Annotated in this window: 55 protein-coding genes and 5 tRNA genes (2 of these 60 cut by a window edge); 26 read left to right on the top strand and 34 right to left on the bottom strand. The window is 36.7% G+C overall.

Translation table 11 applies throughout. The features are described 5' to 3' along the window. Positions 1 to 233 carry the start of a purine-nucleoside phosphorylase gene (locus BLR36_RS11650; protein WP_093061907.1) on the bottom strand. The gene continues 586 nt to the left of window position 1, outside the view, so only the first 233 of its 819 coding nucleotides appear in the window; its start codon is at positions 231 to 233; its stop codon lies off the left edge, out of view. Between the two features lie 132 nt (positions 234 to 365). Continuing rightward, entirely contained in the window at positions 366 to 2,099 is a 1,734-nt protein-coding gene (locus tag BLR36_RS11645; protein ID WP_093061906.1) for a methyl-accepting chemotaxis protein, read from the bottom strand. A 261-nt stretch (positions 2,100 to 2,360) separates the two neighbouring features. Here BLR36_RS11645 and BLR36_RS11640 point away from each other — a divergent pair, with 261 nt between their 5' ends. Then, positions 2,361 to 3,674 (top strand): GHKL domain-containing protein, encoded by a 1,314-nt coding sequence (locus BLR36_RS11640; RefSeq protein ID WP_093062050.1) that lies wholly within the window; start codon positions 2,361 to 2,363, stop codon positions 3,672 to 3,674. Between the two features lie 78 nt (positions 3,675 to 3,752). Here the strand turns inward: BLR36_RS11640 and BLR36_RS11635 are convergent, their stop codons facing one another. Continuing rightward, positions 3,753 to 4,904, bottom strand: a complete 1,152-nt coding sequence (locus BLR36_RS11635) for a 2-methylaconitate cis-trans isomerase PrpF family protein (protein WP_093061905.1) — start codon at positions 4,902 to 4,904, stop codon at positions 3,753 to 3,755. A 115-nt stretch (positions 4,905 to 5,019) separates the two neighbouring features. On the opposite strand from BLR36_RS11635, the gene BLR36_RS11630 reads away from it, so the two are divergent. Together BLR36_RS11630 and BLR36_RS11625 are read left to right on the top strand one after the other, a co-directional pair. Then, entirely contained in the window at positions 5,020 to 5,895 is an 876-nt protein-coding gene (locus BLR36_RS11630; RefSeq protein WP_093061904.1) for a LysR family transcriptional regulator, read from the top strand. 134 nt (positions 5,896 to 6,029) lie between these two features. Next, positions 6,030 to 7,346 carry a CitMHS family transporter gene (locus BLR36_RS11625; protein WP_093061903.1) on the top strand — a complete coding sequence of 439 codons (1,317 nt, stop codon included), beginning with the start codon at positions 6,030 to 6,032 and terminating at the stop codon, positions 7,344 to 7,346. An 11-nt stretch (positions 7,347 to 7,357) separates the two neighbouring features. On the opposite strand, the gene yyaC is transcribed toward BLR36_RS11625, so the two are convergent. Next, positions 7,358 to 7,939 (bottom strand): spore protease YyaC, encoded by a 582-nt coding sequence (yyaC, locus tag BLR36_RS11620; RefSeq protein WP_093061902.1) that lies wholly within the window; start codon positions 7,937 to 7,939, stop codon positions 7,358 to 7,360. A gap of 72 nt (positions 7,940 to 8,011) precedes the next feature. Between yyaC and BLR36_RS11615 the strand changes: the two genes are divergently transcribed. Next, on the top strand, positions 8,012 to 9,139 hold the full coding sequence (locus BLR36_RS11615; protein WP_093061901.1) for an MFS transporter: 1,128 nt from the start codon (positions 8,012 to 8,014) through the stop codon (positions 9,137 to 9,139). 62 nt (positions 9,140 to 9,201) lie between these two features. Here the strand turns inward: BLR36_RS11615 and BLR36_RS11610 are convergent, their stop codons facing one another. The 3 genes from BLR36_RS11610 to BLR36_RS11600 are packed head-to-tail and all read right to left on the bottom strand — an operon-like array spanning position 9,202 to position 12,041. Then, complete coding sequence (locus BLR36_RS11610) at positions 9,202 to 10,917, bottom strand: GMC family oxidoreductase (protein ID WP_093061900.1); 1,716 nt, start codon at positions 10,915 to 10,917, stop codon at positions 9,202 to 9,204. Positions 10,918 to 10,962: 45 nt separating this feature from the next. Next, positions 10,963 to 11,724, bottom strand: coding sequence for a gluconate 2-dehydrogenase subunit 3 family protein (locus BLR36_RS11605; RefSeq protein WP_093061899.1), 762 nt, complete (start codon positions 11,722 to 11,724; stop codon positions 10,963 to 10,965). A 59-nt stretch (positions 11,725 to 11,783) separates the two neighbouring features. Beyond that, positions 11,784 to 12,041, bottom strand: a complete 258-nt coding sequence (locus tag BLR36_RS11600; RefSeq protein WP_093061898.1) for a hypothetical protein — start codon at positions 12,039 to 12,041, stop codon at positions 11,784 to 11,786. Positions 12,042 to 12,323: 282 nt separating this feature from the next. Between BLR36_RS11600 and tatA the strand changes: the two genes are divergently transcribed. From tatA to nadD, 10 genes are all read left to right on the top strand, one after another. After that, a complete protein-coding gene (gene tatA / locus BLR36_RS11595; protein WP_175454060.1) occupies positions 12,324 to 12,527 on the top strand; it encodes a twin-arginine translocase TatA/TatE family subunit in 204 nt (67 codons plus the stop codon). A 131-nt stretch (positions 12,528 to 12,658) separates the two neighbouring features. Beyond that, entirely contained in the window at positions 12,659 to 13,036 is a 378-nt protein-coding gene (locus tag BLR36_RS11590) for a PH domain-containing protein (RefSeq protein WP_093061896.1), read from the top strand. Positions 13,037 to 13,051: 15 nt separating this feature from the next. Further along, entirely contained in the window at positions 13,052 to 13,657 is a 606-nt protein-coding gene (locus BLR36_RS11585) for a histidine phosphatase family protein (RefSeq protein WP_093061895.1), read from the top strand. Positions 13,658 to 13,775: 118 nt separating this feature from the next. Further along, the gene (locus tag BLR36_RS11580; protein ID WP_093061894.1) at positions 13,776 to 15,191 is read left to right on the top strand and encodes a VWA domain-containing protein; all 1,416 of its coding nucleotides are present in this window, start codon (positions 13,776 to 13,778) and stop codon (positions 15,189 to 15,191) included. Positions 15,192 to 15,342: 151 nt separating this feature from the next. Beyond that, entirely contained in the window at positions 15,343 to 16,467 is a 1,125-nt protein-coding gene (locus BLR36_RS11575; RefSeq protein WP_093061893.1) for an NADH-dependent flavin oxidoreductase, read from the top strand. 292 nt (positions 16,468 to 16,759) lie between these two features. Then, positions 16,760 to 17,485, top strand: a complete 726-nt coding sequence (locus BLR36_RS11570; RefSeq protein WP_093061892.1) for a 3-ketoacyl-ACP reductase — start codon at positions 16,760 to 16,762, stop codon at positions 17,483 to 17,485. A 247-nt stretch (positions 17,486 to 17,732) separates the two neighbouring features. Beyond that, positions 17,733 to 18,533, top strand: coding sequence for an NUDIX domain-containing protein (locus tag BLR36_RS11565; protein ID WP_093061891.1), 801 nt, complete (start codon positions 17,733 to 17,735; stop codon positions 18,531 to 18,533). 69 nt (positions 18,534 to 18,602) lie between these two features. Further along, positions 18,603 to 19,151: a cysteine hydrolase family protein gene (locus tag BLR36_RS11560; RefSeq protein ID WP_093062049.1), complete on the top strand. Its 549-nt coding sequence runs from the start codon at positions 18,603 to 18,605 to the stop codon at positions 19,149 to 19,151. Positions 19,152 to 19,197: 46 nt separating this feature from the next. Next, on the top strand, positions 19,198 to 20,670 hold the full coding sequence (locus tag BLR36_RS11555; protein WP_093061890.1) for a nicotinate phosphoribosyltransferase: 1,473 nt from the start codon (positions 19,198 to 19,200) through the stop codon (positions 20,668 to 20,670). Between the two features lie 114 nt (positions 20,671 to 20,784). Continuing rightward, positions 20,785 to 21,441, top strand: coding sequence for a nicotinate (nicotinamide) nucleotide adenylyltransferase (nadD, locus tag BLR36_RS11550; RefSeq protein ID WP_093061889.1), 657 nt, complete (start codon positions 20,785 to 20,787; stop codon positions 21,439 to 21,441). Between the two features lie 95 nt (positions 21,442 to 21,536). Here nadD and BLR36_RS11545 read toward each other — a convergent pair whose 3' ends face one another. Then, a complete protein-coding gene (locus tag BLR36_RS11545; RefSeq protein ID WP_093061888.1) occupies positions 21,537 to 22,412 on the bottom strand; it encodes a LysR family transcriptional regulator in 876 nt (291 codons plus the stop codon). 116 nt (positions 22,413 to 22,528) lie between these two features. Between BLR36_RS11545 and BLR36_RS11540 the strand changes: the two genes are divergently transcribed. Continuing rightward, positions 22,529 to 23,200: a YczE/YyaS/YitT family protein gene (locus BLR36_RS11540; RefSeq protein WP_093061887.1), complete on the top strand. Its 672-nt coding sequence runs from the start codon at positions 22,529 to 22,531 to the stop codon at positions 23,198 to 23,200. A 78-nt stretch (positions 23,201 to 23,278) separates the two neighbouring features. Here BLR36_RS11540 and BLR36_RS18835 read toward each other — a convergent pair whose 3' ends face one another. Continuing rightward, complete coding sequence (locus BLR36_RS18835) at positions 23,279 to 23,452, bottom strand: hypothetical protein (protein ID WP_175454059.1); 174 nt, start codon at positions 23,450 to 23,452, stop codon at positions 23,279 to 23,281. Between the two features lie 153 nt (positions 23,453 to 23,605). Here BLR36_RS18835 and BLR36_RS11535 point away from each other — a divergent pair, with 153 nt between their 5' ends. From BLR36_RS11535 to BLR36_RS11520, 4 genes are all read left to right on the top strand, one after another. Then, entirely contained in the window at positions 23,606 to 25,948 is a 2,343-nt protein-coding gene (locus tag BLR36_RS11535; RefSeq protein ID WP_093061886.1) for a helix-turn-helix domain-containing protein, read from the top strand. A gap of 293 nt (positions 25,949 to 26,241) precedes the next feature. Then, positions 26,242 to 27,630, top strand: a complete 1,389-nt coding sequence (locus BLR36_RS11530; protein WP_305775339.1) for an MFS transporter — start codon at positions 26,242 to 26,244, stop codon at positions 27,628 to 27,630. A gap of 14 nt (positions 27,631 to 27,644) precedes the next feature. Beyond that, positions 27,645 to 28,826 (top strand): amidohydrolase, encoded by a 1,182-nt coding sequence (locus BLR36_RS11525; RefSeq protein WP_093061884.1) that lies wholly within the window; start codon positions 27,645 to 27,647, stop codon positions 28,824 to 28,826. Positions 28,827 to 28,906: 80 nt separating this feature from the next. Then, entirely contained in the window at positions 28,907 to 29,518 is a 612-nt protein-coding gene (locus tag BLR36_RS11520; protein WP_093061883.1) for a trimeric intracellular cation channel family protein, read from the top strand. A gap of 95 nt (positions 29,519 to 29,613) precedes the next feature. Here the strand turns inward: BLR36_RS11520 and BLR36_RS11515 are convergent, their stop codons facing one another. The 3 genes from BLR36_RS11515 to BLR36_RS11505 form a co-directional block, all read right to left on the bottom strand. Next, positions 29,614 to 30,420 (bottom strand): aldo/keto reductase, encoded by an 807-nt coding sequence (locus BLR36_RS11515; RefSeq protein ID WP_093061882.1) that lies wholly within the window; start codon positions 30,418 to 30,420, stop codon positions 29,614 to 29,616. A 65-nt stretch (positions 30,421 to 30,485) separates the two neighbouring features. Continuing rightward, on the bottom strand, positions 30,486 to 31,361 hold the full coding sequence (locus BLR36_RS11510) for a radical SAM/SPASM domain-containing protein (RefSeq protein ID WP_093061881.1): 876 nt from the start codon (positions 31,359 to 31,361) through the stop codon (positions 30,486 to 30,488). Between the two features lie 126 nt (positions 31,362 to 31,487). Beyond that, entirely contained in the window at positions 31,488 to 32,120 is a 633-nt protein-coding gene (locus BLR36_RS11505; RefSeq protein WP_093062048.1) for a hypothetical protein, read from the bottom strand. A gap of 152 nt (positions 32,121 to 32,272) precedes the next feature. On the opposite strand from BLR36_RS11505, the gene tlp reads away from it, so the two are divergent. After that, the gene (tlp, locus tag BLR36_RS11500; RefSeq protein ID WP_093061880.1) at positions 32,273 to 32,500 is read left to right on the top strand and encodes a small acid-soluble spore protein Tlp; all 228 of its coding nucleotides are present in this window, start codon (positions 32,273 to 32,275) and stop codon (positions 32,498 to 32,500) included. Positions 32,501 to 32,551: 51 nt separating this feature from the next. Here tlp and BLR36_RS11495 read toward each other — a convergent pair. The 5 genes from BLR36_RS11495 to BLR36_RS11475 form a co-directional block, all read right to left on the bottom strand. Continuing rightward, positions 32,552 to 32,622: transfer RNA gene (locus tag BLR36_RS11495), tRNA-Gly, on the bottom strand. 6 nt (positions 32,623 to 32,628) lie between these two features. Continuing rightward, positions 32,629 to 32,704: transfer RNA gene (locus BLR36_RS11490), tRNA-Phe, on the bottom strand. Between the two features lie 176 nt (positions 32,705 to 32,880). Further along, positions 32,881 to 32,956: transfer RNA gene (locus BLR36_RS11485), tRNA-Asp, on the bottom strand. Between the two features lie 3 nt (positions 32,957 to 32,959). Further along, positions 32,960 to 33,034, bottom strand: a tRNA-Met gene (locus BLR36_RS11480). Between the two features lie 156 nt (positions 33,035 to 33,190). Next, positions 33,191 to 33,283, bottom strand: a tRNA-Ser gene (locus BLR36_RS11475). Between the two features lie 182 nt (positions 33,284 to 33,465). On the opposite strand from BLR36_RS11475, the gene BLR36_RS11470 reads away from it, so the two are divergent. Both BLR36_RS11470 and BLR36_RS11465 read left to right on the top strand, forming a co-directional pair. Then, the gene (locus tag BLR36_RS11470) at positions 33,466 to 35,004 is read left to right on the top strand and encodes a DEAD/DEAH box helicase (RefSeq protein WP_093061879.1); all 1,539 of its coding nucleotides are present in this window, start codon (positions 33,466 to 33,468) and stop codon (positions 35,002 to 35,004) included. A gap of 25 nt (positions 35,005 to 35,029) precedes the next feature. Continuing rightward, positions 35,030 to 35,809 (top strand): YqhG family protein, encoded by a 780-nt coding sequence (locus BLR36_RS11465; protein WP_093061878.1) that lies wholly within the window; start codon positions 35,030 to 35,032, stop codon positions 35,807 to 35,809. A 401-nt stretch (positions 35,810 to 36,210) separates the two neighbouring features. On the opposite strand, the gene BLR36_RS11460 is transcribed toward BLR36_RS11465, so the two are convergent. The 3 genes from BLR36_RS11460 to BLR36_RS11450 form a co-directional block, all read right to left on the bottom strand. After that, positions 36,211 to 36,435 (bottom strand): sulfurtransferase TusA family protein, encoded by a 225-nt coding sequence (locus BLR36_RS11460; RefSeq protein WP_093061877.1) that lies wholly within the window; start codon positions 36,433 to 36,435, stop codon positions 36,211 to 36,213. Between the two features lie 17 nt (positions 36,436 to 36,452). Continuing rightward, positions 36,453 to 37,517: a YeeE/YedE family protein gene (locus BLR36_RS11455; protein WP_305775338.1), complete on the bottom strand. Its 1,065-nt coding sequence runs from the start codon at positions 37,515 to 37,517 to the stop codon at positions 36,453 to 36,455. Positions 37,518 to 37,849: 332 nt separating this feature from the next. Then, a complete protein-coding gene (locus BLR36_RS11450; RefSeq protein ID WP_093061875.1) occupies positions 37,850 to 38,215 on the bottom strand; it encodes a DUF2188 domain-containing protein in 366 nt (121 codons plus the stop codon). A gap of 302 nt (positions 38,216 to 38,517) precedes the next feature. Between BLR36_RS11450 and BLR36_RS11445 the strand changes: the two genes are divergently transcribed. Next, positions 38,518 to 39,264: a LysM peptidoglycan-binding and 3D domain-containing protein gene (locus tag BLR36_RS11445; protein WP_093062047.1), complete on the top strand. Its 747-nt coding sequence runs from the start codon at positions 38,518 to 38,520 to the stop codon at positions 39,262 to 39,264. 189 nt (positions 39,265 to 39,453) lie between these two features. On the opposite strand, the gene BLR36_RS11440 is transcribed toward BLR36_RS11445, so the two are convergent. Next, positions 39,454 to 40,377: a hypothetical protein gene (locus tag BLR36_RS11440; RefSeq protein WP_093061874.1), complete on the bottom strand. Its 924-nt coding sequence runs from the start codon at positions 40,375 to 40,377 to the stop codon at positions 39,454 to 39,456. A gap of 112 nt (positions 40,378 to 40,489) precedes the next feature. Here BLR36_RS11440 and BLR36_RS11435 point away from each other — a divergent pair, with 112 nt between their 5' ends. Then, positions 40,490 to 41,140 (top strand): SIMPL domain-containing protein, encoded by a 651-nt coding sequence (locus BLR36_RS11435; RefSeq protein WP_093061873.1) that lies wholly within the window; start codon positions 40,490 to 40,492, stop codon positions 41,138 to 41,140. Positions 41,141 to 41,203: 63 nt separating this feature from the next. Here BLR36_RS11435 and BLR36_RS11430 read toward each other — a convergent pair whose 3' ends face one another. The 7 genes from BLR36_RS11430 to BLR36_RS11400 all read right to left on the bottom strand — a co-directional run bounded on the left by BLR36_RS11430 (position 41,204) and on the right by BLR36_RS11400 (position 49,305). Next, positions 41,204 to 42,853, bottom strand: a complete 1,650-nt coding sequence (locus BLR36_RS11430) for a methyl-accepting chemotaxis protein (RefSeq protein WP_093061872.1) — start codon at positions 42,851 to 42,853, stop codon at positions 41,204 to 41,206. A 19-nt stretch (positions 42,854 to 42,872) separates the two neighbouring features. Then, the gene (locus tag BLR36_RS11425; RefSeq protein ID WP_093061871.1) at positions 42,873 to 43,847 is read right to left on the bottom strand and encodes a BMP family lipoprotein; all 975 of its coding nucleotides are present in this window, start codon (positions 43,845 to 43,847) and stop codon (positions 42,873 to 42,875) included. A gap of 209 nt (positions 43,848 to 44,056) precedes the next feature. After that, complete coding sequence (locus tag BLR36_RS11420) at positions 44,057 to 45,478, bottom strand: aldehyde dehydrogenase family protein (RefSeq protein ID WP_093061870.1); 1,422 nt, start codon at positions 45,476 to 45,478, stop codon at positions 44,057 to 44,059. Positions 45,479 to 45,601: 123 nt separating this feature from the next. Next, the gene (locus BLR36_RS11415) at positions 45,602 to 46,168 is read right to left on the bottom strand and encodes a PepSY domain-containing protein (protein ID WP_093061869.1); all 567 of its coding nucleotides are present in this window, start codon (positions 46,166 to 46,168) and stop codon (positions 45,602 to 45,604) included. A 308-nt stretch (positions 46,169 to 46,476) separates the two neighbouring features. Then, positions 46,477 to 47,190, bottom strand: a complete 714-nt coding sequence (locus BLR36_RS11410) for a PepSY domain-containing protein (protein ID WP_093061868.1) — start codon at positions 47,188 to 47,190, stop codon at positions 46,477 to 46,479. 67 nt (positions 47,191 to 47,257) lie between these two features. Beyond that, the gene (locus tag BLR36_RS11405) at positions 47,258 to 48,607 is read right to left on the bottom strand and encodes a sensor histidine kinase (RefSeq protein WP_093061867.1); all 1,350 of its coding nucleotides are present in this window, start codon (positions 48,605 to 48,607) and stop codon (positions 47,258 to 47,260) included. Beyond that, positions 48,604 to 49,305: a response regulator transcription factor gene (locus BLR36_RS11400; protein ID WP_093061866.1), complete on the bottom strand. Its 702-nt coding sequence runs from the start codon at positions 49,303 to 49,305 to the stop codon at positions 48,604 to 48,606. The genes BLR36_RS11405 and BLR36_RS11400 overlap by 4 nt, the downstream gene beginning before the upstream one ends. Before the next feature lie 334 nt (positions 49,306 to 49,639). On the opposite strand from BLR36_RS11400, the gene BLR36_RS11395 reads away from it, so the two are divergent. Continuing rightward, positions 49,640 to 49,966, top strand: coding sequence for a four-helix bundle copper-binding protein (locus tag BLR36_RS11395; RefSeq protein WP_175454057.1), 327 nt, complete (start codon positions 49,640 to 49,642; stop codon positions 49,964 to 49,966). A 119-nt stretch (positions 49,967 to 50,085) separates the two neighbouring features. Continuing rightward, positions 50,086 to 51,336, top strand: coding sequence for a cytochrome P450 (locus BLR36_RS11390; RefSeq protein WP_093061865.1), 1,251 nt, complete (start codon positions 50,086 to 50,088; stop codon positions 51,334 to 51,336). A 60-nt stretch (positions 51,337 to 51,396) separates the two neighbouring features. On the opposite strand, the gene BLR36_RS11385 is transcribed toward BLR36_RS11390, so the two are convergent. The 6 genes in view from BLR36_RS11385 to BLR36_RS11360 are tightly spaced (at most 59 nt apart) and all read right to left on the bottom strand, a layout consistent with a single transcriptional unit that may run on beyond the window. Further along, positions 51,397 to 51,975 (bottom strand): TerD family protein, encoded by a 579-nt coding sequence (locus tag BLR36_RS11385; RefSeq protein ID WP_093061864.1) that lies wholly within the window; start codon positions 51,973 to 51,975, stop codon positions 51,397 to 51,399. Positions 51,976 to 52,001: 26 nt separating this feature from the next. After that, positions 52,002 to 53,036 carry a toxic anion resistance protein gene (locus tag BLR36_RS11380; protein WP_093062045.1) on the bottom strand — a complete coding sequence of 345 codons (1,035 nt, stop codon included), beginning with the start codon at positions 53,034 to 53,036 and terminating at the stop codon, positions 52,002 to 52,004. A gap of 59 nt (positions 53,037 to 53,095) precedes the next feature. After that, positions 53,096 to 54,709 (bottom strand): YceG family protein, encoded by a 1,614-nt coding sequence (locus BLR36_RS11375; protein ID WP_093061863.1) that lies wholly within the window; start codon positions 54,707 to 54,709, stop codon positions 53,096 to 53,098. A gap of 25 nt (positions 54,710 to 54,734) precedes the next feature. Then, positions 54,735 to 55,541, bottom strand: a complete 807-nt coding sequence (locus tag BLR36_RS11370; protein ID WP_093061862.1) for an HAD family hydrolase — start codon at positions 55,539 to 55,541, stop codon at positions 54,735 to 54,737. Then, a complete protein-coding gene (locus BLR36_RS11365) occupies positions 55,538 to 56,653 on the bottom strand; it encodes a cysteine protease StiP family protein (protein WP_175454056.1) in 1,116 nt (371 codons plus the stop codon). The genes BLR36_RS11370 and BLR36_RS11365 overlap by 4 nt, the downstream gene beginning before the upstream one ends. After that, positions 56,643 to 57,671, bottom strand: partial view of a phosphoribosyltransferase domain-containing protein gene (locus tag BLR36_RS11360; protein WP_254771391.1) — the 3' portion only. 333 nt of this gene lie beyond the right edge of the window; 1,029 of the gene's 1,362 nt are visible here — the last part of the coding sequence; the start codon falls outside the window, past its right edge — the gene reads right to left on this strand; it ends in the stop codon at positions 56,643 to 56,645. The genes BLR36_RS11365 and BLR36_RS11360 overlap by 11 nt, the downstream gene beginning before the upstream one ends.

Genomic DNA, 57,671 nt, shown 5'->3' with positions numbered 1-57,671 from the left:
ATAGCAGCAACTATTTTTCCATTTAATTCACCAATAACAAGTTCATTGGCATGACCTATAGCTTCGGACTTTGCAAAGTGAGGAATTTCACTATAAGGAATCTTGACCGGGTTCTTAATCTCATCAGCAAGTGTCCCTAAGCCTGAGCCTAGAATCATTCCGATCACAGGACGGTGGTCTGTCTTACTCATTATGAAATCTCTAGTTTCTAAAATATGTTCAATGTTGTGCATCCATAATTCCTCCTTGAAATGGTACCTAAAAAATACACTAATTACGTTGTATTTAAAAGTTTAATGGAGGAGAGGAACATTGTAAAGAAACTACAAAGTAATTGAATAAGACGGCCTGGTACATATAAATACTTAAATCAATTTAAAGTCGGAAACAACATCTTGAAGTTTCTCGGACATTTCTGCTAAAGATCGGGAAGCTGCCGTAATTTCAACCATGGATGCATATTGTTCTTCAGCAGCAGCTACTACATTTTGAGTGTAGTCGGTTGAATTTTCTGTAACATCTTTTGTGTTGTCTACTTCATTTACAAGAATACTTGTATTATGATTTATTTCTTGAATTTCTGCTGAAATTATCGATAATTTATTATTTATTACACTTACATCAGTTGCTATTTTTTCAAAGGTACTTCCAGCGTTGGAAATGAAACTCATACCAGTCTCTATTGCTGTTTTTCCTTCGTTCACTGTTTGAACAGTATGTTTGGTATCGACTTGGATTTCACCTATTAAAGTAGATATATTTTTAGCTGCCTTTCCAGATTCCTCGGCTAGTTTGCGTACTTCGTCGGCGACAACTGCAAATCCTTTACCATGTTCACCAGCTCTTGCTGCTTCAATTGCTGCGTTTAATGCAAGTAAATTTGTTTGTTCCGCAATACTAGTAATCACATTAATAATTTCACCAATTTCTTGTGATTTACGTTCAAGCATTACCATTGCTTCTGTTGTAACTGTACTCTGACTGTTGATGTGTTTCATTTGTTCTACTGTTTGCGTAATAACATCATTGCCTGAAAGGGATACTTTAGAGGTTTCAATAGAAAGATCATTTACTTCCTGTATATTCGATGTTATTTCAGTAATGCTAGTTGAAATTTGACTAACAGAGTTTTTAGCTTCCTCCATACCAAATAACTGTTTTTCTTGACCGGAAGAAATTTGCTGAATGGAAACTGTAATTTCCTCTGAAGCTCTACTAGTTTGTTCACTACTAGCAGTAAGTTCTTCAGATGTTGCTGCTACTTGCTGTGCTGAGCTAGAAACGGAATCAATAACTTCTTTTAAATTTGACGTCATTGCGTTTATTCCGGTAGCCAAATCTCCAAGCTCATCTTTATTTTTAATCTGAATATTTTTGCTGGATAAGTCTTGTTGAGCGATTTTTTTTACGTTTTCAACGATTAACTGTATCGGAATTGCTAAATGTCTTGAAAATAGCACAATAACAATAGTACCTAACAAAATACTCACAGCTAGCGTAATAATTAGCGTTTTAAGTATTGAGTTTGTACCCTCGTTAAAGGCTTCCATATAGGTACCGGCACTAATCACCCAGCCCCAGTTCGGGTCTAAAGCATTATAAGTAACCTTTGTTGCTGCAGTATCTGGCTGATTTGGTAGGTCCCATTTATAATATGTAAATCCACCACCATTTTGAGCTACTTCTATGATATCTTGTACGATGTATTTTCCATCAACGTCTTGGGTTTCCCAGGCATTGGTTCCTTCTATAGTAGGATGCGCTATTTCTAGTCCATCTTCACCATAGGCTACAAAGTATCCATTCGCACCTAAATCTACGTTAGACGATATCGTACGTTTACCATCACTTTGTAAATCCCCGATTAAATATTGTTTTACTTTTTCCTGTGCGTCATCAAGGGAGATATCCCCGTTCTCAACTGCATAATTCATAGAATCAATTAACTGGAGTGCCATTTCCACTCCGTTTTTAAGTGTTGTTTCCCCTAACTCATCCAAGTTGTTTTTAGCCGAAAAATAACTGCTTACACCAATTGTGATACTTGGAATAAGTAATAAACAAATGGAAATAATGAATAGCTTTGTCCGTATTTTCACTGTTAAATCCTCCCACTTTGTAAACCTCAAGTAATATTTCAATTGCTTATTAATGTCAAATATTCACCTAAAAAATGTATTATTGACTCTATTCTGATTATCGACTAGAACTTTATAATCTTTAGTATTTAATTTATTGGTAAAAAAGTACTGTTAATTAAGCTTTTTGGCATTTACTATTGTATAATTACATTATTTACAAGATAATTGTCGAATAATCTACTTTTAAAATAGAAATAAGCTAAGGAAGTACGTATGTATATGAAAAGTCATAAAGTAAAAATAATCTTTGTCTTATTAATTGTTTTATTACTCTTTTTTTCCACTATAAATGTGTATATCTCATACACAAGAATGAAAAATACAGTCGAAGAATCAATCGCAAATCAAAGTTTAAAAGCAGCTCAGTCAATTGCTTCCTCTATAGATATCGAAACGTACCAGAAATTTTTAAGTGAACCAGGGAAAAATGAATACTATCAAGCAATTCAAAACTATTTGATTGATGCACGTGAAAAGCTAGATGCGTTATATGTTTACACACTAGAAATTGATAATCCTAAAGTATCTAAAACAATGATATTGGGTTACTCCGGCAAAATAGATAGTTTGATGGATTATCCGATTGGCGAACCATGCACAGTCCCGGCAGAACAAGTCAAACTAGCCTATGAAGGAAAGACATATGTAACTGAAGTGCTGAAGGATCCCGATTACGGTGACTATTTATCTGTCGGTGCACCTATAAAAAACGAAGAAGGCAAGGTACTTGGTTATTTAGGTATCGATATTAGTGCAGATTCGATCAATCAGATTAAAGAGACCGTATTGAAAAGAAATATTTTAAATTTTGTATTTAATGGTGTTTTTATTTTCATCGTGATAGGTTCTTTTGTATTTATGCAGAGATGGTACCGAAGAGAGGTCGCAAAGGAAGTAGGATACACGGAGATTACCTATCAAACAGAAATAAAAACATTAATAACCTCTGTTTCTTCGTTACGACATGATTTTTCCAATCATATTCTAGTTTTACATGGACTCTTAAAAATAGGGGAATCGGATAAGGCACTACAATATGCATCCTCCCTTTTTAAAGAAGTAGAAACGATTGAATCCATACAACCTGATATTGAGCATCCGGGGCTTTCGATTTTGTTACAAACAAAGAAGGTCGCGGCACTAAATCATCGGATTGATATGGAAATAACGATTTCGCCCGTTACATTCGATCGTATAAAAACGACAGATTTAATCATTGTTTTATCAAATTTAATCGATAATGCAATGGATGCAACGATGGAATTGCCAGAGGCAGGGCGGAAAATAACGATTGATTGTTCGTCAAATAATACTCATTATTTGTTTAAAGTCACGAATACTGGACCTGAAATTCTCGATAAAGAATTAATTTTTAAACGAGGGCACTCAACAAAAAAAGAAGAGCTAGGAAAAGATAGGGGTCAAGGCTTATTTATCGTGAAGGAAGTCGTAAAAAAATACAACGGGAAAATTTCAATTGAATCATCGGAGGATTTAGTTACAACGGCTGTGGTGGAAATACCTCTAAAGTGAATTAGTTCACTATCACAATGAAATAATCCCCAACGAGTAGAAAAGCCAGCGTTTCCATATGGAAATGTGGCTTTTCATTTATCTGTTAAAGACTTTATATTCCATTTCTAATGGAACACTTGAATAAGCATTCTTTGTAAAAGCATAACCTTCCATTATTTTACGTGCTGTTCGGATAACTGTGATACTTTCAATCTTACCGAAACTTACGACAATTTTTGTCTGCATTACTCCAGCGGGATGACCTAAGCGTATTATTTCTTTTCTCAGACCTATTATGTCTTTAAGAATAGTTTGCTGTGAATAAATAGCAGCTGAAGTACAAATAGCACCTGTAATAGCTAAAGCACCATGAGGTTTTTGCATGGACATCATTCGGATAAGTAAATCATGTTGATCAGCCTTTTGTAAGCGACCAGACATATCCTTATAATTAGTAGGAGCAGCAACAACAGTCATTTTCGGAACTGCAGGGGATTTTAAAGTTGCTTCTTCTTTAGAGCAAAACCCACATAGTTCTGCTGCAATACTACGGATTTCTTCCAGCATAGCTAGCTGCTCATCGGTGTATTCATTCGGAAGTTCGATACCAGTTAAGCCGACATCTTGGGCATGTAAAAAAACTAGTGGATTGGCAAAATCAACAATAGATATCGATAGCTGCTTTCCGCGCCAAGTAATCGTATCAATTGGCGAACCAGTTGGATAAAGCTTAGAGGTAACGGCACCTTCTGCATTTTTAAAAGATAAATAAATGGGGGATCCTGTTCCGGGAACACCAGGTATTTCAGTAGAACCCTCTGTTATTACATGTCCGTTTTGTACCTCGACTTTAGAAATAATACATTTATTCGTATTTGTATTTAAAATAGTGACACGGGTTAGAGGAGAATAAGCAGGGACTAAACCTTGTTCAATAGCAAATGGTGCAACAGCAGATGATATATTTCCACAGTTTCCTTTAAAATCAACGGTCTGTTGAGTAATGCTGACTTGTGCAAATGTATATTCAACATCAATTCCCGGAATAGTGGATTTCTTAATAATGGCCACTTTGCTAGTTAGCGAATTTGCTCCTCCTAGACCATCGATCTGCTTTTGGTCAGGGCTCCCCATTAAGTCCATTAAAAAGTCTTGCCATTGATCGCGACTTGTTGGCATATGCTCTTCTAGAATAAAAATTCCTTTGCTAGTTCCTCCACGCATAATTGTAACTGGAATCTTCATCATTTTTCATTCCTCCGATGTCTTTGTCTATTTCCATCCTATGGGAGGATATGTTATAAGTAAAATAGATATATTTTTAATTTTTTCGAAAAAATATTTTATAAAGGAATGATATTTGGTGGATGAGAAAGATTGGATTTCGTTAATTGTTATTAGTGAGGAAAAAAATTTAAGTAATGCCGCTAAGAAATTATACTTATCACAGCCAGCGCTTACTTATCGTATGAATAACATTGAAGAACGTTTTGGAGTAAAGATTTTTTACAAGATTAGGGGAGGAATAGAGTTTACAACAGAGGGAATCTATTTGATTAAATATGCGGAGGAAATGATGGCGCGTCTTAAGCAAGTGCAAGACGAAGTGCTAAATGTTAATGGTGAATTACGGGGTGTTTTGAATATTGGTGCGTCAAGTAATTTTGCTCAATATAAGTTACCTCGTATACTGAAGAGATTTTCGGAATATTATCCGAGCATACAGTTTAAAGTACATACTGGATGGAGTAAACATATAATGGATTTGTTAAATTCATCTAGTGTTCATGTTGGGATAATGCGTGGAAACTACGCATGGCATGGTACTAAAACATTACTACATAAAGAAAGATTATGCTTAATTTCAAAACAGGAAGTTGATTTTGAGGAAATTCCTACTTTACCTTTTATTCAATATAAAACGGATTCGTCTTTAAAAGAATTAATAGAGGTTTGGTGGCATGATCATTTTCAAAATCCCCCTAATGTCACGATGGAAACAGATCGCCAGGAAACATGCAAAGAAATGGTGAAAAATGACTTAGGAATATCAATTTTACCTGAAATTTGTTTAAGAAAATCGGATGAGTTATACCGATATGAATTAAATTATCGAGATAAGGAACCAGTTATTCGAGATACATGGGTCCTGCATAAAGAAGAGGTTATGAACTTGAAAATTGTTAAAGTATTTATCGAGTTTCTTCAAACATACGAAGAAGAGGAAAGTAGATTATAAGTTTTTTTGTAGATAAATCTAAAAAAATATATATTTTACTTATAAAAAGAAATATATTAACCTTGTAAATAGTTTCTGTTGGAAAATTCTTATTTTTCATAATGTAAGCGATTTCTAAAAAGGGGTGGATATATATGTTAACATTTTTAGGTTTATCGATGGTTATTGTATTTACAATATTAATCATGACAAAAAAGTTATCACCAATAACTGCACTTGTGCTTGTGCCTATTGTTTTTGCTCTAATGGGAGGATTTTATAAAAATTTAGGTACGATGATGCTAGATGGGTTAAAGGTTGTTGCACCTTCTGCGGCATTATTACTATTCGCCATTTTGTTTTTCGGGGTATTAATAGATGCTGGATTATTTGATCCTTTAATTCAAAAAATGCTTAAAGTGGTAGAAGGGGATCCATTAAAAATTGTTGTGGGTACTGCCTTAATTTCTATGTTAGTTGCATTAGATGGAGATGGAACTACTACACATATGATTACTATTTCAGCAATGTTGCCACTGTTTTTACGCATTGGTATAAACCCGCTCATTTTAGGTACAATCTCTATGCTTTCCGTAAGTGTAATGAGCGGAATGACTCCTTGGGGAGGACCTGCTACTAGAGCTATTGCTTCTTTGGGATTAGATGCCAACGAGTTCTTTATACCAATTTTACCAACGTTATTTGGTGGTATGCTATGTATTTTAGGTATCGCTTTTATACTCGGAAGAAAAGAAAGAAAAAGATTAGGTGTTCTTGTACTAAAAGAGAAAGAAATAAAGAGCTGGGGTATGCCCGAATTGGCATTATCAGTGGAAAGTGCGGACCATTTGAAAAGACCACAATTCATTTGGTTAAATTTAATCTTAACTATTTCAGTAATGGTTGTATTAGTTTTAGCTCTGTTGCCAGCTCCAATCCTATTTATGATAGGATTTATGATCGCTTTATTGATTAACTATCCAAATTTAGATTTACAAAAGGATCGTTTAGATGCACATGCAAGTAATGCCTTGACTGTTGTTACACTGGTATTTGCTGCTGGAATTTTCACAGGGATATTTTCGGGTACTAAGATGGTAGATGCGATTGCCATGTCGTTAGTGAATATTATTCCTGAGTCTGTAGGTTCATTTTTCCCATTAGTAGTTGCTATTACAAGTTTACCGTTTACATTTGTATTATCGAATGACGCTTATTATTTTGGAGTTCTGCCTATTCTAGCGGAAGCCGCATCGGCTTACGGTGTAAGCCCACTTGAGATTGCAAGAGCTTCAGTCTTAGGGCAACCTGTTCACTTTTTAAGTCCATTAGTTGCATCGACATTATTGTTAGTAGGTATGCTAAAAGTAGATTTAGGGGATTTTCAGCGCTATGTTTTTAAGTGGGCATTTGTATGTTCAGGTGTTTTAATTATAGTAGCACTACTAACAGGAGGAATTACAATATTTTAAAAACAGTCCTCTTAGATATTTTGTCTAAGAGGACTATTCAACTGAGACCAAGTTATTAACAAATGTGCAGTTGCTCGTGACATGTTCATTACATGAAATAAGCGCGTATCATTTAGAAAATGTGCGGGATAGGTTGGGACGGAAGTATTTACAAACCCTTTTATGTGCATATTACCAACTAGTGGTAGCTCATTTCCTATTGCTGATCCAGGATGAATGGGTCCATCGTATAGTTGTATATATCCTATCTTAGCCGGTTCACCTAAACTAGCATCAATTCCTATAATAAATGGATTCTCATAGTGATTAATAATCTTATTAAAAGTATCCTCTAAATTAAATGCGTTTACAGGATTTTGTAGTGTACCATACACTTTATATGGAAAATTGTTTTCTATTAAAAAAGTACCAACCATTGGACCGAAAACATCTGAAATGTTTTTATCAGATCCAATACATAAAATGATAATTGGCCGCTCTGATGTAACTTCGAAAGTAGCATTTTTAAAAGTGTATGCAGCTTCATAGATAGCGTTTTTTTCTATGAAATCAAGTGCCTTAAATTTAAATAACGTCATTTGTGGTTTTTTCATTAAATTTAATTCCTTCCTTTTAATAAGTATGCTTATTAATTGTTTTAAATAAAGTTTCAGGAAGTGATACTTATGAAATTACGGGGCATTTTATTGCTTATTTTTTTGTTTCAGACAATCATAAATGCAACAAGACCGGTCATAACATTATCCGCAGATGAGTTTGGAGCATCTATTGTCATTATAGGTATCTTAACATCATCATTTGCATTATTACCAATGATATTTTCCATTCATGCAGGAAAAGTAATTGATAAATTCGGCGATCGATTTCCAGTAATTTTTGGTTTTATGGCAGCAATTGCTGGGATGGTAGTTCCGGCAATATTTACTGCGATATGGGCGTTATTTGCAAGTCAATTATTATTAGGACTCGCGAATATTTGTATTCCTATTGCTTTACAAAACTTGTTGGGACATCAATCTAACGCTAAAAATAGAGATTATTTTTTTAGTATGTTTAGTCTTTGTGTAGCTTTAGGGGCTGTCATCGGCCCATTGGTCGGTGGTTACCTATCAGAGCATGTATCTTTTCAGATGGTTTATATTTTTTGTATAGTGATAGGTATTATTTCTGTTATATTTTCATTCCAAATTTCAAAAGTTACCCAGAAACCTACCGGATCACCTTCAAAATTAATAGATTCATTAAAGCTATTTGAGAATAAATTCATCCGAAAAGCATTGTTTTCAAGTGCTCTTGTATTATATTCCAAAGATATTTTTGTAGCATATTTCCCCTTGTTGGGCAAAGAGTTGAATTTAACTACTTCTACAATTGGATGGATTATAGCTTTACAAGGATTAGCAACGATGTTTGTTCGCTTTGTATTGCCGAAACTATTAGAAACTTATAAGAGGGATACCATTTTGTTTTTGTCTATTTTAATCGCGGGAATTACTTTTCTACTTTTACCCGTAAGTCAGTCGGTGTATTTAATCGCTTTGTTGGCCATTCTAATGGGCTTAGGCTTGGGCTGTGGTCAACCAATTTCAATGACGACTACCTATAACGCTTCACCGCCTGGTAGGACTGGGGAATTATTAGGACTTCGTATAGCGACAAATCGTTTTTTCCAGTTAGTGGCCCCCACTTTTTTCGGTGTCATTGGTGGCTCTGTAGGGATAATAGGAATCTTCTTATTTAGTGGTGTGTTCTTAATAGGTGGATCGTTATTTTTTAAAAAACAAGAGGAGTAATGGAATAGTATAAAGAAAATGAAAGAGGCTCTCCCATACTTGGGACAGCCTCTTAAAGCGATTTAAATTAGTGATCCGCCTTTTTCCATATACTTCAGAATACCTTCAGCCGCACGGTAAGATAATGCACCTACTGTACCAGTTGGGTTGTATCCAGCATTTTGTGGGAACGATGATGCACCTACAACAAATAGATTTTCGACATCCCACATTTGTGAGTAATTGTTGACTGCAGATGTTTCAGGATCTGCACCCATTATTACACCACCAGTATTATGAGTGGATTGATATTCAGCAACATTGTAAGGCCCAAGATCTCCACTAACATCAACATGATTCGCACCCATTTCTTTAAGGATTTCTCCACACTTCTCAGCCATAAACTTCGTCAACTGACGGTCTTGTTCTTCGAAGTCAAAAGTAATACGAACTAATGGATCACCAAAAGCGTCTTTGTAAACAGGATCTAGGTCAAGGAAATGTTGTTTATAGGCCATGGAAGCACCTTCACCACTTACAGTTAAAGAAGCATTTGTATATTTTAGGGAAGCATCTTTAAACTCTTTACCCCAAGATTTTGTGCCTGATGGAACTTGGTTGTTGGCAATAGGTCTTTGTCCAGTTTGACCAAGGATAATCATCCCACCGTGGATAAAGTCTAAATCAGAGTGATCGAAGTTATCTCCGTTGAAATCATCGATAATCATACCTAAACCACCGGCTCCTGCAAAGTTGTTGAACTTGTGGTCATCAAAGAATCCAGTTGCTCTACCTTTACGAATTTGGTAAGCATAGTTTTTCCCGATTACTCCAGTTCCAGTAGTTGGATCGTATGGTCTTCCGATTCCTGAAAGTAATAGAAGACGAACGTTTGTAAATACATAACCTGATAATACGACAACATCTGCTGGTTGTTCGAATTCTTCCCCAGTAGTTAAATCTGTGTAAAGAACTCCAGTAGCTTTTCCGTTAGTGTATAAAATACGACGTACTTCAGAATGTGGACGTACTTCAAAGTTACCTGTAGCTTGTGCAACTGGCAGTACAGTTACGCCAGGTTCTGCTTTTGCTCCATATTCACAGCCGAAACGCTCACAGAATCCGCAATATTGGCAAGCTGCTCGAGAGATTCCATCTGGATTTGTATAATTTTCCGATAGATTGGCAGATGGTTGTACATACGGATGGTAACCCATTCGTTTTGTTGTGTCATCAAATAACCGCATAGCTTCTGTTTTTTTCATCGCTGGAGTAGGGAAGGGGTTAGAGCGTTTTCCACCTAGGGGATTGTCTTCACCAGAAATCCCTGCCATTTTCTCGTATTGATCATAATAAGGCTCGATCTCATCGTATGTAATACCCCAGTCTTGGATAGTCATATCCGCAGGTATTTTATCTAAACCATATTTTTCAATTGTTTTACTACGTAGTTCAAAATCATATGGAAGGAAACGGAAGTTTTGGCCATTCCAGTGGGCACCAGAACCACCAACACCAACACCAAGTAAGAATGAACCATAAGATCTCATTGGAAGAGAGCGCATTTTGTCATTATTACGGAAAGTAATTGTTTCTTTAGAAAGATCTTGCATCATTTCATGGCGTACTGCATATCTAAGTTCGTCATGGGCCATGTAATAATCTTCAGTTTTTCTCTCTTTACCACGTTCTAATCCAACAACTTTTTTGCCTTTTTTTGTTAGCTCAGCTGCGATGATACCAGCGGACCAGCCTACACCTATTGTGACAACATCTACTTTAGGTAATTTTGTTACCATTATTATTCCTCCTCTAACGTCAAATACTATATATCTGCGATACTATTAATGTTTGTGCTGAGAATTTAATGCCATTGGCTCAACTACAGTAAATTCTTTTTCAATAATATTTACGAAGCTCATCTGATGACCTGGGAAGTTTTTCATTTTCCAACCTTCCATATTTGCATTACCACCGTATAGTGGATCAGCATATGCACCCTCAATTGTTGCTGTTCTTAGAACTCCGAAGAAATGTGCAGAAGATGTTCCTCTCAGTTCGACGTTTCCATCAGCAAACTCGGATAATATTGCATCTTGTTCTTCCTCTGAAAGTTCGATGAAAGACTTTTCATATGTTTTTAAGCTTTGGTCTTGAATTCCTTTTAAACCAATTTGAAAAATTTGTTGTCTATTTTGACGTCCTTGGTAACCTTGGGTATCTGCTCCTTCGAAGAAAGGGCCTGATGTATATTCTTTTGACCCCATGCCCCAAGCACCTGCTAATTGATGGTCAATATAGTAAGCAACAAGTAATTCTTTCGCACCAGGACCGTTTTCATCTGCAGGGAAAATTCTTTCTGCGGCAGCTTCGGTAATGCGATATTGATCGGGTGTGAAATACATTAAAGCAACGTTTGGGTTAGAATTAGTACCCCCAGAGTGCTCGTTTGTATTAGTTGGTGTATTTTGTTTATCATTCACTAAAAGACTACCTAGTGCTCCTCCTAATACAACTCCTCCAACTGTTAATCCTGAATTTTTGATAAAAGTACGTCTAGAAGATTTTTTATCTAAAATGGCATTACTTTTTTTCTGTTCTGACATAATATTACCTCCACAATAAAATAATTTGAGAATATTAACTAGGTAAATATTTGATGAAATTAATGGACAATGGAATGCCAGTTATACACTACTGAGTACAGAGCAGTAAAAACTAACAATGATGCAATAAAGAACAGATATTTTTTTCCTGTCCAACAAAAAACAATAATTGCTAAACCAATACCTGCACCTGCTAAAGCAAACCACGGAAAAGTATTATTATAGAAGAAAAGAGCTAGTGCAAAATCCGCTACAATAAACAAAGCAAATAATAATTGATTTAACATTTTAAGTTCTTCCAAGTTATATTGTGTCACGTTTGTTCTCCTTTTACTTATAGTAATAAACTACTTTATACTAATTATTAAAATATAATTATACAAAACAACCGTTCTAAGTTTACTCTATTTATATCTTGATTTCTAGACAATATACAAAGTAAAATAATATAAAATATTCAGAAAACTTATTACATTTGGGCTTATTTACAAATTACATAGAAGGGTGTATTGTGTAAAAAGTGTAAAATAAATAATTTGATGTATATTAAATTTGCCAATGGACTATAAATAATCTAGCAACCAAATGGAGGAATTATCATGCCAAATATCGGTGTACCAGGACTAATCATTATTTTAGTGATTGCCTTGATCGTATTCGGACCATCTAAATTACCGCAATTAGGTAGAGCGGTGGGACAAACATTAAAAGAATTTAAAAATTCAACAAAAGATATTGTCGACGAAGTAGCGGAAGAGTTTAAAGTGGATGATCTAAATACGGAAGCTAAGAACAAAAACTAATAGGACGAATTTACGGTACCAATTTCATTTAGAAGTTGGTATTTTTTTATTTTAAAAATTTGCACCTAATAGCAGGATTTCTCGTTACTGTTATTGAATGGATAATATAATATACTTTAGGAGGAATTAGGATGGGAATTTTAGATGGATTAATGGGGAATGCATCAGAGATTGAGAATGACAAAGTAGAAAGTGAATTAAAGGAATTACTTGCTCCTGCTGAAAAGGTAGAGCATGCATATAAGCTTATACGGGATTTGATCGTTTTTACGGATAAACGTTTACTGCTTATCGATAAACAAGGAATGACCGGGAAAAAAGTAGAGTATCACTCGATTCCTTATAAAAGTGTTGTGCATTTTTCAATCGAAACAGCTGGCACTTTTGACATGGATGCGGAGTTAAAAATTTGGTTATCTGGAAGTGCTGTACCTATACAGAAAAAATTCAATAAATCATTGAATATATACAAGGTTCAAAGTGTATTAGCAGAATATGTGATGAAGTAAAGTGGAGGTGTTCAAGTGGAGTTACTGATCGTTAGACATGGGCAGTCAGAAGCAGATTTGTTAGGCGTGCATGAAGGAAGAGCTGATTTCCCTTTAACTAAATTAGGGGAGCAGCAAGCAATTGTTATGTCTACATATGTAGCGGAACACTTTCCACCTGACCTCATCCTTGCTAGTCCATTATTGAGAGCAAAAAGCACTGCCGAAACACTACAAAAATTTGTGGGCTGCGACTTGCTCTTAGAAAAAGACTTAATGGAATTTAACAATGGTGTGCTAGCAGGTCTTTCAAGAGAGGAAGCTAGGGTAAAATATCCTCTTCCGCCCTCAGGAAGACCCATACATATTCCGATCGAACTGGGTGAATCAGCATTAGAGTTTCGCTTCCGAGCAGAAAAAATTTTTCACCAAATTCTACTAGATTACCAGAGCTATAACCGCGTGGCAATCGTATCTCACGGAGGGCTCATATCTCATTTCATAAATGCTTTCCTAAAGCAACCAAATACAAGTGAATATGAATTTGCAACAGGAGATACCGGAATACATCTTTTAGATATAAAAGAGAATAAAAGAATTATTAAATTTTTAAATAGACAGGAACATCTAAAAAGGTGTTAGGTTGATAACCTAGCACCTTTATTAATTGCCTCCAACAAACTCTAGTCGACGTTTTTTGAAACAAATACGGATCAGGTACGTATAGGAACTAATGGCAATAGAAGGAGGGCTAATATAGATGTATAGAAAAATAATTCCAGTTGCTTTACTCGCTTTGCTTTTCTCAGGCTGTAGCGAGAGTGAGGAAGCAGAAGTTACAAAGCAGGACGAGGAAACAATGGTAGAAGAAAAACAAACGAATGAGAAAACTGACTCAAAAGAAGCAGATCTTAGTGTAATCGACCAAATAGTAATTCCTACAACGATAGAAGAATGGAAGAATACAGAGCCCGGGTTGTTCGCACTTGACTACACAATAGATCATGAAACTTCTAGCTGGCCCCAAGAAGCTAGGGATTTAAATGCAGAGGAAAAGAAAGAGCTAAAAAGTGTGATAGAGGTAGCAGATGACACAGATACGATGTACAAGGCGTTACGTTACTACTTTGGAAGCCATGTATATAAGGATTTACTAGAAAAGCAGATTAACTACGCTGCAGTTATGAACGAGCCGTATTTGCCAAAACCGACAAAGGAGTTTGGGGAAGAGGGAAATAATCAGGAGGCAGCCCCGACAAAAGCTTTTCTGTTATTGGATGCTAGCTCAAGCATGCTCCTTCCAGTAGATGGTAAGGAGAAAATGGGGATTGCTAAAATTGCAGTTAAGCGATTTGCGAAAACTTTAGGAACAGACAATGAAGTCTCGCTTTATGTGTATGGACATGCTGGAACACAGGAAAACAAGGATAAGGAACTTTCATGTACGAAAATAGACGAAGTATATCCATTACAAAATTATAAGGAAGAAGAATTTAATACTACGGTTGATGAGGTGGCTGCAAAAGGATGGACACCACTAGCAGCTGCTATTCAGACAGTCAACGAAGCAAGCAAAAATGTGGAAGGTCCTTTAACAGTTTATATTGTTAGTGACGGGGCGGAAACCTGTGATGGGGATCCGGTAAGTGCAGCACAAGAATTTGCACAGGATAACGAAAATCGCAAAGTGAATATTATTGGATTTAATGTGGATCAAAAAGGAGACGACCAATTAAAAGCAGTAGCTGAAGCCGGTAATGGGGAGTATATTTCTGCTGATAATGGCGAAGAACTAAATAATAGTATTGAAGATAAATGGGTTATCCCAAGCATGACAGATGTAGTTTGGATTAAGCATTCTGGTCCTAATGGTTTTACTGTAGGTAATGCAAAGTATGCAATAGGTCAAATGTCTATGAAACTTAGTAATGCAGTCAATATAGAAAGTAGCCGCTTTAAGAAAATGATCCAGTTATTAGTTGCAGAGGAATCGATTACCTCGGAACAGGGAGAAGAACTTAACGAAAAGGTCAATCAGCATTCAGATCAACTAAAGGCAATAAATACACAACTAAGAGATGATAAAAACAAAGAAGTCGATGACGAATACAATCGTATTCATCAAAAGATTGACGCTTGGGTTAAGGAAATAGAAAAAATAAGATCGGAACAATAAATAATCCCTATGTAGCATACTATTGTGGAATAGTGTGCTACATAGGTTTTTTTATATGGCAGATTGTTGGCAGATTATTTCTAACTTCTGTAGTATTAATAGTGATAATATATTGTCCTTCTTAGGAATGGCTAGTAAAGGAGTTAAGAACATGAAACAAAAATATGATAAGATTTTTAAAGAATTTACTTTTCCATCAGGGGTAGAAGTAAAAAATCGAATAATGGTTGCTCCAATGACTCACTATTCCTCTGAAGATAATGGAGAAGTTTCTGAAAGAGAGCTAGCGTATTATAAAGAGCGAACTGGGGGAGTTGGGACATTCATAACTGCCTGTGCATATGTGACTAAGGAAGGGAAGGGTTTTCCGGGACAATTCAGTATTGATGATGATAAATTCATTCCAGGATTAAAAAAGTTAGCGCAAACTATTCAAGCAAATGGAACAAAAGCGGTTATACAGATTTATCATGGAGGCAGACAGTCTCCGCCACAATTATTACCAGATCAACAGCCACTTTCAGCTAGTGCTGTTGCTGCAGAACGCGAAGGAGCAGCAACACCAAGAGAAATGACAGTGGATGAAATAAATAAAACAATCCAAGCTTTTGGAGATGCTACTAGACGAGCAATTGAAGCTGGCTTTGATGGGGTAGAAATTCATGGTGCGAACACTTATTTATTACAACAATTCTTCTCGCCTCATTCAAATAGAAGAGAAGACCAATGGGGCGGTTCCCTTCAGAATCGGATGAATTTTCCTTTAGCTATCGTAGATTCTGTCAAGAAAGCAGTGAAGGAGCATGCAAAAAAACCGTTTATCGTAGGTTACCGAATATCTCCTGAAGAGGGTAGTAATCCAGGAATTCAATTGGACGATACCCTTCAATTTGTCGATAAGCTTGCAGATCAGGGATTAGACTACTTACATGTTTCTGTTAATCATTTCTGGAATGGCTCCTTCCGTGAAAAGGATAAAACAGAGTCAAGAATTGTTAAGATACATGAAAAAATAGGAGATCGTACTCCGATAGTTGGAGTAGGTTCATTGCATACAGCAGATGAAGTAGTAGAAGCACTTGAAACAGGTATCCCCTTCATAGCGCTAGGTCGCGAATTACTGATGGAACCGAAGTGGATTGAGAAAGTCCAAGCAGGTGAGGAAGATCAATTACGTAAAACTCTTTCTAGAAATGCACAAGAAGAATTAGTGATTCCAGATCCATTATGGGACAGACTGATGAATGTGAAAGGCTGGTTACCAGTCGAAGATTAAAAAAGAGCCGGGAAAAGTTATCATCACTTTTCTCGGCTCTTTTAAAACAAAATAGTAGTTAAATTAACATGAAGTGAAACGGATGGCTAGAAAATGGTTGTGTGGAATCACCAATGGAGATGTCTAGGCAAATTCTACTGTTAATGGTGACTGGAACTTCGACATTTATTAATAAAAATATGTCTGACAAATAATGCAAAAGGTATTTTGACATTAATAGTGAAGTTGACTAATTGGAGTTTTCCATTTTATAGGGCTATGATTAAAAGATAAATCCAAAGGAGTTGCTAAAATGGGACAATCACTAAAAGGTAAAGTAGCATTTGTAACGGGAGCAGGTAGAGGTATTGGAGAAGCTATCGCTGTAGCTCTAGCAAAAGAAGGAGTAAACGTTGGCTTACTTGCAAGAACAGAGGAAGCGTTAAAGGAAGTAGCCCAGGAAATAGATGACTTAGGTGTTAAAGTGGCTTATGCACCAGCAGATGTTTCTTCACTAGAACAAGTGCAGCAAGCGATAGAGAAATTAACTGATGAGTTAGGAACTGCTGATATATTAATAAATAATGCAGGCATTGGTGGCTTTGAGAAGCTAGTAGATACGGATCCAGTAGAGTGGAAAAAGATTATCGATGTTAACTTAATGGGTACTTATTATGTGACACATACAGTACTTCCCCAATTGATCGAAAAAAATGGAGGAGATATTATTAATATTTCTTCTACGAACGGATTAAATGGAGCGCCAGGTTCCAGTGCTTATAGTGCATCTAAATTTGGTGTTATTGGACTAACCGAATCATTGGCTCAGGAAGTTCGTCGGAATAATATACGCGTGACAGCATTGACGCCAAGTACAGTAGTCACTGAACTAGCTACTAAATCAGACTTAGTTGATAAAGAAAAAGTGGAACAATTTATGCAACCAGAAGATATTGCTGATTTCATCGTTTCACAATTAAAATTGAATCCTAGAATTTATGTAAAAACAGCCAGTTTATTAGCGACAAATCCTTTCTAATTAAGTAAGACCAGACCCATTACCGTTTTTTAGTAATGGGTCTTTTTTAATTACTGGAATAACCTTCAATACTTACATTAAGTAAATATAGTTGAATAGCCTGAAGAAGGTACTCTCAATCTTGCTCACTATTTTTCGATATTAAAAAAATAATATAGACAAATGCCTTGCAATTTAAAAAATTCAAGCGTAATATATAATTAACAAATAACAAACTGTTAATTAAATGAGGAGGGTGGTTAAAATAATGGGGAAATACAAGTCGGAAGAAGAAATGCTAGAAAACTACAATCCAAACAAATATAAAACGCCAGACGGATACACTAGCGATATTGCCGTATTTACCATCATTTCTACCGAAGTAGAAAAGCACAAACCGCCAGTGAAAGACTTGAAGTTGATGTTGATACAACGAGCAGAGAAGGATGCAGAAGGAGAACCAAACGTTGAAGGTGGGAAATGGGCATTACCTGGTGGGTTTGTCCAACCAGATGAAACTGCTTTTGAAGCAGCCTCTCGGGAATTGGAAGAGGAGACAGGAGTAAACAATCTCAAGATTAAACACTTCGGTACCTACGATAAACCTGGACGTGACAAGCGTGCTTGGATTATCTCGAATGCCCATTATGCTATCGTACCTGAAAACCAATTAGTCAAACGTAAAGCAGCTGATGATGCATCGGATGTACAATTATTCACCTTAGAAGAAATCGGTCAGTTAGAACTAGCTTTCGATCACAAACAAATAATTGAGGATGCTATTTGGATTATAAAAAAAGATATGGCACTCACTACATTAGCAAAGAACTTCTTACCAAAAGAATTCGTGTTGTCAGAATTACAAGGTGTTCTACTAACTGTATTGGATGACTCTTGGATTAAACTGGATTCTCAGTTTTTTAGAAAAGCACCATCTTTACCATTCATTGAAAAAGTAATGGTTAAAGGCGAGCTGAAAAAATCTAATAGATGGTCAAAAAACAAAGCCCAGCTATATAAATTCACAGACTTCGAGCCTTTTGTTTCCATCTATAATGCAAACTATTAATTTTGTCCAATTTATTGATTAACAGTTAAAAAATTATAATTAACTTAAATATAAAGGAGCGTATAAATGATGAAAAAGGCATTATTGAACATTGATTACACAGTGGATTTTGTAGCAGATAACGGCGCGTTAACTTGTGGTAAACCAGGACAGGACATTGAAGGAACTATCGTACAACTAACGGAGAATTTTATAGCGAATGGGGACTTTGTAGTGTTCGCTATTGACACACACCAGAAGGATGACAACTACCATCCTGAATCTAAGCTTTTTCCGCCTCACAACATTGAGGGAACTGAAGGTCGAGATTTGTTCGGAAGACTCAAAGATGTATATGAAAACAACAAACACAATGCACAAGTATATTGGATGAACAAAACTAGGTATTCCGCGTTCGCAGGTACTGACCTAGAGTTAAAATTACGAGAAAGACAGATCACAGAAGTTCACCTTGTTGGCGTATGTACCGATATTTGCGTACTTCATACAGCTGTGGATGCTTTTAACAAAGGCTTTAAAGTAGTCGTGCATAAAGAGGCTGTTGCAAGCTTCAACCAACTAGGCCACGAATGGGCTTTAGGTCATTTTCAAAATAGCATAGGTGCAGAGATAAGATAGATCCAAATTGCTGTTACAACTAGTCACAAGAAATGGAGGGTTTAAAATGACGGAAATTTATAAAGATGATGGCTTTGCGTTACACACCGACCTTTATCAGATTAATATGGCAGAAACATACTGGGAAGATAATATACACAATCGAAAAGCGGTTTTTGAAGTGTACTTTAGAAAGCTGCCATTCGGAAATGGGTACGCGGTATATGCAGGACTAGAAAGAATTGTCGAATACATTTCTAACTTCCAGTTTACAAAGAGTGATATAGAGTACCTTCAAAACGAACTAGGGTATGGAGAAGACTTTTTAGCATACCTTCAAACGTTGAGATTTACTGGCACGATTCGTTCGATGAAAGAAGGAGAATTGGTCTTCCATAACGAACCTATGTTACGTATTGAAGCTCCTTTAGCTGAAGGGCAATTAATTGAAACAGCTATACTGAACATCGTCAATTATCAAACATTAATCGCAACAAAGGCTTCTCGGATGAAACAAGTGATTGGTGATCAGGCTGCTATGGAATTCGGGACCAGACGTGCTCAAGAGATGGAGGCAGCTATATGGGGAACAAGAGCCGCCTTTATAGGAGGGTTTGAGGCAACAAGCAACGTGAGAGCTGGAAAATTATTTGGAATTCCTGTATCCGGTACACATGCCCATTCCATGGTTCAAGCGTATCGCGATGAATATACCGCATTTCACAAGTATGCAAAAAGACATAAAGATTGCACTTTCTTAGTTGATACCTATGATACTTTAAAATCTGGAGTTCCTACTGCTATTAAAGTAGCAAAAGAGCTAGGCGATAAAATCAACTTCAAAGCGATTCGACTCGACAGCGGTGATTTGGCCTATTTATCTAAAGAAGCTAGAAAAATGTTAGACAAAGCCGGTTTTAAAAACACGAAAATTGTAGCATCCAATGATTTGGATGAATATACTATTGCTCAATTAAAACAACAAGGAGCTAAGATTGATGCCTGGGGAATCGGTACCAAACTAATTACAGCATATGATCAACCGGCACTCGGAGCAGTTTATAAATTAGTGTCCATTGAAGATGAGAGTGGAAATATGGTAGATTCCATAAAGATTTCAGGGAACCCAGAGAAAGTTACTACACCTGGACTCAAAAAAGTCTATCGCATTATAAATCAGTCGAGTAATAAGTCAGAAGGTGATTATATCGCCATGGATGATGAACAACCAGGGCAAGAAGAAAAACTGAAAATGTTCCATCCGATTCATACCTATATTAGTAAGTTCGTGACAAATTACGAAGCAAAAGAACTTCATCATGACATATTTGTGGATGGGAAACAGGTGTATGAGTTGCCCCGAATTCTAGAAATCCAACAGGATGTAAAAGACAATTTGTCGCTCCTTTGGGATGAATATAAGCGACTTATGAACCCAGAAGAATACCCAGTTGACTTAAGTCAGAAATGTTGGAATAACAAAATGGCTAATATTCAGCAGGTAAAAGAAAAAGTAGAGCACCTGAAAACACGAAGTTAAATGTGTTCCCTGTTTTAAATGGCTTAGTATTATGCCACAGTTGGAAGAAACTTTTAGTTTATTGAAAAAGTGTTAAACAGTGCGACTAATTTTATGATACCTGGAGGAAACCTCATGGCTAAGATAGGGATTTACGGGTCATCCTTTGACCCCATTACCAATGTACATCTTTTTACAGCGAGCACAATTGCAAATCGTTGCAAGTTAGACAAGGTCATCTTTTTACCTTGCTCTAACAAAAGAAAAGATAAAACAATGAAAACCGAGGACGAACATCGTTGGAATATGATAAAAATGGCGATTGAATCTGACGGAAAGTTTACCCTAGATGATTTTGAGATGAAGCAAGATGCATGGAAAATCTCTACCTACGAGACAATGGTACACTTAAAGAAAGTATATCCCGAGGATGATTTATATTTCATAATGGGAGCGGATTTGTTAGTAGATATTGGGGAAGGTAAGTGGGGTAACGCAGATAAATTAGTTAGCGAAAACAAATTTATTGTCATGGCTAGAGATGGAATTGATATGTTGAAGGCGATAAGTAGTTCTCCTTTGCTGCGTAATAACGATGATGGAAGCACTTTTCATCTAATCGATAAGGGTATTGCCATGGAGATCAGCTCTACTTATATTCGTGATGAATTTGCTATTGGGGGAGAAGCAAAGTACCTCTTACCTACAAATTGCTATAACTACATTAAAGAGAACGAACTATACGGATGGAAAAATTCATTCGAGAAAAATCAGACAAAGAACCTACTATAGGATTGGGCTATGTTTTAAGTTAATGTTTAAGTTTGTATAGAAAAGTGATCTTGGAGTTATATTTCCAGGCTCACTTTTCCCTTTAAATATTGTTTTTAATCTACTATATCCCAAAATTGAGTGGTTACTTTTGATGTAGGTGCATCTTTTAATTTTAAGATAACAGGCTCCACGCTATGGCTAAACTGATTTAATTCGAATAGTGTTAGATTTTCTAAGAAGGTAGATGCGTAATCCATACTTGGAATGATAGATACTCCCAAACCTTTACTGACAAGTGAAGCTACCATGGATATATCCTTACACTCAATAATAATATTTGGTTCTATTTGATGTTCTTCAAACGCTCTGTGTATATCTCCATGAAAAGAATGTCCTTCCATTGCCCCCAACATGATAAAAGGTAGTTTGGCAATTTGTTTAAATGTTACGTGTTGGTGTGAAAATGATGTTGCCCAGCTAGTTGGGGCAATTACGACATACGGTTGTTTTTTTAACATTTTCATCTCATAGTGCTCGCTATTACTTAAGCGTAAAAGTAATGCCAAATCTATTTCTCTTTGCTCGAGTCTTTTTAATAATTCTTCTGAATTACCATTAATGATACTGATTTTGACGTTTGGAAAATGTGTTCTATACATGCTTATATAATCGATTAACATATTCGAGCATGCGGAAGAAACACCGATACGTACTGTTCCAGCTACACCTAGTTCTACTTCTTGAATTCTTTGCTTCACATCCTGCATTTGCATAATCATTTGATCCGCATATTGATATAATATCTCCCCTGTTTCAGTCAGTTCCCATTTTTTACGATACCGATGGATTAAAGTTGTGCCAAGCTCTGTTTCCAGTTTTTTTAAGAGTTGACTGAGTGGTGGCTGTGCGATATGAAGTGCTTCTGCAGCTTTAGAAATACTGGACTGTTTTACAATTTCTCTAAAGTAATGTAATTGTCGAATATCCATTTATACACCTCTGTCATATGTATTTAAGTATGAATAGTTTACCATTTATATATTTTTCATATCTTAAATAAGCTGTTAAGATTGATAGGAGATTAAAAAAGGAAGCGAAGTTACTTATGAATCATAAGAATGTTACTATGAAGCGCCTTGGTTTATACGTAGGTGGCTTATTTTTTTTGACACTTGGTGTTAGTTTGTCTATTCAGGCAGGACTTGGTGTATCGCCTGTTTCATCTTTAGCTTATGCACTTGTGTTAACGTCAGGATTATCAATTGGTATTACCACGGTTCTTGCGAATGTATTATTTATCATTGTTCAAATTATGTTAAACAAACGTATTGATTTAAAAGATTTTATACTTCAGCTAATTATTTCGTTTGTATTTGGATTCTTTATGGACGCTACATTATTCCTCGTACAATTACTACCACCACCTGAATCTATCGTCATACGCTGTGTATATTTAATAATTAGTTTATTTATCGTTTCGGCTGGATTAATCGGTTATTTCACTGCAAAACTTCCACTAATGCCCTATGATGCACTTACGTATGTTATTAGCGAACGGTTCAAAATAAAGTTTAGTAAAGCAAAAATTACTGGTGATTTACTGAATGTTCTTGTCGCAGCTGCACTTTGTTTAGTTTTTATACAGACCTTTGGATCAATAGGCATAGGAACATTAGTTGCGGCGTATTTTATCGGAAAAATTTTGGGGTGGATGATATCACACTTTCAAAAACCACTACAACAATGGGTGTATCATAATGAAAAATTAAACGTTTAAGTGGAAAATAAAGGAAAAAAGTAACGATACAAAAAACGGACACAACGCATTGTTGTGTCCATTTTTGACATCTTAGATTTAGTAAGATCTATCCCTCTCACTCATATCACGTCGATTTGGAGACATTGAGCCTTGCTTCGGCATTAAAAACCCTAACTCGGCTAACTCTAGAGAAATCTCTTCTTTCTTACTAGTTGGTCGTTTCGCCATAGAACCTCTTTTATTAGCTCCTAGATGAGTACCATTTTTCATAAGAAAACCCCTCTCGACGTTTTTTTGATGCCTCCTTAATATGGTTTAAAACGATAGGAACTATAACATATATTGCAAAATATTCAATTGTAAGCGATATAATAGAAAAGATCTCACATATAGAAACAAAAATTAACTGAGGGGCTGACTTATTTGGATCAAAGACAAAAGGACTTCCATCTTCGTGTACAAAAAATTGGTTATGTAGCTCCCTCATTAAATCGCGGAATCGAATTTATATTAGTAATCGACGGGGAACTTAGGATTGAAACAAGAAACCGCATTTATCAACTGAAGGATAAGGATTTACTTCTCATTAATCGAAATGAACTTTTTGAAATGCAAGGAAATAAACAAAATAGTGTACTACGTTTTACCATCTCGGACACATATATGGATCAGTTTTACGGAGAGTATCGCAATCGCCGTTTTGAATGCTTTTCTGGAGATATTGATATGGGAAGAGAAGTTTTACTCGACCAGCTTCGAACATTCTTTGGTGAAATGGTAATAGCCTATTTTAGAAATGACGAAATTTATGCCATAGAAATGCAACGACTTGTCAGTGAAGTTCTCCTAATTCTTATACGCCGCTTTAAGGAAGAAGGTAGTGTTTTTGAAAAGATAGATACGGAAGATCAACGAATAATACAAATCGTGGATTATTTGGAGAAGCATTTTCAAGAGCCACTAACTTTAGAGGAGATGGCTGATAAAACATTTGTGTCTCCTGGTTATTTATCTCGATATTTTAAGAAAGTTATGGGTATGGGCTTTAGCCGATTTCTTATGAATATTCGATTGAAACACAGTGTGAAGGATTTACTTTATACAACGGATTCAATCTCTTACATTGCCATGAAAAATGGTTTTCCAAATGCGAAATCATTTGCAAAGTTTTTCAAAGAAATTTACGGAGAAACCCCTAAAGTATACCGCGATCAACATGTGGAAGAAAAAGTGAATACTATTGAGCTTATTCAAAAGGAAGATGTAGAAACACTGACGAATTCTAACGAAATATTTTTAAAAATAGGTTCGTTACTAACGGAGAAAGATAATACGTATAGCAATACCGAAACCCGTTATGAAGAATTATTTATAGACACGTCTATTTCAATACAGGAAAGAATTTATAGACCAGATCATGTTTTGATCATACGAGAGCTAAAAGAGATTTTAAGAGAAGATGTAAGAGAGCAGGTACTAGCGGTAAAAGATGAACTTCGCCTAAATTACATAGGGGTTAGAAACTTAGTAGGTAATTCTACATTTCTTCCGACGGTAGAAACAGATGAGCTTATTTCGACTTCGTCTCCTTATTTTACAGCAGATCTCGCTATTAACTTTTTAAAGAAGCATGACCTATCTATATTTAGCCGTATTGATTATCAAGATATATCTATGGATGAAGAGGCGTATTTCACTAAACTAAAAGCATTTTTACGCCATTGTTTATTAGCGTATGGCGAGTCTTATTTGAGTAAATGGCATATTCTTTACTATGAATCCTATTATTCTGCGGTCGATGGGAAAGAGCTGCAACGTATTTATGAAAAGCTTCATCAGACAATTAAAAAAATAGTTCCGAAGATAAACGTTGGAGTATATATACCGTTTTCAATAGAAAAAGAAAGGTCGAGCGAGCAACACGCTTGGCTACTACAGAAAGCGGGAAATATTGATTTTATCGGCTATCATGCAAATCAAAACAATGCAATCAATTTTGAAGAAAGTAGAAATGATCGATTTTTAATTGCTAAAGATTATATTAAAGAAAAAACAACTAAATTGAGAAATTATTTAAAACAGCTTCACATGGAAAAGCCACTCCACTTAATAACCTGGAATACGTTATCAGGAAATACACGATACACAAATGGAACATTTTTTCGAGGCGCATTAGTACTGAAAAATGCATTAGAAATTTCAAAAGATGTCGAGTCGCTAGGATTTTGGATTAATACCGAATTACATGAGGTTGGTAATCAACACCATCGTATTCAATTAGAAGGAATGGAATTATTCCATTTTTTTAAAGGGAAACGTCCCGCCTATCACGCGATGGCTTTTGCCGAGAAATTATCTGGTAATATTATTGCGCAAGGAGAAGATTATATCTTGACGGAATATGAAGGTGGTTATCAGTTAGTACTGATGAATTGTACTAATATAAACCCTTACTTTTCAATTGAAGATGCTTTCCTCAGGCAGTTAAATAAAGACATACGAGTAAACATTTCGAATTTAAAGCCAGGGGAGTATCAAATACGAAAGTATATATTCGATAAAGACAACGGTGCTCTATATAAAAACTGGGGAAACTTAGGTAGTATACACGGTGTGGATTTAGAAGTGACAAAATATATTAATCGTTTAAGTCATCCTTCTATGCAAATCTTTGATGAGACCATTTTGGGTGATTGGTCATTCTATTCATACTTATCAATTAATGCCATTCATTTTTTTGATATCCGTAAAACGTATAGCAAATAATCAATAAATCAGCAGGAGTCATTGGTAATCTCATTTACCGATGGCTTTTTTCTATTCTTTCTTTTTTAGATAGAAAATTAACCGTCTATTTTGTACCTGCCTTTAAGCAATGTCAGAATGTTATCCAACTAAAGATATGAACTGAGCAAAAATGGCAAGGCTTGGTAGGCAATTTCTAGATTAAAATATACACAAGGAAAGCTTTTCAAATGTAATTAGAACTACTCGAGAGTATTTAAGTATAGTGTTATCAGTTCTACACAAGATAAAACATAAGAAAACAAGGAGTGAAAATTATGGAGACAACCTACAAAGGTACAAATAAAATGATTTTAGGGATTGTATTCGGGGTATTAACGTTTTGGTTATTTGCTCAAGCAATGGTAAACGTAGTTCCTGCAGTTCAAGGGGATTTAGGAGTTTCATCAGGTATATTAAACATTGCAATTAGTTTATCTGCACTGTTTTCGGGTATTTTTATAGTTGCAGCTGGTGGACTTGCTGATAAAATCGGACGGAAGAAAATGACGAATATCGGACTTATCTTAAGTATTGTTGGCTCACTTTGTTTAGTTTTAGCAACTGGTTCGACATTACTCATTATTGGACGGGTAATTCAAGGGTTTTCGGCTGCTTGTATTATGCCGGCAACGATTGGCTTGATGAAAGCCTATTTTGAAGGGGCTGAACGCCAAAGAGCACTTAGCTACTGGTCAATTGGTTCTTGGGGTGGATCAGGTGTTTGTTCATTATTCGGTGGAGCAATTGCAACATATATGGGTTGGAGATGGATTTTCATCTTCTCAATTATCATCGCAATTCTTGCTTTGTGGTTATTAAAAGACACGCCTGAAAGCAAAGCAAAACAAACTGGCGATTCTAAATTTGATGTGAGTGGTCTAATTATCTTCATTATAACAATGTTAGCGTTGAATGTTTTCATCACACAAGGTGCTGAAATAGGTTGGTCAAACTGGATTACGATTGCACTGTTAGTTGTCACATTAATAGGTGCGATTATCTTTATAAAAGTTGAAAATGGTAAATCGAATGCGCTAATCGATTTTGGATTATTCAAAAACGCGCCTTACACTGGTGCAACAGTTTCAAACTTCTTGCTTAATGCTATCGCCGGAACGCTTGTTGTTGCAAATACGTATGTACAAGAAGGAAGAGGTTTTACATCTTTTCAATCTGGTATGCTTTCAATCGGTTATCTAATTGCTGTGCTTGCGATGATTCGTGTTGGTGAAAAGATTCTCCAAAAAATTGGTGCGAAAAAACCTATGCTTTGGGGTACTGTCTTGACGCTTATCGGTGTTGGCGTGATGGGCTTAACATTCTTACCAGATGTTGCTTATACAGTTGTTGTATTTATAGGATTCGCGTTGTTTGGGTTAGGGTTAGGGATCTATGCAACACCATCTACAGACACAGCGGTTTCGAATGCACCTGACGATAAAATTGGTGCAGCATCGGGTATATATAAAATGGCAAGTTCCCTCGGTTCTGCTTTCGGTGTTGCGATTTCAGCTACTGTATATTCGATGATTGCAGCCCAAAGTGGGGTAGATGCAGCGGCAACTGGTGGTATTATTGCCAATGTAATCTTTGGAGTCATCGCATTGTTATCAATTATTTTCATGGTCCCAAGTAGTGCTGGTAAAAGTGATGCTAAATAAGGAGCGTGTTCGTTATGAAAGATAAACTAATGAAAATGTTGGATGAACGTAAAGATGAAATGATTCAAATTCGCCGTTTTTTACATGAACATCCTGAATTATCATTTAAGGAAGAAAAAACGGCCGAGTATATTGCTGACTTTTACAAAGGAAAAGACGTCGATGTACAAACAAACGTCGGAAATGGTTACGGAATTATTGTAACAATAAAAGGTGGAAAACCTGGAAAGACAATTGGTTTGCGTGCAGACTTTGATGCACTTCCAATAGTAGAAGAAACACCTGTACCGTTTAAGTCAAAAAACGAGGGTGTCATGCATGCTTGCGGACATGATGGGCACACAGCGTACTTATTAGTGTTAGCAGATTGCTTAATTCAGTTGAAATCAGAGTTATCTGGAACGATTAAGATAATCCATCAACATGCAGAAGAGGTTCCACCAGGTGGAGCAAAAAGTATAGTAGATTCTGGTCAATTGGATGATTTAGATGAAGTGTATGGCATTCACTTATTACCAATTGCTCCTGCTGGCATGGTTGGTTACAACAAAGGCTATGCTTTTAATGGACGAGCTTATATGAAATTGAAAATACAAGGAAGAGGTGGCCATGGTTCGTCACCTCACCTAGCAAATGATGCAATTGTGGCGGGTGCTCATTTTGTGACTGCTGTTCAAACCGTCATCAGTCGCCGTTTAAGTCCCTTTGAAATAGGAGTAATTACAATTGGCTCGTTTGATGGTGCTGGTACATTTAATGTGATAAAAGATAGTGTAGAGCTTGAAGGTGATATCCGCTATATGACTACTCAAACAAAAGAAACAATTGAAAGAGAAATAAAACGATTAGTAAAAGGACTAGAGGAAGAATTTGATGTAACTTGTGATCTTACTTATACACCAGACTATCCACCTTTATACAATAATCCTGAACTTACAGAAAAAGTGGCAGAAGCGTTAAAAAATGCAAATGTGAAAGAAATTACAGAGGTAAAAGAAGTTCCACCAATGGCACCATCGGAAGATTTTGCTTATTATGCAGAAAAATTCCCAGCTTGTTTCTTCTATATCGGTTGTACACCTAAAGGCGTTGAAAAACCATTTTTCAACCACCATCCAAAATTTGATATTGACGAGGATGCACTATTAGTAGCAGCAAAAGCAGTGGGACAAGTTGTTTGTAGTATGCAAGAATAAAACAGTAGAGTCGTTCAAAATTTACTTTTGAACGATTTTTTTGCAATTCAAACGGTCCAATGAGAAAAGGGGGAATCGCTTTGACATGGGATATTCTTAACATCATTGGAACCATCGCTTTTGCGATAAGTGGTGTGCTTATCGCAGTAGAAGAGGATTATGATATATTCGGTATTTACTTTTTAGGGTTTACTACAGCATTCGGAGGCGGACTTATTCGTAATCTTTTAATTGGGATACCAATTGAAAACTTTTGGTTACAAGATTATTTATTCGAGATAGCTTTTTTGGCTATTACCATAGTTTATATATTGCCGAAAAAATGGATTTATAATTGGAACAATTGTGTTGTCTTTTTTGATGCCATTGGTTTAGCGTCATTCGCAATTCAAGGTGCAAATTATGCTGTTTCTATTGATGCTCCACTAATTGCGGTTATTCTTGCAGCTTCCATGACAGGTGCAGGTGGTGGGATGATAAGAGATGTGTTCGCAGGCCGAAAACCGATGATTTTCCGTTCGGGAATTTATGCATTATGGGCAGTATTAGCGGGTCTTGCTATAGGACTAGATGTCATACGGGGTCCATATGCCACGTTTTCCCTATTAATCGTAATAGTTATATTAAGGATATTATCCGTTTATTTTAATTGGAATCTACCACGAAATATTAATGAAGCAGGGAATAAATGAAAGACAATTTTTTCATTTTCATCCGTGGTAGAATAATAAATGAAAAAACGCCGAGAGAAGTGTATAGACACTTCTTCCGACATTTTCTATTAGAATTAAATTTTATCTGGGTCAGTACCGATACGCACATTTGTAGCTAGTGCTGTAATTGCGTTCATATCCTCAGAGGATAACTCAAAGTCAAAAACATCTAGATTTTCTTGAATTCGGCTAGGTGTAACTGATTTTGGTAAAGCAATCCGTCCTAACTGTAAATGCCACCGAAGAACAATTTGTGATGGAGATTTACTATATTTCTCAGCCAATTTATGGAATAAGTCAATCTCCATGAATTTCCCTTGCATCAACGGGCTCCAAGCCTCTATCTGGATACCTTTATTACTTAAATAATCGACAAACTCTTGCTGTGGCAGTTGTGGATGTAACTCAATTTGATTGACCATAGGGGTCATCAATCCAGCTTCCTGCAATTTATCAAGATGATGTTCTTTGAAGTTAGATACACCGATTGCTTTTATTTTTCCTTCTTCATAAAGCTCTATCAGTGCGCGCCAAGCTTCTACAATTCCTTCAACTGGCCAGTGAAGCAAGCATAAATCTAAGTAATCTGTTTGTAAACGGTTAAGTGATTCATGGAAGGCTTCTTTTGTACGACCGGAACGAATATCATCATTCCAAATTTTTGAAGTAAGGAAGATATCCTCACGCGGAACTCCTGAAGCAATAATTCCTTTTGCTACGCCTTCTTCATTTTTATACACCGCAGCTGTATCAATATGACGATACCCCACGCGAAGAGCCTCTGCAACTGCAGCAGGTGCCTCAGTTTCGTTATCCACTTTCCACACCCCAAAGCCGATTTGAGGGATTTTCAAGCCATTGCTAAGTGTTAAAAATTCCATATATATCTCTCCTCTCCGAAATCTAATATTACCATTTGCATTGCTTAGTTTCTATACGTAGTGTTTTAAACTCCAAACCTTTGTCTATATCCACATTTTCTACACATTTCTTCTACTGCTTCTCTTCTTGTAAATCCGTCATACAAGTTATTCGCTCGTTCACTCTCAATAATGTCTGAGAACGAATCGTTATGAATATTACCTAAGTCAATGACGCCTTCTCCATCTAAACAGCATGGTACAACGGTTCCATCCACTAGAATAGCCGCTTGGTTTCGGAGAGCGTGGCAAAATCCTTTCCCATCATCCTCTGGTGCAAACAAACTCGGCCATTGAAACTCATGATCCTGGTTCAAGTATATATTATGAGCTATTTTGATGCCTTTACCTGGTTGTACTTTTTCTTCGATTTTAAAGTCTAGATTATATTCTTTTTCAATTATTTCCAGCGTCTCCCGGTTTCTACGTTGTGCAACTTCTGAAACCTGGTCTTTCTGTAAATTCCATAATCTATAGGAAATGATAATATTATGTTCTTTAGCTTCTCGTACAAAATCCAAAATATCTCCTAAATATTTCTCGCGATTTTCGGAACCTTCGTGACCATCGAAACTATGTAAAGAGAAGTTAATCTGACGTAGTGCTGGTTTACCTAACAATTTATGTCTATTTTTATTGATAAGCGTACCGTTTGTCGTGATATTTACTTTAAAACCCTTCTCATGACTAGCATCCAATAATTGGTCAACCCTCGGATGTAGGAGTGGTTCACCCTTAACATGAAGATAAATATATTTTGTGTGTGGTCGAATCTGATCTAACGTTTTATTAAATGCATCCAGTTTGAGAATATTCTTTGCTCTACTTGTCGGTGGGCAAAAGCTGCAAGCAAGATTACAAACACTAGTAATTTCTATGTACATTTTTTTAAAGGTTTTCAAGGTATGTTCTCCATTCCAATTCTTATTACTCTTATTTTATCAGATTATCTCTCTTAGTTGATTAGTTTTGAACATAATAAAACACCTCCAACCGGCAAATTGCCTAACTGGAGATGTATTTTAGTTTTAAATGTCTAGCGTTTCATCGTATCCAACCAATCTATCCATATGGCTAGCAATCATTGCGATAATAGTACTGGCTTCATCTTTTTTGAACGTAAAGGTAGTTTCATCCTCGATTTCCTCGTCATCCGTCCAAATACGATTCACTCTACGGAGCACACCATCGCCATTTGAAATGTCCACACCAAACTGATACGTTACTTCAATTTCATCGTCTTTTAAAAATGCTGTGACTTCAGGAGTTTCCCACTCTACATCAATTTCTTCCACGGTCATTTCGTCATCAGCGTCATCTTCCACATAAACCAATTCACGGTCGCTGTTATCCATCAAAAACTCATGAAAGCTTTCATGAACTGCTTCTACAATATCAGTAATATCATCTAAAATTATTCTCGTAGGCTGGTGTAGTTCGACATCGAAGCTTTCTACATAGAATTCTTCGTTATATGGATCAAATAGTATTGTACAAAAATAGTCTCTTTCATCCTCTTCTGTACTTACAAAAAACTCGATCCTCGGATGTTTAGAAGCGCGATTAATATTCATATGACCGACTTGGTCATACTCTTCACAAATAGAGTTCAAATGATCTTGTAGCTCCTCTGTTACTCTGTCAAACCATTCCGTAGTAATAGTCATTACCGCCCTTCATCATATTCTCCTAATATCTTGTCCTATTTGGTAAATATTATTCCAAAGAATAAAAGAAATATAAAACCTTCGAATAATTTAGACGAGATAGGGGACGATAAAAATTGTGTGATAAAAATTAAGGAGGAATTTAAATGTCTCAAAACAATAGACCAAATCCAGATGACCGCTCAGATAATGTGAAAAAATTAAAGAAAATGGTGAGTAATACGAAGGAGAATATGGAGGCTGCCGAAGAAGCAATGGAGCACACGAGCGGAAATAATCGAGAAGCTATCCGAGAAAAGAATAAGCATCGAAAAGAGAGTATTGAAGGATTCCGAAGAGAAATTTTAGATGAAGCAGAAGCTCGCAAAAAATAAACAAAAAAAGACCTATTGATACTTACATCAATAGGTCTTCTTATATTCGGAAGCGGGTGAAGAGAATCGAACTCTCATCATCAGCTTGGAAGGCTGAGGTTTTACCACTAAACTACACCCGCATAATATGGTGGCTCAGGACGGAATCGAACCGCCGACACAAGGATTTTCAGTCCTTTGCTCTACCGACTGAGCTACTGAGCCAACATCGATTTATGCTAAGCGGCGAATTTCTTTGTCAGCTGCATTCGTTCAGTCAGTCACGTACTTTAGTACGCTCCTTTCCTCACTCAATTGCTTCCTCGAACTTCTTGCTTATCACAAATCTCAAACGAGAGTTATGCTAAGCGACGCATCGCAAATCTCAATAAATCAAAAAATGGCGGTCCCGACCGGGATCGAACCGGCGATCTCCTGCGTGACAGGCAGGCATGTTAACCGCTACACCACGGGACCATTTGGTTGCGGGGACAGGATTTGAACCTGCGACCTTCGGGTTATGAGCCCGACGAGCTACCACTGCTCCACCCCGCGACGTTATTATACTTACAAACACGATGATACTACGCTCGAAAAAATTGGACACCTGCTTCGGCTAACGCCTGCATCGGTGTTAATCGTCATCTTCGTTTGACGATTTGCTCCACCCGCGACAATAAGAAATTACTACTATCATCATTAAAATTAAAATGGAGGAGGAAGAGGGATTCGAACCCCCGCGCGGTATGACCCGCCTGTCGGTTTTCAAGACCGATCCCTTCAGCCGAACTTGGGTATTCCTCCGAAGTAAAATATTATTTGGATGAATTAATTCCAAATCATTTGCGACTTTTATATTATATAGCATAATCTACAAGAAAGGCAATGTTTTTTTTAGAAAGTATTAAAATTCTTTTTCATTATTTCCTCCTGTCAATCATACACTTCTTTTTTTGGGACAACCTAAGGAAAAGTAATATGAGGTGATGGAAATGATTATAGAAAGATCTTCGGAATGGGCTGAAGGTTTCGCTAAACGATTAGAAAACGTTGAACCGTGGGATAACTGGACACTTTATAATATGAGTTATGATATTGCCAAAAATAATTTAATCACGGAATTTACTGGTTTACAATCTCCTAAGTATTTGACCAGTTTAAAACCGCTTGAACATCAACTACAAGTTGCAGAAACCGTTATTGAACGAATGAATGGGAAAGCAATTTTGGCAGATGAGGTGGGACTTGGAAAGACAATTGAGGCAGGTTTGATATTAAAGGAATATCTTGTTCGAGGATTAGTAAAGAAAGCTCTAATATTAGCTCCCGCTTCACTGATCAATCAATGGTTGGAGGAGCTCCATTATAAGTTTTATATACCGGCTGTACCCTATAAGAAAAATACTCCATTAGAACTTTGTGATGTGGTCGTTCTAAGTATGGATACTGCTAAAAAAAGTCCTCATCGAGAGCTTATCTTTGAACAGGATTATGACATGATTATTATTGATGAGGCACATAAGTTAAAAAACCACAAAACCAAAATCTATGAGTTTGTGCAAAGTTTAAAGAAGAAATTTTGCTTGTTGTTAACAGCAACACCTGTACAAAATGATGTGTTTGAACTATTTAACTTAATTTCTTTGCTAAAGCCCGGTCATCTCGGGAATTTTGAAGCATTCCAGTCTGCGTTTTCTGCTAGCAAACATGATTTAGAGCATGATGACTATTTGAAGGAACTAGTAAACCAAGTAATGGTGCGGAATCGTAGACAGGACACCGGAATTGAGTGGACGAATCGCCAAGTGAATATTCTCCCAATACAGTTCACTAACGAGGAAAAAGAAGTGTATGAAATGATTATGAACCTAAAGAATATCTCTCCTGTATTTTCAGGTGCCTTTTCGATGATTACACTCCAGAAGGAAATGTGTAGTAGTAAGGAAGCTACATTTCTTACATTAAACAAAATGAGGCAAAACTGCACTAATCCAGAGGAAAACGCTTCTGTAGAAAATGTTATGCAGAAATTAATGGCTTTAGAAATAAATTCCAAAGCAGAAAAAACATACGAAATAATTTCACGGGCAAAAGATAAAGTGATCATTTTTACAGAATATAAAGCAAGTCAAGCATATCTGCAGTGGTATTTGCACACAAAAGGTATTACAAGCGTACTTTTTAATGGGAAATTTAATAAAAACAAGCGAGACTGGATGAAGCATTTATTCAAGGAGCATGCTCAAGTATTAATAGCTACGGAATCTGGTGGGGAAGGGATTAATCTTCAATTCTGTCATCATGTCATCAATTATGATTTGCCTTGGAACCCGATGAAGCTGGAGCAACGAATAGGACGTGTGCACCGGTTAGGTCAAGAACATGACGTTCATATTTATAATTTGGCCATTGAAAATACGATTGAAATAGATATTTTACAGCTGCTATACAAAAAAATTGATGTTTTTGAAAAAGTTGTAGGTGATTTAGATGATATATTGTCCGCATTCAAACAAACAATTTAGTTGGTATATGCAAAGGAGGATTTAAATGTATCCGCAGCAGGTTCAACAATATTTACGTACTTTTTTCTCTGAAAATAATTGTGAGATTGTAGTTGATACGGATCATTATCTTACTGTTCAGCTCACGATTGACATGGATAAACGAATTATGAATAGACCTTATTATTGGCAGTACGTAGAAACAACAGGAGGGGTACCCAATCCAACGCAGCTAACTTTAATAACTGACCAAACAAAGCTGAACGATAACGTTAGGGGAGAATTGGTCTATTTCGGATCACCGCGGCTCGGACAACTGTTTCAAGCTACCCATGAAATGGGCGCATTTATAGAAATGTTTGAGCAGGTGGATGAAAAAATTAACCGTCCTATTTTAACTCCATGGCTAGGTGTGAATTATAAAATTTCCTATTACAGCAATCAGACGAAGGAAATGCTCCATTCTTTAGGTGTTAATCTGATGAATGGCCATATCACTAAGGATTTTCATGCTACCTTAGGCGATATGAATATTACTCCCGCAAAGCCCCAAAATGCATTCTTATTACCTTATATTATCAAACCGATTCGAGGTTTAGAGCGATTAGATGGAGTAGTAGAAAATCTCATCCAACAGGACGATCATTCCTGGGCCGATCAGGCGAAAAAAAGGTGGCAGCGAGATATACGCGTACTGGAATTCTTCTATGAGGGAGTAGATGAAAAGCCAGAGTGTTACGAGATGGAGAAAAAAGCACTTCAACAACAATACGAACCAAGAATAAAAATAGAGATTATAAATGGTGGTCTCTTTTATTTAAAATAGAGCTTCTGAGTTAAACCCATCTTATGCGTTTGTTTAAGATGGGTTTTGTTTGTGAGATAATAAAATATACAAAATACATAAAAGTAACAGGGTATGAGGCTGTCAGTGAAGTGGTGACTTCATATCGTAAAGGAGAAAAAATAAATCGTACATGGAAACAGGCAATCGAGACAGATTTTGAGGGGCGCAGTGCAAGAACCTAAATGATTAGAAAATAACTCAATTTATTTCTTAAAGAGAGCCTTCCTACATAATGGAATGTAGGAAGGCTCGAAAGTTTTAAAAAAACACAAAGTTTATGCTTTTTAATCAGTATTGTCTAGACTCTGGCAGCTAGCCAATCTAGTCGCCATAGAATTTGGGTAAAGGATACCAGAGGCTAATAAGCGCTTACGCTTTTCTTATTTCTTTTGAACAGTGATCGTCCAAGCGGCATCACCAACCTGTTCATAGTTAGTAACGTTATGCCCTTCTTCCGCAGCCCAGCGTGGAATTGTTTCCGTAGCTTGTGTGCAATCAAATTCAATCACTAGTTCATCTCCTGAGCTTAGCCCTGAGATTGCTTCTTTTGCTTCTACTAACGGGAAGGGACAAACCATTCCCATGACTCCTAATACTTTTTTCATGTATTGACACTCCTTCTTTATGCTGTTGTTACACTTGTTTGTACAGTAGAATTGCTATTTTTTTCTTTTCTCCCACGAATGAAGACGAAGTAAACAGCTGTCCATGTACCAAGAATCATGAAGATCAATGCGATCCAACCCTGCCAAGTCATTAGAGCCGTCATCACCAACCCGTTCCCGATGGAGCAACCACCTGCCAAGCTTGCTCCGAATCCCATTAAGTTACCCCCAGTAAAACTGGTTAATCCAGTTTTTACATCAGGCATTCTAAAACGGAACTCACTGCTTGCTTTAGCGGCAACAAATGATCCTACCAAAATACCAAGTACTAAAAATACGCCCCAGTTAATAAACGCCATATCTCCTGTAGTTAAAAACTGTAGTATATTTGCAGAAGGAGTAGTAATACCTAATCCTGCAATTCGACCAGTTGAAGAGCTTAATGGCCAAGCAAGAATTGCGATAAGTCCAACTAATACCGCAGTGACAAATGGATGCCAACGCTTTTCGAATAAAATATGTGCCAACCCCTGTTTTTTGGGCTTAAGTGTTGGAATAACTACTTTTGGTTTTGTAACTTCTTTATAAATAATCCATCCTACCACAGCTAGTAAAAGTGCAATTAAAAACCATACGTTTATACCGAGAGTATCTGCCATAGAATTCGATGGTAATTGAGACTGTTGAATGTTTTGGTTTAAGGGACTGAGTGGACCAGTTTTCATAATTGCGCTCATTAACATATATCCAGCTAATGCGATCCAACTTCCAATTAACCCTTCTCCAGCCCGGTACCAAGTTCCGGTAGCGCAACCACCGGCTAACACAATTCCAATACCAAATATAAATGACCCTAAAATAATTGCAAATAATGGTAAAGTACCTGTATTAGGTTGAATGACTTCAAGTGCCACGAGTGTATAAACACCTACGCTTTGAACTGCAATGGCAATAAGTAATGCATAGAACATACGATTGTCTTTCGTTAGATACATATCACGAAAGCCGCCAGTTAAACAAAATCTTCCACGTTGCATGACAAAGCCAAGCAAAGCGCCGCACAACAATCCAGTAATAATCATTTGTACCAAATAAACAACCTCCCTTTAATTCCAACTAAACTAATAGGGATATAATATATTATAATTATATTAATTTCAATAGTAATTTTGAAGGAAAAAAGTAACTCGCTTCATTAAACATTGGGGGGTGATGATGCGAATGAATAACCTTGATATGTTTAACAAATGAGGTGAATTAGTTTGATGGGCTAAAAGTTTGGCTATTGACATATATGATTATTTTAGTTTTAGCGTGAGTATTTACAACGAATACGAGAGCGATTTTCTTGAAACTAACGTAAAAAACTCCCGAAGTTGAGACTTCGGGAGTTTTGCGTTCTTACACTTATTAATTATTCATATAAAGTATCCTGTAACGAGCCGTCTTCCTCGTAAATGTTGAGTATTCCATTTTGTTCATTCACATATGGTTTTGCTTTTACTAATAGATCTTCTTTTGTATCCTCTACTAAAATGGCGCGTCTTCCATCTGTCTTTCTTAGCACCCAGTCGGTTTCACGAGAAATCACTTCGTATGTGACACGCTTCTCTTCGTCACCATGTATTGCTTTGCGGGCCTGAGATGTAGCAATGGATATGGCTCGACCCTCCTCATAATTATCCTTTATTAATGCATTGGCAATTTCAATGGCTTTGTCTCGTACATCTGCGTCCAAGTTTTTCATAGAATCGGGATAATCATTATTATTCCATGGCATTTTCAACGCCTCCTTAGCATTCGTTTTCCCGTTTCTTAAGGTCTGAAACGTTTTACGAATCATCAGAAGTAATTTTGGGAAATTTAACTGAGTAGTTCGCTGGAATTTCAACAAAATTCAAAAATACATATGAGTCTATTTGCTATCGTTAGAATAGATTGCAGAGGAAGTAATATTACAAATGTTGCATTGTGTCGAATGCTGTCATTTAAATGATATTTTCTTCTAATAGAATTGCAATGGTTCTGTCATGTCTAGGTGGTATGATGAAACTCGTTAGTGAAAAGGAGGAAATTCATTTTATGAAAAAACACATTATTGCACTAACCGCAATCGTAACACTATCAGTAGGAGCAGCAGGACAAGCATCTGCATCAAGCGTTCATACGGTAGAAAAAGGTGATACACTATGGTCTATATCTCAAGCAGAGAATGTTAGTGTTCAAGATTTACAACAATGGAACGACCTCGATTCAACGATTATATATCCATCTCAACAATTAAAAGTCGAGGAAGCAGTGGAAACGTATGTAGTTGTTTCAGGAGATACATTATTTAATATTGCAGAAAAACATAATATTACAGTAGCACAATTAATGGCGAACAATCAGCTAACTAGTGATTTGATCATACCTGGAGATAAATTAGTGATTGAAGGCTCAAAGGTTATACAACCTAAGGTAAGTGCAGCTGCTACTACTTCAGTTACTTCTGCAGCACCAGTTTCAAAAGTAGAATCTAATAAACAGGCTAATGTTGCGAAAGAGCTGACGATGACTGCTACTGCATATACAGCTTCATGTGCAGGCTGTTCTGGAATTACAGCTACCGGTATTAACTTAAAAGCAAATCCAAACCAGAAAGTTATTTCTGTTGATCCAAACGTAATTCCTTTAGGATCAAAAGTATGGGTTGAGGGCTATGGAGAAGCAATTGCTGGTGATACTGGCGGTGCTATAAAAGGAAATAAAATAGATATTTTTATACCAACCAAACAGGAAGCACTCAATTGGGGACGTAAAACAGTAACGGTAAAAGTTCTAAACTAAAATGCGACACTAAATATAGAGACCTGGTGAATTATATTCACTGGGTCTCTTTTTTTAAAAATGTACTGAACTTATTTTGAGATTTTTGTACTTTATAATGCTGTTGTTGATTGCTATATAGTTTGGTAAAAGAGTTAGGGCATAAGTTATTTTATACTAAAATTGCTTAATCCCTGTGGACAGCGTGTGCTACAATAATTTTTCTATGCTTTCTTTTACTTCTAATAAGGCTTCCATCTGTTGTGTCTTCGCTTCTTTTATATTTTCTAGGCTAATCTTAACTTTTTCAAGTTGCCGATTTTGGTTATCTGATAATTGAAGCAAAAAACCTTGCTGTCTATTAAGGCTATCTTGTAAGTAATTGTAAATATCATCCTGCTGTGTCATTTGAAGTTGGATTTCTTCCAATATTAATTCATCCATTTCATCAGAAAGCTCCAGTTTCTCACTCAATCGACTATTAAATGCTTTTTGCTCTTTGAACTGATTTAAGATTAAATCATGCAAAAGGTTCTGTTCTTCCAAGTTTTTCGATATTATAGTAAAAAACCGCTTTTGTTCCTCTAGTACATCTTCTATTGTTTTCGTTTGGGCATCAGATTGTAGTTCGCGTTGGTCAAATTGACCTTTGATATTTTCGAAAAAATTGTTTTGTGTAATGGCTAAATTATTAAGGAAATTTCGTTGTCTATTCACACTTCCTTGCAAATTTTTTAATGCTTTCTCTAAATTTTCCGTTCGGGCATCTGTTACCTCGTTAAATTCAGACTGGTTATCCCAATGCACATTTATTGCTTGAAGTGTTTGGCTAACTTTTTGTAAATGTGACTTGGTTTCTTTTGATGTATGTGCAAAATTGAGGAGTATTTTTTTGATGTTCCCATAATCGTATCTGTGGTTTGTATTTAACTTATCGAGAATTACGCGTTGATCATGTAATTCACGTAAAATGGTTTTACTCGATTGGTCCAATTGGGAAACAGAGTTCAATAGCAGTTGATTTACGGATGATTGTTCTTCTAGAAATTCTATATGGTGATTGGTATAAAAATGCTTTTGGCTGTTATTCTTTTTCAGGGCTGCAGAAACTAAATGGACCTTCGATTCTTTCACTTTTCCATACTCCTTTACGCAAAAAAGTCATTATGTCTTATTTTATGAAGGTTATTGTTATATGTGATGAATACGGATTGAGTAGAAATAACATATAAAAGGTGGTAATTAGATGTTGTATTCAAGTATTCCATCACTTTCAGTTCCTATGGTGAGAGTAATCACCGTAACTGGTAGTGGGGTGATAGAGGTCTCTCCAAACTATGTTCAAATCCAAGTAGAAGTAAGGAAGGAAGGAAAAGAGCTACAACAAACTCAGGCAGAAAATGCACAAATTATGAATCGTGTTATTCAATCCTTGTTGGAGTTAAATATTCCGAGGGAAAATATACAAACAGCTGCCTATAATATCTTTCCTCAATATGATTTTATAGACGGAAAACAAGTTTTTAGAGGTTACGAGGTTACGAATGCTATTACTGTTAAAATGAATGATATTGAAAAAGCTGGTATTGTAATCGACAGTGCGGTGGCCAGTGGTGCTAATAGTGTATCGTCTATTAAGTTTGGGGTAGATAATCCAGAGCTTGTTTATCAACAGGCACTGCAGCGGGCTCTTCAAGATGCCCAAATAAAAGCCCAAACCATTGCACAGACGATGAAGCTTGCATTATATCCACAACCAGTTTCCATCGTTGAAGAGCAGCATAATGAGCCAATACATTATAAAATGTTATCGATGGCTAGTTCGCAGGGAGGAACGCCAATTGAGCAGGGGAAAATTTCTATAACTGCAACCGTTACTGTAAAATATCAGTACTAAATTGGTTGAATGGCATAATTAAAAAATCCCTGTGTATGTAATTTATACACAGGGATTATTACGTTAAATATTAAATTTAGATACTCGTACTTGTAAATCCTCTGCAAGGTTAGCTAAAGAAATGGCAGCTGCAGTTACTTCCTCCATGGATGCTAGCTGTTCCTCTGAAGCCGCAGCCACAGAAGATGAACTATCAAATGTGTCGCTTGCTACCGTAGACATATTATTAGCATGGCTTGAAACGTCTTTTACAATTTTATGGATGTTATTTGTTATAGATGAAATATCTCCGACTTGTTCCTTCACTTGTTCTACAGATGTTAGAATTTCCTGGAAAGTAACTTCGGTATTATGTGCAATCGTAAGTCCTGAGTCAACTTTTTCCTTTACCCCAGTGATGGATGTAACTGTTTTCTTCGTTTCTATTTCAATTTCTGTAGCGATATCGGAAATGTCAGAGACTGATTTTCTAGTTTGTTCTGAGAGTTTTCTTACCTCATCTGCGACCACTGCAAAGCCTTTACCAGCTTCGCCAGCACGAGCCGCTTCAATGGCTGCATTTAAGGCCAAGAGGTTCGTTTGGTCGGCAATATCGGTGATTAGCTTAAGGATATTAACAATTTCTTTGGAGCGTTCATTGAGCGTAACAAGTGCCATGTCCGTTTCTAATACAGCTTCATTTATCAATCTCATCTGGGCTACTGTATCTTGAACAAAAGCAGATCCTTGCATAGTTTTCTCGTTCGTTGCGAACGTTATCTCCATTGTTTCTTTCGCTTTTTCTGCGATTAGAGTAACTGCAGTAGAGCTTTCTTCAGCAGAACGAGCCGATTCCTGCGCCATATTTGTTTGATGTTCTGCTCCTTCGGAAACCTGTTGAATGGAAGTGGATATCAATTCTGTTCCTTTCATTGTTTCATCTGCACTTGCCATTAATTCCTCGGCTGAAGCAGCTACTTGGTTTGAACTATCAGAGACATGCGTAATGACTTCTCTTAAATTCAATGTCATTTGTTCAAAGGATTTTTGTAGTGTAGCGACTTCATCACGGGTTTTAACCTGTACTATCTCGACTGCCAGGTTACCATTTGCGATTTCTTCTGCATTTTTAGTAATGGCACGGATTGGTCGAACGATTCTATTTGTAAATAAAATAACCAATGCAATACTACCAACTAGTAAAAGAATTACTAAAATAATTGAAACGGAAATAATGCCATCAATCTTATTTTGTAAATTACTTTGCATCATGGAATATTCAGCAGTTATGTTTCGTTTTAATTGAATAACATCATTAATAAGACCTTTTGTACGTGTAGATTGTCTTTTTATCTCCGCAAGGTTTTCTTCCTTCATTGCTTGATTGGAATAGCTTAATATTTCGTCGTATTTCTTAGAAATACTCGCATTGAGCTGATTCTGCTCCTTAGTTGTTAAGGAAGAAGCTAGCTGATCATTTATGGATTTGGTTGATGCTATATCGACCTCTATGTCGTTTTTATTGCTTTCAGAGATGTTGAGGGAGTATGCACTCAATGATTTCTGTAAGCTTTTTGCTGAACTATTTAATTCTTCTACTTTAACTAAAGCTTCCACAATTTCTTCCGTAGAGGATTTTATCGAAGATAGCTGAATTATGTTATAGCCGATTATACAAGCGGATAGTAGCAAAGGGATGATAGATATCATTAATATCTTTTGTTTAAGCTTCATTTTCTAGTCACCTAATTTCTTATTTTAATATTGTAATGGAGCCACCTGCAATATCTTCTTGTAGCTTCTCTAAGCGATTTGTTTCGGCAGGAGAGAGCTTGAGTACACGAATAGGTGCTATACTTACACCATTTTCTTTTATACCTAATACTTGATTTTTTTCAGATATTTCACCGGTTTCAACCAATTGTTGAATAGTATTAAAAATAGCGACGTCCACTTGTTTAAGCATAGAAGAGACGACAGCTTTTTCTGCCAAATAAAATTGGTCGCTATCCACTCCAAATGAATAAATACCGGAGCGCTGCGTTTCATTGATAACCCCAACTCCTGTAAACCCTGCAGCAGGATATATAAAGTCCGCTTTGGAAGCAATCATTTCTTTAGCGATATTTTCACCTAATTTGTCATTACCAAAGTCACCTGCATAAGTTGACAACACAGTAGCCTCTGGATTTTCCGATTTAACACCAGCCGCAAAACCTTTTTCAAACTTTTGAATAAGAGGGACATCATCACCCCCGACAAATCCAACAACGTTACTGGTAGTTTTCATACCGGCAATAGCACCTAATAAGAACGAGGCCTCTTCTTCTTTGAATGTAACGGTGTATACATTTGGTAAATCAGATTGTGCATCTACTAGTAAAAATGACTTTTTGGGATATTTTTTAGCAATTGTTTCTAAATCTTTTTGAATAGAAAAACCAAGACCAATTATTAGGTCGTTATCCGTTTTAACTAGCTCCTCAATACCTTTTGCATACGTCTTGGTATCTGCAATTTCTCGATAATCAAATGAAATATTAAGCTCGTCACGGGCTTTTTCTAGGCCTTGGAACCCTAAATCGGAAAATGATTGATCTCCAAGTCCTGCATCGGAAAGCATGATTCCGACTTTTATGTGATCGGTTTCGGTAGTGGTTTCCTTCTCAGTACACCCCGTAATAATTAATAAAGATATGAATAATATAAACATAATACTTTTCTTCATAAAGACACTCCTAATGATAAATAATTAATGCACTTTAATACTATCGTCTCAAACTCAAGATACTTAATATAGTTACATGTACTTTAATAATTCAGAAATTTAGGGGAGAACATGAAAAAAAGGGGCCATAGTATGGCTCCTTTTTTTCTGGTAAGTATGGTGTTGGGTTTGTCAGTTTAATATTATTGTTATCTATTTTGAATATATATTTATTGCTGGTTCCACACAACAAGCTTTGTTTCGGTCATTTCATGAATAGTATATTTTAAACCTTCTTTGCCAGTACCACTATCTTTCACACCACCATATGGCATTTGGTCTACGCGGTAGGTAGGAATATCATTAATCATGACTCCACCAACTTCTAACTCTTTAGAAGCTTTAAAAGCTGTTAGTATATCATTGGTGAAAATCCCTGCCTGTAAGCCGAAATCGGAATCATTGATGGCTGCAATACCTTCATCGATTGAAGAGATGCGATTCACTAAAACGATTGGTGCGAAGACTTCCTGACAGGAAACTTTAGAAGTTGCAGACACATTCGTTAAAATAGTAGGTAAGAATATACCCTTTTCAATTGTACCTCCAGAAACAATATTAGAGCCTTGCTCGACTGCTTCTTTTACCCAGCTTAGTGCACGTTCTTGTTCGTCAGGATGAATCATAGCAGAAATCTCTGTAGATTCATCATCCGGGTGCCCAATTACAAGCTTATTTGTTAAAGTAGAGAATTGCTCTAGAAATTCTTCGTATACTTCATCCATTACATATGTGCGCTGTAAAGAGATACATATCTGACCTTGGTTAGAAAATGCACCCATTACGCATTTGGGGACAATTTGAGCTAAATCTACATTTTTATCGATTATCAAGCCTGAGTTGGAACCAAGCTCGAGGGCTAATTTTTTCAAGCCTGCACTATCTCGAATACCCTTTCCAACGGCAGGACTACCGGTAAATGTAATCATTTTTACTTTATCGCTTTTTACTAATGCATCCCCAACAGTTTTTCCGCTACCTGTCACCACATTGAATACACCTTTTGGCAATTCCGTTTGATCGATTAACTCCGCTAAAAATAGCGCAGAAAGGGGAGTCTGTGATGCAGGTTTTAATACAATTGTATTACCCGCAGCTATTGCTGGACCAACTTTATGTGCTACTAAATTTTGAGGGAAGTTAAAAGGTGTAATGGCTCCAATAACACCTATTGGTTGTTCAATAGTATAACCAAAACGGTTTGCTCCATTTTTTGCTGCGTCCATCGGAATCATTTCACCCGTTATTCGTTTAGCTTCCTCTGCAGCGAATTTGTATGTTTCAATTGTGCGATCAATTTCTGCTAATGCATATTTAATTGGCTTTGCAGCTTCTAATGAAATAATTTCTGCAGCTTTCTTACGATTTTCGATAAACAATTGGGTGATATGCTCTAAAATGTTAGCCCGTTCATATGCAGTTAAAGCGGCCATTTGTTTTCTTGTTTCATGTGCAATGTCAATAGCAGCTTCTACTTCTTCATGAGTTGCTTGTGGAATCTGTGCGATGACTTCCTTTGTATGTGGAGAAAGTAAATCTGCATACTCAGTAGTAGATTTCCACTCACCATTCACGTAATATTGCTTTTTCATCGAATCATCCTTTCGAAAATAATGCCAATATTATAGAATACCTTTCTTAACTCTACCATACCCATTTCTAACACATCTAAAAAGTCGCTTGATGTGTACATCAAGCGACTAGCAATTTATATATTAATCGTCATCATTATCGTCGTCATTATCAAGTTCATTCTCAAGAATTTTTCCTGTGCTTGCATCGATTGTGAACTCTGCATCACCTTTAGCTGTGCGAAGCTCTATTTCATATTCGTATCGACCATCATCGGAATCTAATTCGATTTCTAATACGGTGCCCTTGATTTGTTTTTGAGCAATTTCAATTGCTTTAGCTTCTGTGATGAGTTTAGTATTCGCAGCTACTTTTTCATTTTCGTCGTGATCATCTTGATCATCGTTATCTTCTCTTACGTTCAATACTTTTGCATTATAAGCATCTACACGCACTTCGTATTCTTTTGACTTTTCTCCGTCTATATCTACTTCATAAAATGTTTTGCCATTATCTTTTTCCAACTCTACACTTTCAAGTGTCCCTTTAACTTCTTTTAATGCTATTTCTTTCGCTTTTTCAATACCAATTAATTTTGCACTTTGAGTTTTACTTAAGTTTACATTATCGTTATCTGCCAAAGCACTAATCCCAATTCCTCCGCTAATCACTAGTGCTGCTGTTAATGAACCAATTAATATTTTTTTCATTTTTTCTCCTCCTAAGTTTTGTTTTGCTTACATGTACTACTATATACAGCTAAAAAGAAAGGATGGGGAGGGGAAGGTTAAAATTTGGATAGAATTAAAACAAACTATAGAGAGAGTGGAGGAAATCTTCTGTTCGCGAGTAATAGCAACTTAAAAGAGAGTAAATAAAGCTAAAGCGCGAGTAAAATAGAATGAACGATAGTAAACGATAGCTGTCCGAGAGTAAATAACACTTGAGCGAGAGTAAGGTCCAATATAAAAGGTTGATCGTGATAGTAGCCACGACCAACCTGATTGCGGACCGCTTCTTAGTCCTCCCAATTTACTGATTTCACCGTACCGGTATATGCATCCACTTCGACCACTGCTTCACGATCATTTTCACCATTTTCAATCTCCACTTCCACTAAATAATAGGGAGTTTGACCAGATGGCTGATGAAGCTCTGCATCGTCATCAGCTACACCTTTTAAATGATTTGCTGCGATTTTTAGCGCCTCTTGCTCAGAAAGGAGCGTATTTTCCTGCGTTACAGGGGATTCAATTGTAGACTGAGTTGTATCAATTATGGCACCGTTATACGGGTCCACCTTTAAAGTGGACATTATATTTCCTTTATGAACAACCGCTTCATAGTAAGAGATATCTGCATCATTTATTAACTTAATGGATTGAAGTTCGCCTTGTGCTGCAATTTCTTTTTTTATTTGATCTTCCGTAAGTTTATCCACAGAAGGGGAGACTTCCTTTGTTTTCATTTGTTCTAAAGATAGGATATTTCCGGTTTTGGTATCCATCTTAATAGCGTAAATTCCATTTTCCATTTGCAGTTCGATTTCATACTCGTTTCCAGATTTCGCTGCATAGATGATTTCCCCTGGATATTTGATAAGCGCAGTTGCTTTTAATTCCTCGTCTGTGAGAACCTTTGTAGTAGGAAATAGCATTAACATACCAAATGTGAGCAAAACTATTAGTATAATTCCTCCGATTATTTTACCGGACTTATTTATTTTCCTCATATGTCACCTCATGGTTCAGTCTGTTGCTATAGTATACATTGTGAAAGTAAGAATTCGGGGAGAAAGACTATTTTTCTTTTTGCAAGTAAAGCGTCACAATTGTTCCCTCGTTTTCCTTACTACTTAGTTCGATGCGTGCACCGAGGGCATCTGCAATATCTTTTGCCATTGTTAAGCCAAGACCTGATCCACCTTTCTTTCGACTTCTCGCCTGATCTACTCGGTAAAATCGGTCAAACACTTTCGGAAGATCCTCTTTAGAGATGCCAATTCCACTATCCTCAATTTGGATAGCAGTTTCTTTTTCTGTCTGCCCAACATGTATAGTAATCGGACCATCGCTATACTTAAGTGCATTGTCTAAAAAGATGAATAGTAATTGCTTTAGCTTTTGAATGTCCGTATAGCCCATTATTTGCTTGTTCCCCTGGATATTCATATCTCGTTGATAAGTAGTTTGGAAAGTATTTGCTGTTTCCTCGACAAGCTGGGTAATATTTATTTGCTCCATTTGGATATTCCATTGATCCTGTCGCGCTATAGACAATAGCTGCTCTGTCATTTCTCGCATTCGTATAGCTTCTGAGTGGATGGCATCAATAGATTCTTCAAACAAATCCGGTCGCTCCAAACCTCGTCGCTTCAACAGATCAGCATAGTTTTCAATTATAGTCAAAGGAGTTCGAAGCTCATGCGATGCATTGGAGACAAATTGCTCCTGCTTTTCATAGTTTGTTTGAAGCAATGACATCATATGATTGAAAGTTTCGCCCATCTCAACTAGCTCTCCCTCAGTAGTATCCTCAAGCTTTAACTGTTTAAATTGGCCGCTTTTTTGAATATCCTTCATCGTATTAATCATCGTGCGAATTGGCTGGATAATTAGGTTGCTCAGAATACGACTAGAAATAAGAGTAGGAACCATGATAATAACGGTAATAACAATTAAAACGATTGCTAAAATATTTATCATCTCGTCAGTGGACTCAATACTATTGGTCACTTGTAAATTTACAACTGATCCGTCTCTCCACACAATCGGAACGGAGATGAAAACATATGGTGTTCCTTTATATGTTAGCAATTCTCGAACTTCTCCTTGGTAAAAGCTGCTTGTTCGTGCACCAAGTTTAACTTCAGAAGGGGAGGTGATTTTCCCATCACTCGTTAAATCCTTTTTTAGTAATTGAATCATGCCGTCCACTGGTACGTTAGCTCTTAATAGATCGCTTGGTGCTATCCGGTCAGCTGCTCTACCGATTATGATGGAAACTTTTTCGACTTCTGCTTGTGCCCGCTCTAATTCATTTTCTTTCATGAGATGACTGAATACAAAATAGATAGAAGCGTTCATGATAATAAGCAATGCGATAAATAATACCGACGTATATAACCTTATTTTACTGCGAAGCTTCATGTCGCATCCTTCAAGACGTAGCCTACGCCTCTAACTGTATGAATGAGTGCATCCTCATAATCTGCATCGATTTTTTTACGAAGATATCGAATATATACGTCGACAATTTTGGTATCCCCATAGTAGTCATAGCCCCAAACTGCTTCCAAAATTTGACCTCTATCCAAAACCTGTCTTTTATTTTTCAATAAATATAAAAGTAAATCATACTCCTTTGGAGTCAAACTAACCTCGTGATTATGTCTAACAACTTCTCTGGTTTTTTCATTCACTCGTAGATCATTAAACTTAAGCCACTCTTCGTCTACTTCGGCTGCTGGAAGCGTAGCTTGGCTCATCCTTAAAACAGCACGAATTCTCGCAAGCAATTCTTCCATTCTAAAAGGCTTAGTTATGTAGTCATTGGCACCGAGGTCAAGACCAGAAACTTTGTCTTCGATAGAATCTTTAGCGGTCAATAAAATAATGGGAACCGTGGAATTTTTCCCTCGAATTCGTCGTAGTAATTCAATACCACTCATACCTGGAAGCATCACATCCAGTAAGATCAAATCCCATTTCTGTGACAGGAACATTTCAAAAGCATCAATTCCATCCAAGGCCTTACTCGTTTTATAGCCTTCATATTCTAATTCAATTTCTAGTAGCCTTACTATTTTTTCTTCATCTTCTACGATTAAAATAGATTCTTTAGACAAATTAATCCCACCTTTCGAACCTTAATGTGGCTCCATTATATCAATAATTAATAATCTAGGAGTAAGTGAAGAATTGGACTAAATAGGTTATAAAATAATTTTATTTAAATGAAATAGTCTAAACCAAAAGTAGTAAATTATACTGGAAAATTTCTAATACCAGACCTCGCTAGTTAGGATTCCGTGATGGCGCAAGGAATACTAGCTTCACTTGTGCATCTATTGCCGGAGTTTTCAGGCAAGAATAACATTCCAAATTTCTATAAACTCGTTTAATCGCTAATTTTCAGGGAATATTAAGTTATATAAGTTTATGGAAAGTGAGGGAATAATTTTGCAAATGTCTTATGAAGAGTGTCTAAAGGCATGTCAAGACTGTTTAGAGGCTTGTAATAACTGTTTTCAAGCGTGTCTAAAGGAAGAACACGTAAAAATGATGGCTGGTTGTATTAGCCTAGATCGAGAATGTGCAGATATTTGTAGTTATGCTATACAGGCAATGACTCGGAAAAGTCCATTTGTTAAAGAAATTTGTGATTTTTGTGCAAGAATTTGCGACGATTGTGCAGAGGAATGTGCAAAACACGACCATGAACACTGTAAACACTGTGCAGAGGCTTGCCGTAAATGTGCAGAAGTATGCCGTCAGATGATCGCTTAACTATAAAAATTAGTAAATCCCATCCATTGTGGATGGGATTTTTGTGTGTTGATAAGTTTTAATCAGTATCTGAAGGGAAAAGATGAGGAGGAAAGTTCTAAGAGGAAGGGTGTATAGACATGATGAATCAATTTCCACGTGAGGAAGGGCTGGACCACAGTCTGAATTTATTAAGAGAAGGATATATGTATATTCCAAATAGAAAGAAAAGCTTTGCCTCTAATGTATTTGAAACTCGTTTATTGGGACAAAATGCAATCTGTATGAGTGGTGAAAAAGCAGCGGAAATATTTTACGATGAAGAGAAATTTATGCGAAATGGTGTAGCACCGAAACGGTTGCAAAAGACTTTGTTTGGAGAGGAAGGAGTCCAAACTTTAGATGATGCAGCACATCGTCATCGTAAGTCTATGTTTATGGCATTGATGACGAAAAGTCGTCTAGAAGCATTGCAAGATATTACTGAAAAACAATGGCGGCTAGCTACAAGGAAATGGGAACAGATGGAACAAATTGTTTTGTATGATGAGGCAAAAGAAATTATGTGTAGAATAGCTTGCGTATGGGCAGGTGTGCCTGTTGAGGAAGGGGAGATAAAAGAACTAGCGGAGCAGTTAGCTGCTATGTTTGAATCGCCAACTGCTCTAGGGCCTCAACATTGGAAAGGGAGGCGTGCCCGTAAACAAGTAGAAAAGTGGGTAGAAGGTTTAGTAGACCAAGTTAGGGAAGGGCATCTAAATCCTGCTGAAGGTACAGCCTTGCATGAAATTTCCTTGCACAAAGATTTGGAAGGGGAGTATTTAGAGGGAAGAGTAGCTGCCGTCGAAGTCATCAATATTTTAAGACCTATTGTGGCAATTGCTATTTATATTAACTTTACTGCACTCGCAATTCATCATTATCCTGAGCAGAAAGAAAAGCTCGAAACTGCCGATGCTAAATACTTTCAAATGTTCGTACAAGAAGTTCGTCGATTTTATCCATTTTTTCCAATGGCTGCAGCTAAAGTAAGAAAAGACTTTAGTTGGGAGGGCTATTTGTTCAAGGAAGGGACGTTAACGTTACTTGATTTGTATGGAACAAATCATGATACGGAATTGTGGGATAACCCTGATATATTTAATCCATATAGGTTTTCTGGATGGGATAAAAGTCCATTCGATTTCATCCCACAGGGTGGAGGAGATTATATGATGGGCCACCGCTGTGCTGGAGAATTTGTCACTATAGAAATAATGGAGGTATCGCTTAATTTTTTAGTTAATAACATAATGTATCAGCTCCCAGAACAGGATTTGAGCTATAGTTTAGTGACGATGCCGAGTATTCCGAAGAGTGGAGTTATCATGAGAGATATACGGGTTAAATAAGAACTAATAATAAAAAATCCCGAGTGTTTTTGAACACTCGGGATTTTTTAGGATAGGTGGTTAGCTCAATCCAAATTCAGTAATAAGAGAAGCTAAACCGCCTTGGAATCCGCTTCCTATTGCATTGAATTTCCACTCATTATTGTGACGGTATATTTCTCCTACTACAAGTGCCGTTTCGATTGAGAAGTCCTCACCAAGGTCATAGCGGACAATTTCTTCATTTGTATCTTCATTAACAATACGTATGAAAGCATTTGATACTTGACCGAAATTTTGTTTTCGTTGATCCGCATCGTGAATGGTAACAGTGAAAACAACTTTTTGCACATTGTTCGGAACAATTGGTAACTTAACGAGCAGTTGCTCATCATCACCGTCACCATCTCCCGTACGGTTATCCCCAGTGTGGATAACTGAACCTTCTTCACTTTGGAGATTATTATAAAAGATAAAGCTTTTTTCGTTGAAGGCTTTTCCGTTTGCGTCTACGATAAAAGCGGAAGCATCTAAATCAAAGTCTTCTCCACCACTATATCTATTCGTATCCCAACCTAATCCAACTAAGACATTTTTTAATCCTGGATTCGTTTTCGTTAAATCAATTTTTTGCCCTTTTGATAGGTTAATAACTGACATTATGTTTCCCCCTCATCCATTTTAAATTACTTTCTTTGACCATCTTCATATTTCTTTTGTAATTCTTCTAAACGAAGGCGACCTTGTTCTCTCATTTTACGATTTTCTTCTTCAATCGCTTTAGTTTCAGTCATCCCACGCATAATCGTATCCCACGTTTGCTCAATTGTTTCAATTTTAATACTTGGCTGTCCGGACATTCTTGCAATGTCAACGCTTTGCTTGGAGATGTCATTGGCATTGCGAAGTAGCATCTCGTTTGTTCTGCGATCTAGCTCGCTCATCGACTGTGCAACAAGATTTTGTCTTTTTGCGGAAATTGCATTGATCAGTCCAGTTTTAAAAATAGGAATAGTCGTTACAAATGCTGAATTTATCTTACCAATTAGCTTTGTATTACCTCGTTGTAGCATTCTAATTTGTGGAGCTGACTGGTAGGCTACCTGTTTTGCCATTTCTAAATCATAAATACGTTGATCTAATAGCTCAATCGCATTTTGGAGAGAGTTCAGTTCCATCAGTACTAATTGGTCTCCATTTTCAGCTTTTTGCTGTAGGTTAGGCACAAGTTGTCTTAACTGATTGACCTTTAGTTCGCCAGCTACAATATACTTTTCTAATTCCATAAAGTAATTAAAATTTTGGTCGTACAAATTTTCTAATGTAGTAGTAGACTTTTTCATCTCTGTTTCATATTTTGTTATTTCTACAAATACTTTATCGATTTCGCCACCCATTGTTTGGTACTTATTGAACAGCTTTTCAATTAATTTTTCGCCTTGTTTGAAGATTTTACCGAAGAGAGATGGCTTTTGAACAAAGTCTTTTTTATCGAATTTATCCATAATCTTGCCTAGCTGCTTTAATAGTTCACTCGACTCTTCCATACTGCTAGACTTGATTGTATTTAAAATCTGACCAGTAAACTTGGAGATTTCATCTGCTGGCTCACGACCAAATTCTAATAATCCAACCTGGTTTTTTGGGTCAATTTTTGCGACCAGCTGTAATACTTGTGGATCACGTTTTAGCTTTGCTTTTAAATCATTGCTTTCTTCCATCAACTGCTCTTGTTGTTCAATTTCTAATTTTTGTAACTCCACTATTTTTCCCCCTATTTCTATAGAAATTTTTTGAAAATCTTCTGAACTACACTTGGTTCTTTAAAAGGTTCATTAAAGCTTCGATCGTCCATAAAGTGAATATCGAAGGTGCCTTCTTGTACCCATTTCTCTATATCAAGATGTCCTTTCGGATTGACGATAATAATATCTAATCCTAGATGATGCATCATACAAAGTGCGTTCGCATCAGCTCTTGATAGTTCAGGACCTTTTTCCTCGTTGTAAATAAATATCGTAGGAACAAATTGAGGGTAATCGAATGTTTGTAAAAGACGAATAACAAAATTAGGTAAAACCATCGATTGTGCGAATACATATAACTGCAAGTCTTCTATTGTTTCATTGGACTGTCGGATGAGTATAGGCTCATTAACATGCTTAGCGATTGTCTCACCAATTACAGTTTGCGTCCCAAGTGGAAGCATATCGTACGTCCACCAATTGGCTGTTCTCATCTTTTCAGGATCTAGTTTACCATCAGCTTTTAATGCATCTCGGTAATGGAATAGTGGATTCGTTTTTTGTTCTTTTGTGAAAGGAAATTGGCGAATTACATGGGTGTCATCTCGTTCTGTTAACGAATGAACATTATTCCAAAAACGCTTTCTATTTCGGTCAATACCTAATAGTTTCGCGAAAACCACTGGAATTGTCACTTGCTTGTTGCTGACCTGGAAATGTGGACGAATCATCGCTCTTTCTTTAGAGATTAAGAAAGCCTCATCCTCCGTGGTTTTCAAGCGTATAGAGTTGATAGAATATGATTTAAATTGGAAAGGCTTGTAAAGACCTGAATCATCATGATGTAAAATCTCATTTATTTCCTGGGTTGCCTTAAATGCAACAGTTCCCGCAATTTTAGGCATCTCATCTGGTAATAGTTTAACATCCGGGGAAACCTTTGGAAAACGATAGCTAAGATCGTCCTCAATTGAAAGGAAGGTTTTTGGCCAAGGTTCATCGGTTGGATTGAAAATTACCACATGGAATCCAAAGTCAGCTAAATATGTAAGAAACCACTTTTCGCTAGGAGTTGCAGTACCGTACCAAAGGAAAGCTGGAAGACCCTGGACGAAATCTATTTCTTTGAGTGCAGGCTCGACATGGTTAAAGATCCATTTCACGAGATCGGTCGTTACTCGTCGATATTCATGGTGGAGAGTACCCTCCGTATAACTTTGTTGTAGCTTTTTCAAAAGATCAATCAAAACTGTTCTGATTCGTCTATTTAAACCAGGATCTTTTGATGTTGGTAATAACGAATAGCCATCTAAAAAGGCAACCATCCGACTAGGGGAGAGCCCCTTTTCTTTTCTATGCAAATCAAATAATTGATGGATGGATCTTAGTTTTTCGGCAGAAATTTCTTTATTAAGTGCACCAGTCAGGATACTTAGCTTTCCGGCGGAATCATTGACTTGTGTATGCAGAATCGAGAAATATTCATCATCATCTAAGGTCATGCCAATGTACTGGCAAACTAATTGAGGATACGTTAAGTTCTCTCCGTCTACATTTACGTGCGAAGGGTCTCCTAAAGAATCTTTCAACCATATACCTGTATTAGATGAATCCCACGACATTATCCTAATGGGATTTAAATTAACCATGGGCTTTCCCTCCTGTTCATACATATTATAACAAATAATCGCTAACCTTTTTTAATATTTCTTCACCTGCTAAGACCCCAGCTCGTTTTGTGATAGAAATGTTAGGGGGGAGGTGTCCGCCTTTATGGATTGCTTCTCCATGAGAAGGGATAAAGCCATGGTCAGCATTTAAAACCATATCAAAATCGAGCATGGAATCCCCAGCTGCATAAACTGTAGTTGCCGCAATTCGCTCTGCTACAAATTGAAGAGCAGTCGATTTGTTTATGCAAGTAGGCATAATATATACCTTTCTGCCTTGGTGGGAGAGAGTGAAGCCCTGCTGATAAAATATTTGGGAAAGTTTTTCAAAATCCTCGATGGAAAATGCTTGTTCATCAATGATTAAGTAGACAAACCATGATTCGGCTTGCAGTACTTTGAGCACAAATTTATTTTTTATATAGGTATCCAATTGTGGAAGTACATGCTCTATCGAAGTGCTATTCTGTTGCATCTGAGCGATTACTTTATCGGACCATTCTGCAAGTGGCTTTCCGTCCTCTAAAATGACAGCGCCGTTCGATACAATCGCATACTTAGGTTTTTTTACATTATGATATAGACCTATAACTCGATTGTATTGTTCTGCAGTTCTGGTTGTAACAGGCACAAAGGAAATAGAAGAAGCAATTTGTTGAAACAGCTGAAGACCTTTATGAGTCATGAATGCAGTCGGTTTTTCATCGATCCATTCTACAGCTGCAAAATCCTCTTCACTCACTTCTTGACCTCGTGAGTTTTTACTATAGATAAGTGTTCGATCTAAATCACTTGCAAATAGGATGGTCATAATCGATCCTCCGATTCTATCAGTCCAATGGCAAGGTAAAAGAGCCCAGGCACAACTTCGATAGGGATATTTTTTTCATTGCATAGCAGCAGTATATGACGTAGGGATGGGTGCTTATCATCACTAAGTAATATTTTATAAGGCTTTCTTCTTAAAAGTACTCTAGTTGTTTCTCCAACACTTGGCTTAACTTTACTAATATCAGCGGTTTTATAGAATTTTCGTGCAATGGATTCTACTTCTTGCATGCCTCTCCAAGTTCGTTCGTTTGTTACGGGAAATTCTTTAAAAAGCTTATTTATAACAGGCTCCTGCTCATGAAATCGACTGGATATATTTTCGATAAATTCATTGGATACATCTACTTCTTCTAGCTCCGCATAATACTTAGCTCCGTGGAAATCATCTGCATCTTGAAATGCATTGTTCAGAACAGTGCGGCTTACTAAACCGGATACTGTCGAGTTCAAGCAAGCGTTTGGAATGAGGAAATCTTCTCTTGTCGCAAATAATGTTGCACATTCGCCGGGATCAGTTAAAACGGCTAAGTCATCATTTAAGCTCAATTCGTAAGCTGCATTTAACTTTTGTATGGATTTCGTAAGCTCGTTTTGAATAGCACCTTTTCCTGTCCACCCATCAACGAACTGAATATGGCTTTTCGGATATAGCTCTCTAATGGTACGAACAGCCTTTTCATCGATTCCTTTTCCTCTTAGTATAGATATACTAAAGTGGGGCCAATTAAGTTTCAAATATTTTTCTGCGTACCGTTTCATTAATATCCCAATTGGACTTCCTGCACGTGCAAGGGAAACAATCACGACGTCATCCGTACCTGCATATCGTCTAACTCTTCTACATAATATCCCAACTAATCGCGCTATATGATCTGACGAATCAAGTAAAGCTTGGTTATATAACTCCGTATATTCAGAGGTCGGTCTTTTTTCAATAGGTAAGGTTTCGGAGTAATGACTACCTGTTTGAAATAGCTGTTCTCTAGATTCTACAGAAGACTCAATCTGAACGTCTGATAAATCCTTCAACAAAAAGGTGATATCATCTGCAGGGTAGCTAGTTTTAACCAACCCTTTTGTATTAATCTTCATTTTTATCACCTCTCTCTGGTAGAGTAAGTGACACCCAAGAGACAGGTGCTAACTTCTCTAAGTAAGAAAGAAGGGGGGACCAACTAGCATAATCTTGAACAGATTCTGAGATCACGATAATTTGTTCGGCCTCTACTTCAGCTAGATTGTATAAATATTGGTCAATCCCATTGGAATCGGGCAGCTTAAATTTACATTTATGCTGTATAGGGTAAGATTCTTCTGCTTTTGCTAATATTGGACTTCTAGTTGTAGTTTGTACTTTTGTGTTTGGTCCAAAGGATAGTGCGAATCTAAGCGGGAAATAGATGTTTTCACCGATACCAATTATTAGAGTTGGCTTATCTCTTTGTAGCTGAGGGAGTTTGTTAATAAATCTTTCTATCCAATCAGCCATTTTTTCGTGAAGCTCACTTGTTAAACCGAATCTACCTGTGAAGTTGCAATAGCTTGCATGTTCACTTCTGTGCTTTGAAGTTATTTCTTGAGATAATTGTTCATCCGTATATACAGAGAATGTTTGCGAACTGTTAAGAAAGGGAGTTTCTTTTTCTTCGATTATTGCTTGATTTTGTAGTGTAAATTGACCACTAATAATAGTGATAATTTCAGCAGAAATATTATGTGAATTCATCAAATCTATAAAATCTTGTTGGTGTGCTTCTGTTCTCCAGTCCAATATGGATAAAATTTTATATCTTTTGCCAGGAAAAGCATCATTTAATGCAACGATTAAATTGGAAAGAGTAAGACCAGTCGTTATTTCATCGTCTATTAATACAATCGTGTCAGCATCTGTTAATGTTTGTTCAGGCGCATAGACTCTGTGAGAGGTTGCGTGTGAATGCTCTTCTTCAAAATAAAAGGAAGGTTCCATATGTAGGATCTCTTCTCTTGTTGTATGAATATAATGAGCGTTTTGGAAATGTTGAAATACTGCATGACCAAGACCTGTTGCTGTTTCAGCAAATCCTATGAAGACTGTGTTATTTGGTAAAGTGGACTTGAATTTTAAGGA

Source organism: Psychrobacillus sp. OK028 (assembly GCF_900103605.1).
Lineage (GTDB): Bacteria > Bacillota > Bacilli > Bacillales_A > Planococcaceae > Psychrobacillus.
The sequence above is the reverse complement of the archived record's forward strand: the minus strand, read 5'-3'. Positions and strand labels throughout refer to the sequence as shown.

Bases quoted from the DNA above. Each gene is read 5' to 3' on its own strand.
- BLR36_RS11640 (WP_093062050.1), top strand. From the start codon at position 2,361: ATGAAAAGTCATAAAGTAAAAATAATCTTTGTCTTATTAATTGTTTTA.
- BLR36_RS11570 (WP_093061892.1), top strand. From the start codon at position 16,760: ATGGGACAATCACTAAAAGGTAAAGTAGCATTTGTAACGGGAGCAGGT.
- BLR36_RS11470 (WP_093061879.1), top strand. From the start codon at position 33,466: ATGGAAATGATTATAGAAAGATCTTCGGAATGGGCTGAAGGTTTCGCT.
- BLR36_RS11525 (WP_093061884.1), top strand. From the start codon at position 27,645: ATGAAAGATAAACTAATGAAAATGTTGGATGAACGTAAAGATGAAATG.
- BLR36_RS11390 (WP_093061865.1), top strand. From the start codon at position 50,086: ATGATGAATCAATTTCCACGTGAGGAAGGGCTGGACCACAGTCTGAAT.
- BLR36_RS11385 (WP_093061864.1), bottom strand. From the start codon at position 51,975: ATGTCAGTTATTAACCTATCAAAAGGGCAAAAAATTGATTTAACGAAA.
- BLR36_RS11515 (WP_093061882.1), bottom strand. From the start codon at position 30,420: ATGGAATTTTTAACACTTAGCAATGGCTTGAAAATCCCTCAAATCGGC.
- BLR36_RS11380 (WP_093062045.1), bottom strand. From the start codon at position 53,036: ATGGAAGAAAGCAATGATTTAAAAGCAAAGCTAAAACGTGATCCACAA.
- BLR36_RS11410 (WP_093061868.1), bottom strand. From the start codon at position 47,190: ATGAGGAAAATAAATAAGTCCGGTAAAATAATCGGAGGAATTATACTA.
- BLR36_RS11415 (WP_093061869.1), bottom strand. From the start codon at position 46,168: ATGAAAAAAATATTAATTGGTTCATTAACAGCAGCACTAGTGATTAGC.
- BLR36_RS11540 (WP_093061887.1), top strand. From the start codon at position 22,529: ATGAATCATAAGAATGTTACTATGAAGCGCCTTGGTTTATACGTAGGT.
- BLR36_RS11575 (WP_093061893.1), top strand. From the start codon at position 15,343: ATGAAACAAAAATATGATAAGATTTTTAAAGAATTTACTTTTCCATCA.
- BLR36_RS11430 (WP_093061872.1), bottom strand. From the start codon at position 42,853: ATGAAGCTTAAACAAAAGATATTAATGATATCTATCATCCCTTTGCTA.
- BLR36_RS11610 (WP_093061900.1), bottom strand. From the start codon at position 10,917: ATGGTAACAAAATTACCTAAAGTAGATGTTGTCACAATAGGTGTAGGC.
- BLR36_RS11445 (WP_093062047.1), top strand. From the start codon at position 38,518: ATGAAAAAACACATTATTGCACTAACCGCAATCGTAACACTATCAGTA.
- tatA (WP_175454060.1), top strand. From the start codon at position 12,324: ATGCCAAATATCGGTGTACCAGGACTAATCATTATTTTAGTGATTGCC.
- nadD (WP_093061889.1), top strand. From the start codon at position 20,785: ATGGCTAAGATAGGGATTTACGGGTCATCCTTTGACCCCATTACCAAT.
- BLR36_RS11590 (WP_093061896.1), top strand. From the start codon at position 12,659: ATGGGAATTTTAGATGGATTAATGGGGAATGCATCAGAGATTGAGAAT.
- BLR36_RS11560 (WP_093062049.1), top strand. From the start codon at position 18,603: ATGAAAAAGGCATTATTGAACATTGATTACACAGTGGATTTTGTAGCA.
- BLR36_RS11465 (WP_093061878.1), top strand. From the start codon at position 35,030: ATGTATCCGCAGCAGGTTCAACAATATTTACGTACTTTTTTCTCTGAA.
- BLR36_RS11435 (WP_093061873.1), top strand. From the start codon at position 40,490: ATGTTGTATTCAAGTATTCCATCACTTTCAGTTCCTATGGTGAGAGTA.
- BLR36_RS11425 (WP_093061871.1), bottom strand. From the start codon at position 43,847: ATGAAGAAAAGTATTATGTTTATATTATTCATATCTTTATTAATTATT.
- yyaC (WP_093061902.1), bottom strand. From the start codon at position 7,939: ATGAAAAAACCACAAATGACGTTATTTAAATTTAAGGCACTTGATTTC.
- BLR36_RS11370 (WP_093061862.1), bottom strand. From the start codon at position 55,541: ATGACCATCCTATTTGCAAGTGATTTAGATCGAACACTTATCTATAGT.
- BLR36_RS11625 (WP_093061903.1), top strand. From the start codon at position 6,030: ATGTTAACATTTTTAGGTTTATCGATGGTTATTGTATTTACAATATTA.
- BLR36_RS11405 (WP_093061867.1), bottom strand. From the start codon at position 48,607: ATGAAGCTTCGCAGTAAAATAAGGTTATATACGTCGGTATTATTTATC.
- tlp (WP_093061880.1), top strand. From the start codon at position 32,273: ATGTCTCAAAACAATAGACCAAATCCAGATGACCGCTCAGATAATGTG.
- BLR36_RS11635 (WP_093061905.1), bottom strand. From the start codon at position 4,904: ATGATGAAGATTCCAGTTACAATTATGCGTGGAGGAACTAGCAAAGGA.
- BLR36_RS11615 (WP_093061901.1), top strand. From the start codon at position 8,012: ATGAAATTACGGGGCATTTTATTGCTTATTTTTTTGTTTCAGACAATC.
- BLR36_RS11455 (WP_305775338.1), bottom strand. From the start codon at position 37,517: ATGATTATTACTGGATTGTTGTGCGGCGCTTTGCTTGGCTTTGTCATG.
- BLR36_RS18835 (WP_175454059.1), bottom strand. From the start codon at position 23,452: ATGAAAAATGGTACTCATCTAGGAGCTAATAAAAGAGGTTCTATGGCG.
- BLR36_RS11365 (WP_175454056.1), bottom strand. From the start codon at position 56,653: ATGAAGATTAATACAAAAGGGTTGGTTAAAACTAGCTACCCTGCAGAT.
- BLR36_RS11565 (WP_093061891.1), top strand. From the start codon at position 17,733: ATGGGGAAATACAAGTCGGAAGAAGAAATGCTAGAAAACTACAATCCA.
- BLR36_RS11545 (WP_093061888.1), bottom strand. From the start codon at position 22,412: ATGGATATTCGACAATTACATTACTTTAGAGAAATTGTAAAACAGTCC.
- BLR36_RS11450 (WP_093061875.1), bottom strand. From the start codon at position 38,215: ATGCCATGGAATAATAATGATTATCCCGATTCTATGAAAAACTTGGAC.
- BLR36_RS11555 (WP_093061890.1), top strand. From the start codon at position 19,198: ATGACGGAAATTTATAAAGATGATGGCTTTGCGTTACACACCGACCTT.
- BLR36_RS11375 (WP_093061863.1), bottom strand. From the start codon at position 54,709: ATGGTTAATTTAAATCCCATTAGGATAATGTCGTGGGATTCATCTAAT.
- BLR36_RS11420 (WP_093061870.1), bottom strand. From the start codon at position 45,478: ATGAAAAAGCAATATTACGTGAATGGTGAGTGGAAATCTACTACTGAG.
- BLR36_RS11580 (WP_093061894.1), top strand. From the start codon at position 13,776: ATGTATAGAAAAATAATTCCAGTTGCTTTACTCGCTTTGCTTTTCTCA.
- BLR36_RS11605 (WP_093061899.1), bottom strand. From the start codon at position 11,724: ATGTCAGAACAGAAAAAAAGTAATGCCATTTTAGATAAAAAATCTTCT.
- BLR36_RS11460 (WP_093061877.1), bottom strand. From the start codon at position 36,435: ATGAAAAAAGTATTAGGAGTCATGGGAATGGTTTGTCCCTTCCCGTTA.